Raw genomic sequence first — 55331 nt, 5'->3', positions numbered from 1 at the left:
AGACCTCTTGGAGGGTGGAGTGACCACTGGCATAAAGAGAACAGCTATTCACGGAAGTTATAAAGACTTGCGTCAATTATCTTAATTGAACCGCCGTATACGGAACCGTACGTACGGTGGTGTGAGAGGACGGGAGTTAATCGCTCCCTCCTACTCGATTTATACATAGATAGGTACTTGAAAAGAAATTGAAAAAAAAATAAGAGGCCCCTTATGGTATACTAACGAAATAATAGGAATTTTCCGTAAGGAGTGCAAATAATGGAAAAAGACTGGGACACAGTTGAGCTTCTGAGGCATTCGAGGCACGACTGGCTAAACAAAATTCAATTAATCAAAGGGAATTTAACTTTGGGGAAAATCGATCGAATCAAAGAAATTATTGATGAAATCGTTTATCATACGGAACAAGAATCGAAACTTTCCAATTTACCATTTCCTCATTTAGCATCATTTTTATTAACATATAATTGGTCTTCTCCTCCAATTGTGTTAAATTTCGAAGTGTTAAATCAAGGAGAAGTAAAAAATGTCTCAGATGTAGAAATTACAAATTGGATGAAACAATTTATCCACACACTAGAGTCGGTTGTCGATGAATGGTCGAGCAACTTTTTAACTGTATCGATCGATGCCAAAGAGGAATGGATTCGATTCATTTTTGATTTTAACGGTATACTAAAAGAAAAAGAACCTATTCAACAGTTCCTTGAGGAAAATAAAAAATACATAACTCATTTTGAACAGGATACACAATCTTTTATCCTTGAAGCAAGATTGCATTAACAGTTTCTAAAAGAAAGGAGGAGAATGAAATTGTTCGTTGATCAAGTCAAAATATATGTTAAAGGCGGCGATGGCGGAAATGGGATGGTTGCTTTTCGTCGTGAAAAATATGTCCCAAAAGGCGGACCTGCCGGTGGTGATGGCGGGAAAGGGGCAGATGTCATCTTTGAAGTCGATGAAGGTTTACGTACGCTCATGGATTTCCGCTATCAACGACATTTTAAAGCTCCAAAAGGCGAAAATGGAATGTCTAAAAACCAACATGGAAAAAATGCGAAAGATATGATTGTAAAAGTGCCACCGGGTACAGTCGTTATAGATGATGATACAAAAGAGATCATCGCTGATTTGACGGAACATGGCCAACGTGCAGTCATCGCTAAAGGCGGTAGAGGTGGACGTGGAAATACTCGCTTTGCCACTCCAGCCAACCCAGCCCCTGAACTTTCGGAAAAGGGAGAGCCTGGGCAAGAGCGTTATGTCATTTTAGAATTAAAATTATTAGCAGATGTAGGTTTAGTTGGTTTTCCTAGCGTAGGAAAATCAACGTTACTATCTGTTGTCACTTCAGCTAAACCGAAAATTGCCGATTATCATTTCACAACCATTGTTCCAAATCTTGGCGTTGTCGAAACGGATGATGGTAGAAGTTTTGTAATGGCAGACTTGCCAGGTTTAATTGAAGGGGCTCATCAAGGAGTCGGGTTAGGTCATCAGTTTCTTCGCCATATTGAGCGAACACGTGTCATTATCCATGTCATTGATATGTCAGCAATGGAAGGAAGAGATCCTTACGAAGACTATTTGACGATCAATCGAGAATTAAAAGAGTATAATTTACGGTTAACGGAACGTCCGCAAATAATAGCAGCAAATAAAATGGACATGCCAAATGCTGAAGAAAATTTAAAGGTGTTTAAAGAAAAATTAAAAGATGATGTACCGATTTTCCCAATTTCTGCTGCTACTCATACAGGTCTAAGAGAATTGTTGTATGCAACGGCTGATTTGTTAGAGAAAACTCCGGAATTTCCACTTCATGAAGTACAGGATCCAAGCATCCATCGAGTTGTATACAAGCATGAAGCAGAAGAAAAAGGTTTTCGAATTACAAGAGACCCTGATGGTGCCTTTGTTGTAAGTGGAGAAAAAGTGGAACGTCTTTTCAAAATGACAGACTTCTCAAGAGATGAATCCGTTCGCCGTTTTGCAAGACAACTTCGTTCCATGGGAGTGGACGATGAATTACGTGAGCGTGGGGCGAAAAATGGAGATACCGTACGCTTGTTAGATTATGAATTTGAATTCATTGACTAACGGCTAGGGAGAAGCGATAGGGGTAAAGTTTCATGGAAGAAAAATTTTATTTGGTCAGAGAAGATGTGTTACCAGAGGCCATAAAAAAGACGTTAGAAGCTAAAGAAATGTTAGACCGTGGAAAAGCAAAATCAATTTGGGATGCGGTTCGTGCGGTAGATTTGAGTCGAAGTGCTTTTTATAAGTATAAAGACGCCGTTTTTCCGTTTCATATGATTGTGAAAGAGAAAATAATGACATTATTTTTATCGTTAGAAGATCGCAGAGGAACATTATCGGAAGTTTTGCAGGTTGTTAGCCAATCTGGTTGCAATGTTTTAACTATACATCAAACGATTCCTTTGCAAGGAAAAGCTAACGTCACATTATCATTATCGACGACCGAAATGAATATCGAATTAAATGAGTTTTTATCCCAACTAAAAAAATTGGGTTTTGTTGAAAAGGTAGAAGTTCTAAGTTCGGGAGTATAAAGTAAACGCTCGTGGTATTATTCATCACGAGCGTTTTCTGTTAATAAAAATCCTGCTTCTTTTAATGCACGTTCTGCCATTTCTAAATGTTTAGGATCATAGGAAGCAATCGTATGTAAATGAACCCCATCTGTTAACTGCAATAAAAATCTTGCTTTCGTTTCTTTAATTCGTCTCATATAATCTTTTACTTCTTGTTCGTTTGAAACCATGATCGGGGCCGAAATATCACCGTAAACACCATGCTCCACTTTAACATCTTTTACGATTACTCCTTGTTTAACAAGAAGCATTAACTCTTTTTCCACATCTTCTTCTTGATGTAAAACAGCAATCACTTTTTCGTAAGGTGCTTGCAAATGTGACGGACGAAAATATAAATAGCCTTCACTTGTAGCAATAATTGGCTCATTTCTTGCCTTTAATAATGTGATATCATTAACAATTACTTGCCGACTAACGTTTGCAAGCGAGGCTAACTCACTTCCTTTAATTGGTTGTCCACTTTCTTTCAATTTTTGGATAATCCATTTTCTACGTTCTTCACCAAGCAATTTATGTTGTGTCATTGGTTCCTCCGAAAAAACTTTTTAATAAAATTTTAACACGAAAGAACAAATTTTTCATAAATTCTTCCTTTAAAAAATAAGAACATGCTGTTCCATCATATTTTTTTAAAATCTTTCATAAGTTTTTACGAGAATTATTAGCAATTTGCCTATTTTATCATAGAATATATGGACTGATTCCATAGGAGGGAAGAAGAGTGAAGATCCACATAGTCCAAAAAGGGGATACGCTGTGGAAAATTGCCCAAAAATATGGGGTGGATTTCGAGCAATTAAAGAAAATGAATTCACAGCTATCAAACCCAGATATGATCATGCCCGGAATGAAAATAAAAATTCCAACATCTTCAGGTAATGTAAAAAAAGAAACAGCCACAGCAAAGAAAGAAATGCCAATTGCACAGCATCCAATCATTCAAAAAGAACAGCCTGCAATGCCTGTTAAAAAAGAAGCTCCAAAAAAAGAAGCTCCAAAGAAAGAAGCTCCTGCACAAATGTATATACCAAAAATGCCGCAACCAATCATTCCAGAAATTGATGTTAACAATTATTATATGGTAAATATGGCAAATATGTCGATGCAACAAACAGTTCCACAAATTCCACAAGTGCCTCAAGTGCCAATTTTACCGCCAATGGAAGATAAACTTCCTGAGGTTGAGCCTGTTGAATCAGCTGAGGAAAAACCTGAAGAACCATTACCAATGACAGGAGGTTATGCAATGCCAATGTTCCAAAATTGTTATCCGATTTCTCCAGTATTACCAGGAACTGGGTTACCTTGCCCACCAAATTATCAAATTCCATTTGCCCCGTTCCCACAAACACTACCGGCGCAGCAAGCACCTGTCCAACAACCAATGGGAGACCAAATGGATGAATCGTACAATCAATCCATGGATCTTTCTATGATGCAACCAATGCCATATGGTCCAATGATGCCAATGCAAGCACCAATGATGCCTATGATGCAACAACCATCATATGTCCAAGGGGTTCAAGACGATTGTGGCTGTGGGGGATCACAACCTTCTCAAGGTTCCATGATGCCTAGCCAAATGCCACAAGGCGGTTATGGTACTCCATATATGCCAATGCCACAAGCACCGATGTATCCACAACAATCAATGGGAGGATGGGGACCACAACCAGGATATTTCATGCCAGGCTATCCAATGTATCAAATGAATCCATATGGTCCTGGAATGACAAATAATCAAATGATGAATAGATCCCCTGAATTTGACAATGATGAAGAAAATGAATAAAGAACTTAATGGAGACGGTCTATTTAAGAATCGTCTCCGTTCTTTATTTTATCAAAAGTATCAAATAAACATTCGATCTATTCATCGAATTAATTCCTATGTTTATCAAGTGAATGCCGATCATCAAATATTTTTAGTAAAAGGGTTTCCATCTGAACGTTCATTTCTAAAACAAAAAATATTAACGAATTATTTAAAGTCTCACGATTTTCATGAAACATTTTCTATTTTATTTGATCAGCAAATTTTATTTTCAAGTTTCGGACGTCATTTTAGTGTCATTGAATTTTTACCTCCTCATCGACAACCTTTTACGTACAATTCATTAAAAGAGATTCAAGAAGCTTTACATGTTTTATCAAAATTTCATGCTAAAGCACAAGATTTAAAAGACCACTCAATTTTTCCAAATTTTGATCTAATTGATAAATATAAAAAACGGCTCACAGAATTTTGCTTAAATAAATTCCATTTTCAGTCATTGATGTTACCTTCCATTTTTCAAGAGCTTATTGGTTGGGCAAATTTTTCATTAAATGGAATGGAACAAGCCCAAGATTCTTTTCATACAAATACCATCATTCATGGGGATGTTGCCCATCATAATTTTTTGCGCCATCAAAACGGAAAATTGTATTTAATTGATTTCGATTTATGTGCAAAAAGTAAAAAAGAAACGGATTATTTACAACTGGCAATTCGTGTCCTACCCTATATTAATTGGGATTTAGATCTATTATTTACTCTTTCTCCGCTTCAACAATATGAACGTGATCCGTGGTTTTTATATGGATTACTTTATCCAAGTGAAGTACTTCGTGAATGGAATCATTTTTTTCGAAAAAAGGGTTGGCGAATGGAGGAAACATGGAAATTTTATCTTTTCCAAAAAACTTATCATGATGTTTTAGAAAGGAAAAAATTGTTCTCCGAAATCAAACGTCGATTGTCATGATAAATCCCGTTTTGGCAGTATATAACAGCATGATTTAAGCAAGTATACACACTATAAAAATAAGAATATGACACAATAGATCAAAGCGGGGGATTTCATTGAGACGTTTGAAACCACACTTATTCGTACTTGTTTTCGTATTATTTTTAGTTGCATGTAACAATAACAATGCAAATGTAACTAATGAATCGAAAAACACTACACCAATTGGATATTATTCTAATGAAAAACGGGATGAGAATAACGAAATAACCGATATTTTAAATCCTGGGGATACAGATGGCCGTTTTAGTACGACGGATGTCAATTATCATGGACATTTAAATGTAGACAATCGCCAGCCAAATTCCAATAACTATAATTCGAATGAAAGTAAAATCATTAAAAAAGCTCGACTTGCTGCAGAAAAAGTGAATAATGTGGATCGTGTTCGTTCTGTTTCATTTGGGAGCAATCATGTATTAATCGGTATTACAGTAAAAGATAAATCGAAGAGGAAAGAAACTATTCAAGAAGTGAAAAAGGCTGTAAGTCGTGAACTTGATGGCCAATCCGTTCAAGTTGTCATCGATGAAGGTACAATTGCTAGATAATACAGGCTGCTAAAAATTATTTTCAAGGAAGTGAAAGAGGAGAACTTTGAGGTGTTCTCCTTTTCTTCTTTTTTATAAAAATGGCAAGGTTACGCGTGAACGGAAAAAACTTGCAACTAGATTGATTTTATTTGCAACTCGTTATATTGAGGTAAAAATTTGTTAAACAATAATCGAAAAAACTTGCAATTAATATTGATTTATTTGCAAGTGATCAATCGAGTTCGTTTTTATCGTAATGAGGAAGGATGGACGATTGATTATCCTAACCATTAAGATGTATTGTTGCAACTTTGGTAAATGAATTTGTAAGTTTTTGAAGTGTATTTGTAACTCTTTAATCATTATTTGCAACTAGAAAACATCGTATTTGCAAGTGTTAAAGAAGAATTTGTAACTATCAAAAAATTATTTGTAACTGATGGACATTTTCTTGTAAGTCGACAAAAAATCTTGCAACTTTTAAATACTTTTAACGCAATGGAGGAAAAGCTATATAATGATTAACTAACATCTTTAGTCTTTTATATTATGTTCAAAACAATAATGATTGACAAGTTCCTCAATAAGGTCATGTTTCGGATATTGCCCTTCAAATTGAAACACAATGTCTTCTATAAATTTTCCACGATAATAAACATGAATCGTTCCTTTTTGGTTGACAACACTAAATTCAGGTTCAAACGTGTATTCATTTATTCGAATTGCCCCCATAGCTACAACTCCTTTCATCTTCAACGATATTGTTTAACATGAACAATGAAATCATTCCATCCTCTTTTATTATCAAAAATTGGATAAAACTAAGATGATTGGTCAATATAATAATGATGTTCGAAAACGCTCTAAAAAGAGGTGTCGATCATGAATATGAAAATTCGTATTTTATTCATGCTTCTGCTCATAGGAATGGCCGCATTTAATGTTTTCGGAATGGATGATAAGATACGTACACCTCGCAATGTAAAAGCAGAGGAAGGGGCTAAATCGGAACCATTAAAAATTCAAGTAGTTTTAAAACGAATTTATTTAGATGGAGAAATAAGTGAAGAAATGAGAGAAGAAACGGTATGGGCGATGGAAGATTTATGGGCACAATATAAAGACTGGAAGCTAGTAGACATGGGGTTGGATGGCATTATTTTTGAAAAAAAAATAGACGATATTTCTCCGTTGCTAAAGACGAACGGCTATTTTGGAATTACGGAAAACGGGATATTGTCTATTTTTAATGGAAAACCAGGGAAAGAAAATATTATCCAATCTTTTTTTCAAATAGATATTGATAAATTAGAAAGTCATAGACAGATGGAATTAAAAGAAGGTATACCGATTAAAACGAAAGATCACTATATTCAAGTATTAGAATCTTTACAGTCGTTAAAAAAAGAATCATAATCGACTTATACGGGAATGAGTTATTCATTCCTTTTTTTATTTGTTTACTATTATGACGAGTGTAAATGTTTCTATTTATGGAATATAAATAGCTTTCTACAATCATGTGAACAGTTGTTCGTTTCTCATTTATAATTATGAAAGTAATATGGTACAATGGGGTACAGGAATAAAAGGGAGAGAGAGTTGTGTACGAATTTATTAAAGGGAAAATAGATTTTATCGGGCCTGAATATATCGTGATCGAAAATCAAGGGATTGGATATCAAATTTATACGCCAAACCCATACATATTTTCAAAGTTTGTAGGTGAAACTCAACAAATTTTTGTTTATTTACATGTAAGGGAAGATGCTCAACAACTGTATGGCTTTCAAACTAGACAAGAAAAATATTTATTTACGAAGTTATTAAGTGTTTCAGGAATCGGTCCAAAAGGGGCGTTAGCCATTTTAGCTAGCGGAGAGCCAGAACAAGTTGTCCAAGCCATTGAACAAGAAAATGAAGCATATTTAGTGAAATTTCCTGGTGTTGGGAAAAAAACTGCTAGACAAATCATATTAGATCTTAAAGGAAAGTTAATTGATTTCATTGAGGAAAACGATGATTTACATAAAGGAAATTCCGAAGATTTAAAATGTACGGTACCGATGATGAATCAGGAATTAGAAGAAGCTGTTCTGGCACTGGAAGCTTTAGGATATTCGAAAAAGGAAATTCAACGAGTATTACCGCATATTCAAAACGAATCGCTCACTACGGATCAATATATTAAACTCGCGTTGCAAAAGTTATTAAAATAAAGGGGGAGAGGATATGAGCGACCGTCTCGTTTCAGAAGAAGCAGACATTCAAGACTTGTCGATTGAAAATTCCATACGGCCCCTATCATTTGAACAATATATTGGTCAAGAAAAGGTAAAGTCTAATTTACAAGTTTTTATTGAAGCGGCTAAAATGAGGGAAGAAACACTCGACCATGTTTTATTATATGGCCCTCCTGGTTTAGGAAAAACGACATTAGCCACAATCATTGCCTATGAAATGAAAGGAAATTTACGGACAACTTCAGGGCCAGCTGTGGAAAGACCTGGTGATTTAGCTGCGATATTAACATCATTACAACCGGGAGATGTGTTATTCATCGACGAAATCCATCGTCTCCCTCGCACGGTTGAAGAAGTTTTATATTCTGCTTTAGAAGATTTTTGTATTGATATCGTCATAGGAAAAGGCCCAAGTGCTAGATCCGTAAGAATTGATTTACCGCCATTTACATTGGTCGGAGCTACTACCCGTGCCGGTTCCTTATCTGCTCCATTACGTGACCGTTTCGGAGTATTAAGCCGATTAGAATATTATCAGCCAGATGAATTAAAAAATATCGTTTTTCGAACGTCCTCGATTTTACAAATGGATATTGATGATGAGGCAGCGTTGGAAATTGCAACGAGATCAAGAGGAACTCCGAGGATAGCTAATCGCCTTTTACGAAGAGTCAGAGACTTTGCGCAAGTTCGTGGATTTGATCGAATTACTACAGAGATTGCACAAGAAGCTTTGCAACTATTGCAAGTAGACCGTTTAGGATTAGATCATATTGATCATAAATTATTAAAAGGAATGATAGAAAAGTTTCGTGGTGGTCCTGTTGGCTTAGATACAATTGCAGCAACAATTGGAGAAGAAGCAGGAACGATTGAAGATGTTTATGAACCTTATTTATTGCAAATTGGTTTTATTCAACGAACACCAAGAGGGAGAGTTGTGACAGACTTAGTTTATAAACATTTTCAAATGGAGGTCCCTAAACAATGACAGGTTTATCCAAAATGTTAATGATTACAGGCGGAATTATTTTTATCATTGGTTTTTTAATGCAATTTTTTCATTTTGGGAAACTTCCTGGGGATATTATCATTAAAAAAGGGAATACAACCTTTTATTTCCCAATTGTCACGTCTATACTATTAAGTGTTGTTTTATCGTTAATTTTTTTCATTATGAGTCGCTTGAAATGAGAAAGCAGGTGTCCAATTGAGAGTAGAAGATTTCGACTTTGATTTACCGGAAGAATTAATTGCTCAAACACCGTTAAAGAATCGGTCGGAAAGCCGATTAATGGTATTAGATCGAAAAGAGAAAAGTATTCGTCATGACGTTTTTAAAAATATCAAAGATTATTTATTACCTGGAGATTGTTTAGTATTAAACGATACAAAAGTTCTTCCTGCTCGACTATTTGGTGTAAAACCCGACACAGGGGCACATGTGGAGGTACTTTTATTAAAACAATTAGAAAATGATCGCTGGGAGACATTAGTAAAGCCCGCTAAGCGAGTGAAAAAAGGTACCGTCCTTCAATTTGGAGATGGAAAACTAACAGCGACGTGTGAAGAATTATTAGAGCATGGAGGAAGAATTTTATCTTTTTCTTATGAAGGTGTGTTTTATGAAGTTCTTGATGAGTTAGGAGAAATGCCTCTTCCCCCTTATATTAAAGAGCATTTGGATGATAGAGAACGCTATCAAACGGTATATGCAAAAGAACGTGGTTCCGCTGCGGCCCCAACGGCAGGATTGCATTTTACCGAAGAGTTGTTAGAAGAAATTAAACAAATGGGAGTACATATTGCTTTTATAACGTTACATGTTGGACTAGGAACATTCCGTCCGGTTTCGGTAGAAAATATTGAAGAACATCATATGCATGCAGAATTCTATCAAATGAGTGAAGAAACAGCACATCTACTCAATCAAGTGAAGGAAAAGGGTGGAAGAATTATTACAGTTGGAACGACCTCCACAAGAACACTCGAAACGATCGCATCTAAATTTGATGGTCAATTTGAAGCCGATAGTGGATGGACAAGCATTTTTATTTATCCAGGCTATACATTTAAAGCGATAGATGGCCTTATAACAAATTTCCATTTGCCAAAATCAACTTTAATTATGTTAGTAAGTGCGTTCGCAGGAAGAGAATTCACTTTACAAGCCTATAATGATGCGGTTGAAAAGCGATATCGATTTTTCAGTTTTGGCGATGCCATGTTTATTTATTGATGTTAGTAAATTTTGAGGAAGGAGCAGCAAAGTTGTCAGTCATAAAATATGAACTAATAAAAACATGTAAACAAACAGGAGCAAGACTTGGAAAAATTCATACTCCTCATGGAACATATGAAACACCAATGTTTATGCCGGTAGGAACGTTAGCGACAGTAAAAACAATGTCGCCCGAAGAATTAAAAGAGATGGGTGCTGGTATTATTTTAAGTAATACCTATCATTTATGGTTAAGACCAGGACATGAAATCGTTAAAGAAGCTGGCGGCCTACATTCTTTTATGAACTGGGATCAGGCGATATTGACGGATTCCGGTGGATTTCAGGTGTTTAGTTTAAGTGAGTTCCGCCGCATTGAAGAAGAAGGCGTGTATTTCCGCAATCATTTAAATGGTGAGAAACTCTTTTTATCTCCGGAAAAATCAATGGAAATTCAAAATGCCCTTGGACCAGATATCATGATGGCATTTGACGAATGTCCACCATACCCTGCTACCCATGAATATATGAAAAAATCAGTGGAAAGAACTTCACGTTGGGCCGAACGTTGTTTAAAAGCGCATCAACGCCCAAATGAACAAGGATTATTCGGGATTGTTCAAGGTGGAGAATACGAAGATTTACGTAAGCAAAGTGCGAGCGACCTTGTGTCATTGGATTTTCCGGGATATGCCGTCGGAGGTTTGTCTGTCGGTGAACCGAAAGAAGTGATGAACCGTGTATTAGAGTTTACCACTCCGCTACTTCCAGCCAATAAACCAAGATATTTAATGGGGGTAGGTTCACCTGATTCTTTAATCGATGGCTCTATTCGTGGAATTGATATGTTTGATTGCGTTCTTCCTACTAGAATTGCTAGGAATGGTACATTAATGACAAGTAAGGGTAGACTTGTTGTGAAAAATGCCAAATATGCCCGTGATTTCCGACCAATTGATGAAAACTGTGATTGTTACACATGCCGAAATTATACAAGAGCATATGTCCGACATTTAATTCATACAAATGAAACGTTCGGAATGAGACTTACATCTTACCATAATTTATATTTTCTGATAAAATTAATGGAGCAAGTCCGTCAAGCGATTCGAGAAGATCGACTAGGTGACTTCAGAGAAGAATTTTTTGAACAATATGGTTTTAATCGACCAGATGCGAAAAACTTCTAAAGTTTTATTCTGAAAGGGAGGTGAAAAAATGGGTGGTCAAGCTTATTCTAGTTTATTTATGATTATTTTAATGTTTGTTTTATTCTACTTCTTACTTATTCGTCCACAACAAAAGAGACAAAAGCAAATTCAACAAATGCAATCTGAGCTTCAAAAGGGCGATAAAATCGTAACTATTGGCGGTCTTCACGGGATTGTAGATGCAATTGATGAAGGTAAAATTGTTATCAAATGTGGAGATGGCAGCCGACTTACATACGATCGTGCAGCAGTACGTGAAGTAGTAGAGAAAGCTGGAACAGTTTCTGAATAACGAAGAAGACAAAATGCACTTGGAAATATCCAAGTGTATTTTATTATGGATAAAAATTTTTCCCTATACTGTTAGTTATCATCTTGTGACCGAACTTTAAAAAAAATAAAAGGATGTCCATTTTATGAAAGAAAAATAAATGCGATTGACTCTCTGCAATCGCATTTTTACATAATACTAAATAGACTTGTTTCCACTAGCGACATTTACACCAATGACCCCGCCAAGGATAGCAGTGCCAATGAAACAAGCATAATAAATCATTTGTGTATTGGTAAATAAGGCATCAAAGCCTAAATATTGATATAAAAAATTAATGAGTGTATATAGTATTCCTGTTAGCCCGCCTAATAGCCAGCCTTTTTCTTTTCCTTTCCCCCCTGAGACAAAACCACCGATAAATAAACAGACAAAAGAGATAACTGTAATGATCCATGATAACGATTGTTCACTTAAAGAAGTAAACTTTAGGAGTAATGAAAAGACTAAACTAAATAAAGCGGCGATTACATAAATGACAGCTAATCCATAAAAAACGGACTTAGTCATTTGTCCAACGTTCAACCGTCTTCCTCCTCTCCAGAATGCTTGTTTTCTCTAGTACAAGCGTATTCATCAGAAGGTAAAAATAGAATAAAAATCTTTCTTTCAAATTAAATCATTCATAAAAAGTTGTTCAACAGCCAACCTATAAATACTGTCTTATTTAGGAGGCGGGCAATGGAAATGTATGTAATCATTTGGCGTACTATTTTCATGTATTTTACGATATTAGTGATTTTTCGTTTGATGGGAAAAAGAGAAATTGGAGAACTAAGTATTCTTGATCTTGTCGTTTTTATTATGATTGCAGAAATGGGGATTATTGCGATTGAAAATACCGAGGAATCCATTTTTAAAACGATCATTCCTATGTTTGTCTTAATGGGAATTCAAATAGTCTTGGCTTTTATATCGTTAAAAAGTAAGAGAGTTCGGGATCTCATCGATGGGCGACCGTCTGTGATTATTCAAAATGGAAAAATCGATGAGAAAGAAATGAAAAGGCAAAGATATAATTTTGATGATTTACTTTTACAACTAAGAGAAAACGAAGTAAAAAATATTGCAGATGTAGAGTTTGCTATTTTAGAACCTTCAGGAAAACTTTCCGTATTTAAAAAAGAAAAAGATTCAAATGTAGGAGGATATGCCGTACCGTTAATTTTAGATGGAGAAATTCAAGAAGAAAACTTACGGAAAATGAATCAAACAATCGATTGGTTAACACAAAAGCTACATTCAAAAGGCTATAAGGATATAAAAAACATTTCTTTTTGCAGCTATTATAACGGAAAATTTTATATAGATGAAAAATAACTCCACGCGCAAGTGGAGTTATAACTATTTATTTCATAGATGGATGAATCATCAAGATTATTCGTTTTATTTCTGAAAAATTTATAACCCGTAGGACAAAAAGAATGATGAAATAGAAACAAACCATCCCAACAATGGAAACAGTAATGGATGCGATTAAAGGTATCATTGGCTTTATAGCAGTAAATAAATAAATTCCACAAACTCCAGTGATGATGATAGAACCGATGATTTTAAAAAATTGGCGGACAAAGAAAGTAATAGGAATCGTTTTTAATACAGTCGCATAATGAAGCAATGTTGTAACCATCATTCCGACAACGATGCCAAGAGCGGCCCCAATAATTCCAAATGATGGATGGGACGCCAACATAAAGATGCAGCCGATTTTTATGATGTTTCCAAAAATGCTATTAATCATGGCAGCTTTAGCTAAATCTAACGCTTGTAACACGGCTTGGAGCGGTCCTTGTATGTAATAAAGGATAAAAAATGGGGCCATTAGTTTTAAAAATATTGCTCCGTTTGTGGAATGGTAGAGGAATTCCATCAATGGTTCAGCTAAAACATATAAAACAACAGATGAAAGTCCTCCGCAAATAAGTACAAACTTGATGGCTTGTTGAAGCCGATTTTCTACTAACTTTAAATTTTTTAACGCATAAGCTTCACTAATAGATGGAACAAGAGCCGTACTTAAGGCAAAGGTGATAAAAGAAGGTAACAATAATAATGGCATCGCAAAGCCCGTTAACGCACCATATTGTTTTGTAGCAACCACTGTCGTGATACCCGCTAAAGCTAAACTGTGCGTGACGACAATTGGTTCTAAAAACCAAGAAATGGACCCAATCATCCTACTGCCCAAGGTTGGCAACGCAATGCTCATTAGTTCCTTAAAAATTCCTTTACTTTTGTTCAAAGCACGGAAAAAATTTTTTCTCATTGGAAAATGTTTTTTTAACTTAAACATGGTTGCTAAATATAGTAAGGAAACGAGTTCTCCAATAATGGATGCCGCCATCGCACCACTAGCAGCATACTCAATTCCATATGGATAAAGTAAATGCGTGAAATAAAAGATAAACCCGATCCTTACTGCTTGCTCAATTACTTGAGATATTGCGGAAGGTTTCATGTTTTGTTTTCCTTGAAAATATCCTCTCAACACTGATGACACGGCAATGATAGGAACAATCGGTGATATTGCCAATAACGGATATAACGTTCGTTGATCGGTAAAAATTTGATCAGCGATAATAGGAGCTCCGAACATTAATAATGGGGTAAAAATAATAGATAGGGATAATGTTGTTGTTAATGAGACGACAAGTATTTTTTTAACCTTTCGAGAATCTTTTTTTGCTTCTGCCTCGGCGACACGTTTTGAAATAGCTACCGGTAATCCAAGTTGTGTAATGGTGACAACTAATATAAACGTAGGGTAAGCCATCATATATAAACCGACACCTTCTTCTCCTAGAAGACGTGCAATAGCAATTCTATTAATAAAGCCTAAAATTCGGGTAATAAATCCGGCAGCAAGTAAAATGAGAGTTCCTTTTATAAACTTTGACATTATGTTCCCTGCCTTCTCAAAATTGGAATTTTTTTATACAATTGATATATATGCAACTGGTTGGACAAAGAATGACAAGTTGTTAAAACTAAAGGAGTGTTTGAATTGGAAAGCACAAAAATGTTGGAATCGTTAAGGGATCAATTGAAGCCGGCCATTTTGAGCAAATTGAATGAATTTGAAATACTTGGATATGAAAGTGTTCAAGAGGATGATATTTGGAAATTTTTATTAATGAAAAAATGGAGAAAATTAAAAGAAGATGACATACAGTTACATAAACTTGTAAACGATATATTGTCGGTAAGGATCCAAGAATATATGACATTTATTACAGTCGAAGCTTTCCAAACTCCTTCAAGCGTATTGAGTTCTGACGACTTAAAAGAATTGTTAAAGTAATGTTTGACATGAAAATTTTGCTAATTCATAATGAAACTATTAATATTGTTTTGCACGTTAAAGGGAGGACCGTACAGCATGGTAAAGAGAAGTCGCATCGTAGCGTTTTTTCTCATCATTGTGTTATTAGGAAGTTTGATGGGATTAACAACAAATGGGGTATTAAAGAATATTAAACTTGGATTAGACCTCCAAGGTGGGTTTGAAGTTTTATATAAAGTAGAACCGGTAGAAAAAGGGCAAAAAATTGATGAAAAGGCTTTGGCAAGCACCGCTGAAGCGCTTAATGAACGTATTAACGTCTTAGGAGTGAGTGAGCCGAATATACAAATTGAAAGCAACAATCGTATTCGCGTTCAGCTCGCTGGTGTTGAGGATCAAAATCAAGCGAGGGAAATTTTATCAACAACCGCTTATTTAACGTTTCGAGATGCCAATGATAAAAAACTATTAGATGGAACGGATATTGTCCAAGGCTCTGCAAAGCAATCATTTGATCAAGCAGGGAAACCAAACGTTACTTTAGAAATTAAAGATGCTGAAAAATTTGCTGAAGCGACGGAACATGTGTTGAAACAAAGCGAAAATGTTATGGTTATTTGGCTTGATTTTGAAGAAGGAAAAGATTCTTATCAAGCGGAAAAATTGAAAGATGATCCGAAATTTATCTCTGCACCTTCAGTCGATCAAGTGTTAAGAACGAATAACGTAGAAATTAGAGGCTCTTTTACTCCAGAAGAAGCACAAACGCTAGCAAATTTATTAAATGCTGGATCATTACCGGTGAAACTAGTAGAAGAATATTCCACATCCGTAGGTGCGCAATTTGGTGAAAAAGCGTTACAAAGTACAGTTTTTGCTGGAATTATTGGTGTTGCATTAATCTTTTTATTTATGATTCTATATTATCGCTTACCAGGTGTTATTGCTGTTATTACCCTATCAGTTTATATCTATCTAATATTAGTTGTATTTGATTGGATGAATGCTGTATTAACGTTACCGGGAATTGCCGCACTTCTTTTAGGAGTAGGAATGGCAGTCGATGCAAATATTCTTACATACGAACGATTAAAAGAAGAAATTAAAGTGGGAAGATCATTAAAAGCAGCGTTTACTGAAGGAAATAAAACTTCTTTAGCAACTATACTTGATGCAAACTTAACTACTATCCTTGCAGCAATAGTATTATTTATTTACGGGACAAGCTCTGTAAAAGGGTTTGCTACAATGCTCATTGTAAGTATATTAGTAAGTTTTATTACAGCTGTTTACGGTTCAAGAATTTTACTTGGTTTATTAATTCAAAGTAAAATGTTTAATAAACGATATGGATGGTTTGGCGTTAAAAAAGAAGATATAAAAGATATTGCGGAAGGATATGACACGCTAGAACTTCCAACGAGATTTGACAAGTGGGATCTAGTGAAACATCATAAAAAATTCTTTACCTTTTCTTCCGTCCTTATAATCGTCGGTGTTATTTTACTGTTCACGTTAAAATTAAACTTAGGAATTGACTTTTCAAGTGGTACTAGAATTGAAATAGTTGCGGACAAGTCTTTATCTACAGCTGAAATTAAAGAAGAATTAAATAGACTGGATATTCAAACAGATGATATCGTTTTAGCTGGTGAAAAGGATGAAATAGCAGCGGTTAGATATAAAGGGGTTTTAAACAAAGATGAAATTGCTGAATTAAAAAATCATTTCTCTGAAAAATATGGACACGAACCGAATGTAAGTGCCGTGACACCAACCGTTGGTAAAGAGTTAGCGAAAAATGCAATAATTGGTGTTATCATCGCTGCCATTGGTATTATCATTTATGTAACGCTTCGATTTGAAATAAAAATGGCTGTAGCATCCGTACTTGCATTATTGCATGATGCGTTTGTAATTCTTGCAGTGTTTTCCATCGTTCGATTTGAAGTTGATTTAACGTTTATCGCTGCGGTATTAACTGTTATCGGATATTCCATTAACGATACGATTGTTACATTTGACCGCATTCGTGCGCATATGAAAAGAAAAAGAAGAATTAAACAGTTTAAAGAACTTGTGGATATTGTCAATAGCAGTTTGAGACAAACATTAACCCGTTCCATCAACACCGTTTTAACGGTAGTATTCGTCGTCGTTGCTTTATTAATATTTGGAAGTGAGTCCATCAAAAATTTCTCTTTCGCATTATTAATCGGGTTAATTGCAGGTACATATTCTTCCTTATTCATTGCGGCACAAGTTTGGTTAGTTTGGAAAGGAAAAGAATTGAAGAAAAAAGGAACTATTATTACTTACAAAGAAAAGAAAAAATATTCCGACCAACCACAAGTATAAAATGCCGGTGATTCCGGCATTTTTTTTGGTACTTTATTAAGTTAATGGGAAAACTATCATGGTGTTATAATGGAGAACTTCTTAAACGGAAGGAAGACAAGAATTGGATAAGAAACAAAGATTTAAAGAAGCGGAATTAGGAGCAATCATCGGGGTTTGTGGAAATTTATTTTTAGCTTTAATAAAAGGGATCATTGGGATGCTTTCAGGAAGTAAAGCATTAATTGCAGATGCAGCTAATTCTGCTTCAGATGTTGCAGGTTCCATTGCAGTATTTATCGGATTGAGGGCAGCAAAGCGACCTCCGGATCGCGATCACCCATACGGGCACGGGAAGGCTGAATCTATTGCCGCTATTATTGTAGCTGTACTCTTATTTTTAGTAGGAATTGAAATAGCGCAATCATCATTTTCTGCATTTTTTCAACCGATGGAAGCACCTAAAATTTATGCCGTCTATGCTTTAATATTTTCAATGATTATTAAAGAAGCAATGTTTCGATACAATTATGCTTTAGGGAAAAAGCTTAATAGTGACGCATTATTGGTGAATGCCTATGATCATCGTTCCGATGTCATCGCTTCCTTTGCTGCTTTAGTAGGAGTAGGAAGTGCCATTTTAGGTGACTATTTCAATATCGACTGGCTTATTTATGCAGACCCTTTAGCAGGAATAATTGTCTCCATATTTATTATCCGATTAGCTTGGAAATTAGGAGCTGAATCCATTCATAATACTTTAGACCATGTTCTTCATGAAGAAGATACTGTGGAAATGCGGCAAATAGTAAAAAATATTCCCGGAGTAATGGAAATTAACGAACTTCATGCAAGGGAACATGGTCATTATGTCATCGTCGATATTAAAGTATCTGTGGATCCCTATATTACGGTAGAGGAAGGACATAAAATTGGAAAAAAAGTGAAGCAAGAACTATTAACATTGAATCAAGTTGAAAATGTCTTTGTTCACATTAATCCATATAATCCAAATGACAAGGATGAGTAGCAACATCTCCTTCAGCAAATTTTCTTCATTGAAACGATTTCACCTCTTTTGTATAATAAAAAAGGCTAAAAGAGGTGAAAGTCTATGTTAAGACCGAAATCACGTTGGATCGTTCATCCGACGGATCACGAAATATCGGGAATGTTAGAGAAAAGTTTACAGTTAACACCTCTCGTATCAACATTGTTAATCAACCGTGGCTTTAAAACCGTTGAATCGGCACGGTATTTTTTATTTGAAGAAAATCATTTTCATGATCCATTTCTATTACCGGATATGGATATAGCTGTCGAAAGAATAAAAACAGCCATCGCCAAACAGGAAAAGATATTAATTTTTGGTGACTATGATGCAGATGGTGTAACTAGTACGGCAATATTACTTGAAACATTAAAAAAAATGGGAGCTATCGTCGATTTCTACATACCGAATCGCTTTACAGAAGGCTATGGTCCGAACGAAAAAGCTTTTCAAAAAGCTCATGAACAAGGGGTATCATTAATCATTACTGTGGACACGGGAATATCTGCACTTCATGAGGCAATGGTAGCAAAAAATTTACAAATGGATTTAATAATTACTGATCATCATGAACCCGGTCCTGTTTTACCAGATGCGCTTGCTATCGTTCATCCTAAACGGGAAGATTCAAACTATCCGTTTCGAGATTTAGCTGGAGTTGGCGTTTCCTTTAAATTAGCGACCGCATTGCTTGGTGGAGTAGATGAGAATTTATTGGATTTAGCTGCTATCGGTACTATAGCGGATTTAGTTCCATTGTTGGACGAAAATCGAATTATTGTAAAAAAGGGAATTGAACAGTTAAAAATAACAAAACGCCCTGGCTTAATCCAATTAATGAAAATTGCGGGGATTTCCCAGTTGGAAGTAGATGAAGATGGAATCGGATTTGGGATAGCTCCTAGAGTAAATGCAGCTGGTAGATTAGAACATGCATCATTTGTCGTAGAACTGCTAACTACACAAGACGTTAGTCGAAGTCGTGAGCTTGCTGAAGAATTAAATGACCTGAATCAAACGAGACAAAAAATTGTACAAGAATTGTTTGAAAAAGCATCGAAACAAGCACAAGAAGTATGTTTGGCAAATGATCACCCCGTTATCATCGTTGGTGATTACAATTGGCATCAAGGAGTTATAGGGATTGTCGCTTCTAAATTGGTAGAAGCTTTTTACCGACCAGTTATTGTGTTTTCTTATGATGAAGAGAAACAAGAAGCTAAAGGGTCAGCCCGAAGTATACCAGGATTCGATTTATATAAAAACTTATCTAATTGTAAAGATCTATTATCACATTTCGGGGGACATCCGATGGCAGCTGGGATGACGCTCCCAATTGAACATGTTGAACCATTGAGAGAGCGGCTTATCGATTTGGCATTCGAACAACTATCGGAAGAGGATTTTATTCCATTAGTGGAACTGGATTATGAAGCAAAACTTGAGGATATAACTATTGAAGCGATTGAGCAAATCCAACTGTTATCTCCTTTTGGGGTAGGGAATCCTAAGCCAAAAGTATTAATACAGGATGTAGAATTACAATCTGTGAGAAAAATAGGTGCGGATTCTTCCCATTTAAAAGCGCTATTATGCAAAGAATCTATTCAGGTAGATGCCGTATCATTTGGAAATGGCGAAGTGGCAGATCATATTTCCCCGTTAGCAAAAGCTTCGGTGATTGGAGAATTAGGGATTAATGAATGGAATAATCGAAGAAAACCCCAGGTGTTTTTATCTGATATCAAAATTGACGAATGGCAATTATTTGATATACGTGGTAACCAAAAAGCTGAAGCCTGGATCCATAAAATACCACTAAGCGATAGTACAATTGTTGTTTTTCAACAGGAAACGATTAATGCCATCGGATTAAATCAGACTTCGTCCAATGTTATATGGATACAAGATGATGAAATGGCTAGAAACTTTTTATTCCATCATCGTAACATCGTCCTTGCTGATTTACCAACAAAAAAAGACATTCTTGTTTATTTGTTATATGGGAAAGATGTTGAAAGGATTTATGCAAGATTTTATCATAAAAATGAACACTTCCTTAGCATATTTCCAACAAGGGATTATTTCAAATGGTTTTACTCATTTCTTGCCAAACGCAGTTCATTTGATTTAAAACGTCATGCTGAAGAATTGGCAAAATATAGAGGTTGGACAAAAGAAACGGTTGAGTTTATGGCTAATGTATTCCAAGAACTTAACATCGCACAAATTGATGATCAAGGTACTATTCGTTTAACTTATATTAAGCAAAAAAGAGATTTAACAGAATCAAAAATATATCAAGATAAGTTAGAAAAATATCAATTAGAACAAGAACTACTTTATTCAAATTACGCTGAATTGAAAAATTGGTTTGACACACATGTGTTTTCTGTGTCGAAGAACGGGAGGAACTTACAATGGATTTAAAGCAATATGTTACAATTGTAGAAGATTGGCCAAAACCAGGCATTCGTTTTAAAGATATTACAACGTTAATGGATAACGGAACTGCATTCAAATATGCTACCGATGAAATTGTCAAATATGCAAAGGAAAAAGAAATCGATATCGTTGTTGGTCCAGAAGCTCGAGGTTTTATTATCGGTTGTCCAGTTGCATATGCCCTTGGTGTCGGCTTTGCACCTGTTCGAAAAGAAGGAAAACTTCCTCGAGAAACGATAAAAGTTGAATACGGATTAGAGTATGGGAAAGACGTTTTAACCATTCATAAAGATGCAATTAAACCTGGTCAGAGAGTACTCATCACCGATGACCTATTAGCTACTGGTGGTACAATTGAAGCTACAATCAAGTTGGTAGAACAATTAGGAGGAGTTGTAGCAGGAATTGCATTTTTAATTGAATTATCTTATTTAAATGGAAGAAGCAAATTAGAAGGCTATGATATTTTAGCATTAATGGAGTATTAATTTTAGGAAAAGCTTGGTATTTCCCGAGCTTTTCCATTTTTTATACATTCTCTGTGCAACAGGTATAAATACGAGGAAAATGTGAAAATATCAATAAAAAAAAGGGCTTGGATGATTTTTCACTTTACAAAGGAGCATTTTTTTTCGATAATAGTAACAATTAGTAAAGTTCATTTCCCGGACAATTAATTTTCACAAATTTATAAACTTTTTAATATAAGAGAAATAAAATAAACGGAAATAAAGAAAAATAATGCATTTAATAAGGTGATTTCATGGCTACTGAGACCGTGTTAACAGCGAATCAAGTGTTTGAGCGAACAAGTGAATATTTGAACGAACATCATGTTGCGTTAGTAAAGAAAGCCTATGAATTTGCGGAAAAAGCTCATCGAGGGCAGTATAGAAAATCTGGTGAACAATACATTTTACACCCTGTCCAAGTAGCAGGAATTTTAGCAGATTTAGAGATGGACCCATCCACAGTGGCTGCTGGTTTCCTTCATGATGTCGTTGAAGATACGAATGTTTCTATTGAAGAAATAAAACAAGAGTTTGGCAATGAAATAGCTATGCTTGTTGATGGTGTTACAAAATTAGGGAAAATCAAATATAAATCTCATGCGGAGCAGCAAGCGGAAAATCACCGGAAAATGTTTGTAGCAATGGCGAAAGATATTCGAGTCATTTTAATTAAATTGGCTGACCGTCTTCATAATATGAGAACATTAAAACACTTGCCGGAAGAAAAACAAAGACGAATTGCTAATGAAACATTAGAAATTTTTGCTCCTCTTGCCCATCGTTTAGGGATTTCAAAAATAAAATGGGAATTAGAAGATACAGCGTTAAGGTATTTAAATCCTCAACAATATTATCGAATTGTTAACTTAATGAAGAAAAAAAGAGCGGAAAGAGAACGGTATTTAGATGAAGTCATTGAAGAAATGCGGACGAGATTAAATGAAGTCTCGATTAAAGCAGAAATTACTGGTAGACCAAAACATATTTATAGTATATACCGAAAAATGGTCATGCAAAATAAACAATTTAATGAAATTTATGATCTGTTAGCGGTCCGTATTATCGTTGAAAGTATTAAAGATTGTTATGCCGTTTTAGGAATCATTCACACTTGTTGGAAACCAATGCCGGGTCGATTTAAAGATTATATTGCGATGCCAAAGCCTAACATGTATCAATCTCTTCATACAACTGTCATTGGGCCAAAAGGTGATCCACTTGAGGTGCAAATACGAACTTTTGAAATGCATCACATTGCTGAGTTCGGGATTGCAGCCCATTGGGCATATAAAGAAGGGAAAAGTCCGCAAGATCGAACGACATTGGATAAAAAGTTATCTTGGTTTAGGGAAATATTAGAATTCCAAAATGACTCGGCGAATGCTGAAGAATTTATGGAATCATTAAAAATCGATTTATTTTCCGATATGGTCTATATTTTTACGCCAAAAGGAGATGTCATTGAACTGCCGTCCGGATCAGTTCCAATTGATTTTGCCTATCGGATCCATTCCGAAATTGGAAATAAAACGATAGGAGCCAAAATTAATGGAAAAATTGTTCCTTTAGATTATAAGTTAAAAACGGGAGACATAGTAGAAATTTTAACGTCGAAACATTCTTATGGTCCAAGTAAAGACTGGTTGAAACTTGCTCAAACTTCACAAGCAAAAAATAAAATTCGCCAATTTTTCAAAAAACAACAAAGAGAAGAAAATGTTGAAAAAGGAAGAGAAATGATTGAAAAAGAAGTTCGAAATATGGAATTCGAACTTAAAGACGTCATGACTCAAGAAAATTTAAAACGAGTAGCAGAAAAGTTTAATTTTTCCAATATTGAAGATATGTATGCTGCTGTTGGATATAACGGGATTACAGCCATTCAAGTAGCAAACCGTTTAACGGAGAAATTAAGAAAACAAAGAGAGTTAGATCAAGTACCAGAGATTGTTTCTAAAGTTAATGAAATCAAACCGATTCCACATCGTAAAAGAGATGCAGGTGTACGTGTCAAAGGTATTGATAATTTACTTATCCGACTATCCAGATGTTGTAATCCGATTCCTGGTGATGATATTGTTGGATTTATTACGAAAGGAAGAGGAGTTTCTGTTCATAGGACGGATTGTCCCAATATACAGTCCGACGAGGATAAAGCACGGTTAATTGAAGTGGAATGGGAGTCTTATGCTGGAGATCGTAAAGAATATAATGTTGATATAGAAATTAGTGGCTACGATCGCCGCGGATTATTAAATGAAGTCCTTCAAGCGGTAAATGAAACGAAAACGAATATTACAGCTGTATCTGGGAAATCTGATCGAAGTAAAATGGCAACGATTACCATGTCCATTTCTATTCATAATATTAGTCATTTACAAAAAGTTGTGGATAGAATTAAGCAAATTCCAGACATTTATTCCGTTCGAAGAATTATGAATTAACTAGGGAGTTAAGGAAATGAAAGTCGTTCTACAAAGATCGAAACATGCATGTGTGAAAGTAAACAACGAAATTGTTGGAAAAATTGATTTTGGTTTTGTCCTTCTTGTCGGGGTTACACATGACGATACAGAAAAAGATGCTGAAGTTCTTGCAGATAAAATAAGTGGTTTAAGGGTTTTTGAGGACGATCAAGGAAAAATGAATGTTTCGATAAAAGATGTTAACGGTTCTATTTTATCCGTTTCTCAATTTACACTATACGGGGATTGTCGAAAAGGTAGACGTCCAAATTTCATGAATGCTGCAAAACCAGAAATTGCGAATGAACTATACGAATACTTTAATCGTTGTTTAAGAGAAAAAGGAATTCATGTTGAAACAGGCCGATTCGGTGAAATGATGAACGTTGAATTGATCAATGACGGTCCAGTTACCCTTATACTAGATAGCTCTGATTTTGTAAGAAAAACCTCCTAAAGAGAGGTTTTTATGGATCCATACTAGAGGTAAGAAAAATGAGGCACATTGAAAAATGTGTTTTTCAATGTGTGCAAAATAAGAAGATGTCCTCGATGAATGAAAGGACATCTTTTTTTCATTTATTTAAAATATGCATTCAGTCCATTTAATATTCCTAAGGCGACGGATTGATGATAAGACGATGTGGATACAGTCATTTCTTCAACTGGATTTGTAAGAAATCCTAGTTCTAATAATACAGATGGTTGCTGATTGGTTCTTAATACATGGTAGTTTCCAAATTTTACACCACGATCATAAAGACCTGTCGATTGTTTTAATGAATTTTGAATGCTTTGAGCTAAAGGTTTTTGAAATTCGTGATAATAGTAACTTGTAATACCGTGAACAGATTGATCTGAAAAACTATCATAATGGATACTAATAAAGGCATCGGCACCGTAATAATGAGAGAAACTAACGCGATCGCTTAAAGACACATACTTATCATTCGTTCTCGTTAATATAACATTCGCACCTGCTGCTTTTAATTGATTGCTTATAGCATTTGAAGTACGTAATGTTAAATCCTTTTCAATTGTACCTTTTGTGCCGATAGTTCCTCCATCTTCTCCACCATGCCCTGGATCAATAACGATTGTTTTACCTTTCAAGTTGGATGTTGTTCCTGGTTTTGTTGTACTTGGACTCGTTCCATTAACGGTTACGATCCAACCGGCTACAAATCCTTTTTGACCGTTTGGTAATGAGATTTCATACCAATCATTTTCATAGTTTAAGATTTTATATTGTTCTCCTTTGTTAGCAATGGTAATGACTGGATGATTGGTTCCAGGACCTTTCCGAATATTCGTTCCATCATAGAGTAGTGTGATGGTACCTTTATTGTTTCCTTTATTTTCTTGTTGAATAATTTCTATATACCATCCTGCAACCCATCCGTATTGATTTTTCGCGTATTCAATTTTGTACCAATTATTTTTTTCCTCCAATAGTTTATATGTACTATTCATAGTTACCGTTCCAACGACTGGTGCATTAAATGAATGACTATTTCGAACATTTAGGATAGACGCGGTAACTTTCCCATAACTTTCAACAGGCTTGTCCACATTTGTATGGCTATTAGTAGATACATAGTCTTTACTAACCCAAGCTTTCGCATTATTATAAGTAATTTGATACCAATTGTTTTGTTCAGTGTGAATGGTGACGGTTTGATTTTTCTTCAATGTTCCTATAATCATTCCTTGTAATGTAGGCTGATTACGAACATTTAACAAATCTGCTGTTACAGTCCCTGTCAATTGTGATGGAGATTTAGGATTTGAATTCTTTGATACGTTAACAAATTCACTAGATACCCAGCCGTTTTTTCCATTATATAAAACTTCAAACCATGTTCCTGATTTTTTCAAAATTTTAACACGTTCATTTTTATATAAATGTCCGACTATTCCATAATTGGTTCCAGGTCCTTTTCTGATTCGTAATCCGTCTGTTGTAACGATACCTTCATTTCCATTTGCTGATTGACTGGATAGTACATCCACGTACCAACTGGCAACCCATCCTTTTTTATTGGAGGAAAGTTTAATTTCGATCCAATCTCCTTTTTGTTGAGCGATTGTATATTTTTCACCTTTACTCACAGTTGCTACCACTGAATATGTTAAACCCGGGCCAGAGCGAACATTTAATACATCTGCATTCACCCTTATTTGATTCGTCGATGAAAAAGCAATATTTTGTGGTAAAAAGGATGCGAAAATCAATACGATGATAGTCCAAGTCAAAACCTTTGCTCTCATTTTTTGCGCTCCTTTTCATGAAAAATTTTCCATATTCTAATCGTACCATTTAAAAAGAAATTCTTCTATGATTTAATTTTTTTCAACGAATTCCTCATATTTGTTGTCATTCTCGAAGAAACCACTAATCCCAAGTAGCTTTTTCAATAACTTTTGTTTAATGAAAATTCGAATCAAGAAAATCATTTTTGTATGTTAAGCGATTTTTAAGGGAAAATAAAAATCTACATTTCCCATCAATAAGTTCTTCATGAAGAAGTTGACTTTCTTTTGGAGAAAGTACTACCCCTCCATCATGGAGAAAATTACGAATCATTTCCTCCGTCCTAGGATAAAAATATTTCATTTGGTCAAGTCCTTCGCAAAAGGACTCTAAATCGTCCGCATTATAGACACCTAAAACTATATAATTATCGTATGTTTTTTGAGCAATTCCGCTCGCTTCTGTTCTTTTATTTTACTTTCCCTAAATTTTTTTAAAAAAGTTTGAATAGCTTTCATTCGTTCCACCTCTCCTTTTGTTTGAGATTGGTATTTTAATAAAAACCAAAAATAGAGTTGAAACATTATTTATATCGATATTTTTTCTAAACATTTTATAGGTATTTCGATGTTTGGAAATATTTATATGTATTCTTGATGATTTATGAATCCCCTTTTAGAATCATGAAATTTTTTTCGATGAACAGGCAATGCTAAATAATAGAACACTGAAAGGATGGGGGTTCATGCGTTTAAACGAAAGAAAAGAAAAATCACATTTAGAGTCTACAAATATTTTTGGAATTAACTTTCATGACTTTATCGAAAAAGAGTCCTACTCCACAAATTTTGAGTTAGCATCAGAATTTGGGCTAACGATGCGAGACGTCAAAAAGTTAAAAAAACATTTAGGACGTTCCTGAAAAGACTTGACAATTGGTGTGAACGTTCGTATGATTATATAATCATACAAGAATAAATATGATCCGTTGATGGAGAAAAGTAGTTATGAAACAAGTGTACAGAGAGGAAATGCCGTGGCTGAAAGCATTTCTACATGATGACATAATGAAAGACACTCCGGAGGATTCACCCCGAAGGAAGTAGGGGATGGACGTTAGCAGGCGTTAACTGAAAAAGTGGAAGGCATGATTGTCTTCAATAAGGGTGGCACCGCGAGAGCACTCTCGTCCCTTGTCGTTTGGCAAGGGATGAGAGTTTTTTTATTGAGTTTTAATAAAGGAGGAAAGAAAATGCCTATACAAATTCCAAGAGGAACTCAAGATATATTACCAAGAGATTCTTATTTATGGCAGCACATAGAATCAACGTTAAGAAACATTTGTAAGCGATACAATTACCACGAAATTCGAACTCCGATGTTTGAACATACGGAATTATTTTTGAGAGGTGTCGGCGAAACAACCGATATTGTTCAAAAAGAAATGTATACCTTTGAGGATCGAGGTGGAAGAAGTTTAACCCTTAGACCTGAAGGAACAGCACCAGTCGTACGTTCTTTTATCGAACAAAAAATGTACGGCGATCCAAATCAACCGGTGAAATTGTATTATATGGGGCCGATGTTCCGTTATGAACGTCCTCAAGCAGGAAGATTCCGTCAATTTGTTCAGTTTGGAGTAGAAGCACTTGGCAGCGAAGATCCAGCTATTGATGCTGAAGTGATTTCTCTTGCCATGGATTTATATAAAGAATTTGGTTTAAAAGGCCTTGTATTAAAAATTAATAGCTTAGGGGATCGAGAGAGTAGAATATCTCATCGCCAAGCACTAATTAATCATTTTCAACCAAGCATTCATGAATTTTGCTTAGATTGCCAAGCGCGATTAGAAAAAAATCCTTTGCGAATTTTAGACTGTAAAAAAGATCGCGAACATCCGTTAATGAAAACAGCTCCTTCCATCTTAGACTACTTAAATGATTCATCAAAGGAATACTTTGAAAAAGTTCTTTCTTATTTGAAACGTTTAAATATCGATTATGAAGTTGACCCTACACTTGTCCGTGGGCTTGATTATTATAATCATACTGCTTTTGAAATCATGAGTAATGCAGAAGGTTTTGGTGCGATAACAACTCTCTGTGGTGGTGGAAGATACAATGGTCTTGTGGAAGAAATGGATGGGCCAAATACACCTGGTATCGGTTTTGCATTCAGTATTGAACGATTAATTGCTGCATTAAAAGCTGAAAATGTCGAATTTAACCATGATTATGTTCTAGATTTGTATTTTGTAACCATCGGCGAAGAGGCAAAAGAATATGCTGTGAATTTATTACATTCAATTAGAAAAGCCGGCTATTATGCAGATATGGACTATATGGACAGAAAAATGAAAGCTCAATTAAAAGCAGCCGATCGCTTAAAAGCGAAATATGTTGCTATATTAGGAGAAACAGAAGTGAAAGAAAATCGAGTGAACGTTAAAAACATGGAAACCGGACAACAAACGGAAATTGAACTCAATCAATTTGCTAAATATTTCCCAACCATCTATGAATAAGGAGGATAACCATGTTAGGAAGAACCTATTATTGTGGTGAGATTACAGAACAACAAATTGGGGAACGTGTCGTTTTAAAAGGATGGGTGCAAAAACGAAGAGACTTAGGAGGTCTCATCTTTATTGACTTAAGGGACCGTACTGGAATCGTTCAAATTGTCTTTAATCCTGATGTATCAAAAGAAGCTTTAGAAATTGCTGAAAATATTCGTTCAGAATATGTATTACATATCGAAGGAACGGTTGTACCTAGGGAAGAAGGAACAGTCAATCCTAAACTAAAAACAGGTACGATTGAAATAAAAACAGAAAAAGTTGTTATTTTAAACGAAGCGAAAACGCCTCCATTTGTTATCTCTAACGAAACCGACGTTTCTGAAGATGTACGTTTAAAATATCGCTACTTAGATTTAAGACGTCCAGTTATGTTTGAAACGATTAAATTACGTCATGAAACAACGAAAGCTGTTCGTCAATTTCTTGATGGAGAAGGATTTATTGATATTGAGACTCCGATTTTAACAAAAAGCACACCTGAAGGAGCTCGTGACTATTTAGTTCCAAGTCGTGTTCATCCTGGGGAATTTTATGCATTGCCGCAATCTCCACAGATATTTAAACAGTTGTTAATGGTGGCAGGATTTGATCGTTATTATCAAATTGCCCGCTGCTTCCGTGATGAAGATTTAAGAGCAGATCGTCAACCGGAATTTACACAAATTGATATTGAAACTAGCTTTTTGACGCAAGAAGATATTATTCAATTGACTGAACGAATGATGAGTTCGGTGGTAGAGAAAGTAAAGGGAATAAAAATTGAAACGCCGTTTCCACGTATGTCATACGATGAAGCAATGGCCAGATTTGGTTCAGATAAACCAGATACAAGATTTGGAATGGAATTAATTGATGTATCAGAAGTCGTTCGCCATTCTTCCTTTAAAGTATTTTCTTCTACTGTTGAAAACGGAGGTATGGTGAAAGCAATCAATGTAAAAGGTCATAGTTCTACTTATTCAAGAAAAGATATAGATGCTTTAACAGAATTTGTTGGAATTTATGGGGCAAAAGGACTTGCTTGGATGAAAGTGGAACAGGATGGACTCAAAGGTCCAATCTCAAAATTCTTCCAAGATGAAACAGGCAGTCAATTAATGAATATTTTAGAAGCAGAAACAGGAGATTTATTACTATTTGTTGCTGACAAAAAAGACGTCGTCCATGATGCGCTTGGTGCCCTTCGTTTAAAGCTTGGAAAAGAACTTGGATTGATTGATGAAAGTAAACTAAATTTCTTATGGGTAACTGATTGGCCATTGTTAGAATACGACGAAGAAACGAAACGATATTATGCTGCTCATCATCCGTTTACAATGCCAGTTAGAGAGGATATTCCATTATTAGAAACGGATCCTGATAAAGTTCGTGCACAAGCCTATGACTTAGTTTTAAATGGTTATGAATTAGGTGGAGGATCCATCCGTATATACGAAAAAGACATTCAAGAAAAAATGTTTAAAGTTTTAGGATTTACTATAGAGGAAGCTAAAGAACAATTCGGATTTTTACTTGAAGCGTTCGAATATGGAACTCCTCCACATGGCGGAATCGCATTAGGGTTGGATCGAATTGTTATGTTGTTGGCAGGTAGAAGCAATTTAAGAGATACGATTGCCTTCCCGAAAACAGCTAGTGCAAGTGATTTATTAACGGATGCACCAAGTACAGTTAGTAAATCTCAATTAGATGAGTTACATTTATTATTAAAAGCAGAAAAAGAACTGTAATCATTTTCCACTGATATCATATTGAAACTTTGATTTTTTATATGATAAAATACAAATAATCATTACGCAAAGTCCTGATGTGCTCGTGGTTGATCCAAGTTTTGACCGAACAATCACAACGAAGGGAGTCTCGCGTTTCGATATGGAGTAAATGCCCTCCTACGAAGAGAGGGACTTACGGAAGTATTGAACAGGACACCCACCTGCCGAGAGCGGGTTCAAAACGTTGGTTTGTAAAGCTACGGCACTATTGGGACTTTTCGAATTATTAGTACTTCCCCAAAATAATGGGGATTTTTTTATGGTTTTTTATTGATTTTCGTTCTCGATTTGGTATATTTTTTTCTTGTTAAACTACAAATTGGAGTGATATGATGCTTCATCAATTTTCTAGAAATGAATTAGCGATTGGAAAAGAAGGATTAGAACTTTTGAAAAATAGCTCTGTAGCAATTTTAGGTGTAGGTGGAGTCGGATCATTTGCAGTAGAGGCTCTTGCAAGATCTGGTGTCGGTCGATTAATTCTTGTAGATAAAGATGATGTTGATATAACGAATATTAATCGTCAAATTCACGCCTTGTTATCTACCATCGGTCAACCAAAAGTGGATTTAATGAAAGAAAGAATTAAAGACATAAATCCAGAATGTGAAGTCATTGCTTTAAAAATGTTTTACACAGAAGATACGTATGAAGAATTTTTTAGTTATCAGCCTGATTTTGTTATAGATGCTTCTGATACGATTTCTTATAAAATTCATTTAATGAAAGAATGTTTAAAACGTAATATTCCAATAATTTCAAGCATGGGTGCTGCGAATAAAATGGACCCTACTCGATTTAAAATTGCTGATATTTCTAAAACACATACAGATCCTATCGCAAAAGTAATTCGCACAAGATTAAAAAAAGAAGGAATAAAAAAAGGAATCCCTGTTGTTTTCTCCGACGAAAGTCCAATTGTCATCCGCGAAGATGTACGACAACGAGTCGGTAATGATCAATCCGAAATTAGAAAAGCTAAAATGCCGCCATCTTCGAATGCGTTTGTCCCTTCCGTAGCAGGTCTTATCATGGCGGGTTATGTTGTATCACAATTATTGAAAGATGTTAAAATTCATCGTGTAAAAGAATAAAAATCCGGCTTTGGCCGGATTTTTGTTTTTATATTGTATCATTGATATTTGTAAATAAAAAAATTTGCAACTCAAATTGATGATCGAGCATTAGTTTTTGAAATAATAAAAGGATTGAAAGCGGCTATCCAATTCGTTTACCGATGAATTTGCAACTTTTAAAGTATCATTTGCAACTGAAAGAATAAAATTTGCAACATTGTAACCTCTCAAAATCAAATTTGTAACTTTCATAAATTTACTTGTAAGTGAGGAAATTTTATTTGAAACGATCGAAAACAAATTTGTAAGAGCAATTAAAATTTGCAACAATAAGAACATTTTTTGCAACTTTGCAAAAGAAACAACCGGATTCGTCCGGTTGTTTATATCGTTATTTTCTGTCCGTCTGATGAAGGATTTTTTCATATACTTGTGCTAATAACGCTTCATATTTTCCTGTTTTTTTCGGTTTGTAATAGACGCGGTGTTTAATCGTATCCGGCAAATATTGTTGATAAACCCATCCGTGCTCATAATCATGTGGATATTTATAATCAATGCCTCGTCCTAATTCTTTTGCCCCTTTATAGTGTGCATCTTTTAAATGAGCTGGAACTTCCCCGCTTTTTCCTTCACGAATATCCTGTATTGCTGCATCAATGGCCATAATCGCAGAATTCGATTTTGGTGATAAACAAAGTTCAATCACAGCATTGGCTAACGGAATTCGCGCTTCAGGAAAACCAATCCTTTCCGCTGCTTCAATCGCAGCTAACGTTCTAGGTGCAGCTTGAGGATTGGCTAAACCAACATCTTCATATGCAATCACTAATAGACGTCTACTAATACTAGGCAAATCACCAGCTTCTATTAATCTTCCTAAATAATGAAGCGCTGCATTGACGTCGCTACCTCGAATCGATTTTTGAAAAGCTGAAAGGACATCATAATGACCGTCCCCATCTTTATCGTGATAAAAGCTTTTCTTCTGCATACATTCTTCAGCAATGGCTAGATCGACAATAATCTCTCCATTTTCGTTTTTCGGAGTTGATAATACTGCAAGTTCCATTGAATTTAGAGCACTTCTCACATCCCCATTGGAAGCAGCGGCAAAGTGGTGGAGTGCTTCTTTTGTCATTTGTACGTTGTATGTGCCTAATCCTCTTTCTTTATCAAGTAATGCTCTAACAAGAGCTTGTTCAATTTCTTCCCTTGTTAACGGTTTTAATTCGAAGATTTGACATCGACTTCGGATCGCTGGATTAATCACGTGATAAGGATTTCCCGTAGTAGCACCGATTAGAACAACTAACCCGTTTTCTAAGTGAGGAAGTAGAAAATCTTGTTTCGCTTTATCTAATCGATGAACTTCGTCTAGTAATAAAATAATTTTTCCTGACATTTTCGCTTCTTCAACGACGATTTCTATATCTTTTTTATTATTTGTTACAGCATTTAAATGTCTGAATTTATATTTCGTACTTCCGGCGATGGCACTGGCAATCGAAGTTTTGCCGATTCCAGGAGGACCGTATAAAATCATAGAGGACAACTGCTTAGCTTTTACCATTCTGTATATAATTTTTCCTTCTCCGACTAAATGTTGTTGACCGATAATTTCTTCGATTGATCTTGGTCTCATTCGAAATGCTAAAGGTGCTTGATTCATAGTGATTCTCCCTATTATCTTTCGTATTTATCATAAGCATACAATTTTTTATATAAAAAGAAAATGAAAGTGAAGAGAAGTATGGTATAATTTTATAGTTATTGAATCAATTTATTTTCCAAAAAAATTCTTTATTTGATATAGTATGTTACATAAAGATTATACAACAAAGAAAGAAGATGAATTCATGGGAGAGCGGGTTCAAGGACATACTTTGTTTCGCCTATCGGTATTTATGGTAGGATTAATTATTATGTCTTTCGGAATTGTGCTATTAATTGTTTCAGATATAGGTGCGGCTCCATGGGATGTCCTTCATGTAGGATTAAATATTCGATTTGGACTGACAGTTGGAATGTGGAGTATTATTGTAGGCATAATTATTTTAACAATTTCAGCACTCCTTTCAAAAAAGGTCCCGCAATACGGGGCTTTTCTCAATATGACACTTGTTGGTGTATTTATTGATTTATTTATGAAACTTCCGTTTATACAAACACCATCCCATATCATTAGCCAATATATTATGGGGATTATTGGAATAATTGTGATTGGTATCGGGATGGGGATATACATTTCTGCGCAATTAGGCGCTGGTCCAAGAGATAGTTTAATGATAGCATTGACTTCCATTACTGGGTGGAAAATTCAATACGTTCGTTTGACAATGGAAATAGTCGTTGTTATTGTCGGTGGACTCCTTGGAGGTCCAATACATCTAGGAACGATATTATTTGGAGTATTAATAGGACCCATTGGCGGTGTTACCATTCCGTATTTTCAAAACCTTGTCCATTCTTTTATTGCGAAATTGGATTCAAAAAATAATAAATATTTGAAAACAAGTAGTTTCCAATAGAGGTGAGAACAGTGAAAATTTCAACAAAAGGTCGGTATGGACTAACCATTATGATTGAACTGGCTAAAAATTACGGTGAGGGGCCATTATCTGTTAAATCCATTGCTCAAATGCATGATTTATCGGAACATTATTTAGAACAAATCGTTTCTCCTTTAAGAAATGCCGGGCTTGTAAAAAGTATTCGAGGAGCATATGGTGGATATATGCTAGCGAACGAACCTTCTAAAATTACGGCTGGAGATGTTATTCGAGTGTTGGAAGGACCAATTACACCTGTCGAAGGAATGGAAGAAGAAGAACCGGCTAAAAGAGAACTTTGGATTCGGATTCGTGATGCAATTAAAGAAGTGTTGGACACGACTACGTTAGAAGATTTGGCAAGTCATGCAAATGATGATCATGAAGGATATATGTTTTATATTTAATACTATTTGAAAGGATATAATGTAGAAGCATGTAGAAAGCTGGTGATTAGAATGGAAAATATTTATTGTGACCATGCCGCTACGTCACCTGTACATCCTGATGTAATAAAGGCTATGCAAACCGCCCTAAATGAGACGTTCGGAAATCCATCAAGCATCCATTCATACGGGAGACGTGCTAGACATTTAGTAGATGAAGCGAGACAAATGGCTGCACGTAGTATCGGTGCGGATTTTAATGAAATTATTTTTACTAGCGGTGGGACAGAAGCAGACAACTTGGCTATCATTGGGGTTGCTCTTGCTAATCGTGATAAAGGAAAACATATTATTACTACGCAAATTGAACATCATGCTGTGTTAAATACGTGTGAATTTCTCGAAAAAGAAGGCTTTGACATTACCTACTTGCCTGTTGATGAAATGGGAAGAATTTCATTATCTTCTTTAGAGTCAGCGTTAAGAGATGATACCATTCTTGTAAGTATTATGTTTGGAAATAATGAAGTTGGAACCATTCAACCAATAAAAGAAATTGGTGAATTGCTATCGAATCACCGTGCCTATTTCCATACGGATGCTGTACAGGCTTACGGTTTAGTCAATATTAATGTAAAAGAAATGAACATAGACTTATTGTCCGTTTCTGCTCATAAAATTAATGGCCCAAAAGGAATTGGATTTTTATATGTGAAAAATGGAACAAAACTAAGTCCATTAATGCATGGAGGAGAGCAAGAGCGAAAAAGAAGAGCTGGTACAGAAAATGCGTATGCAATCGCAGGATTCCATAAAGCGATTGAAATTTCGATGGCAAATATGAATGAAAAAGTAGCTTATTATCAACAACTGAAACAACGATTTGTATCAGAATTAAGCAATCAAGGAATTGAATTTTATATAAATGGTTCAAAGGAACATTCTCTACCCCACATTATTAATATAAGTTTTCCGGGTACGGACGTTGAAGCAATGCTCGTCAATTTAGATTTAGCAGGTATTGCAGCTTCTAGCGGCTCTGCTTGTACAGCTGGATCTGTAGAACCGAGTCATGTGTTAAAAGCGATGTTTGGTTCTAATTCTGATCGAATTTATAATTCAATTCGGTTTAGTTTCGGGTATGGAAATACAATAGAACAAATAGAAGAAGCAGCAAAACAAACGGCGAATATCGTCCAGCGACTGTTAAACAAATAGGAGGTGAAACAATTGAAAAAAGATCCAAAAGACATTCGTGTTGTAGTTGGTATGTCAGGAGGAGTGGATTCCTCAGTTGCAGCCCTTTTATTAAAAGAACAAGGGTACGATGTAATTGGAATATTCATGAAAAACTGGGATGATACGGATGAAAACGGAGTATGTACCGCAACAGAAGATTTTAATGACGTTATAAGAGTATGTAATCAAATAGGAATTCCTTATTATGCGGTAAATTTTGAAAAAGAATATTGGGATAAAGTGTTCACTTACTTTTTAGATGAGTATAAAGCAGGAAGAACACCAAATCCAGATGTTATGTGTAATAAAGAAATTAAATTTAAAGCGTTTTTAGAACATGCGTTGAAACTTGGAGCAGATTATTTAGCAACTGGTCATTATGCACAAGTGAAAGAAATAGATGGGGAAGTAAAACTTTTAAGAGGAAAAGATGAAAATAAAGACCAAACATATTTTCTAAATCAACTTTCTCAAGATCAAATAAAAAGAGTGATGTTTCCGATTGGCCATTTAGAAAAATCTAAGGTTCGAGAAATCGCGAAAGAAGCTGGACTAGCCACTGCAGGTAAAAAAGATAGTACGGGCATTTGTTTTATTGGAGAAAGAAATTTTAAAGAATTTTTAAGTCAATATTTACCTGCACAACCTGGAAATATGGAAACATTGGATGGAGAAGTCAAAGGTAGACATGACGGTTTAATGTATTATACGATTGGCCAAAGACACGGTCTTGGAATCGGTGGTTCTGGGGACCCTTGGTTTGTTATCGGAAAAGATCTTAAAAGAAATGTACTTTACGTTGGTCAAGGTTTTGACAATGAATATTTATATTCCGATGAAATTATTGCAACGAATATTAATTGGGTTTCTGATCGTGAGAAAGCCCAATCTTTTACTTGCACTGCTAAATTCCGTTATCGTCAACCAGACCATGGGGTTACGGTTCATTTAATGGAAGATAATCAAGTGCGTGTCGTGTTTGATCAGCCGATACGAGCGGTTACACCTGGCCAAGCCGTTGTATTTTATCAAGGTGAAGAATGTTTAGGCGGTGGCACAATCGATCAAATATTTAAAAATGGTGAAAGGCTAACCTATGTAGGATAAACTTTAGAGCTTCCGGAATTTTCGGAAGTTCTTTTTTCTTAATAAGGTTTATTATTCTTACCGGTTTATCCAAAAAAAGAACTCGTTTATAATATATTTGTTGAAAAGAAAAAGAAGGATGAAGAATATGGACAAAAATGAATTAAGTTTAAAATATATGAAAGAGAAAAATTATGAAATGGCAGCAAAAATATTAACAGAGGCTATTGATGAAAATAAACATGATCCAGTACCTTATGTGAATTTTGGGAATTTATTATTCCTATTATCTGAATATGACCGTGCGATTAATTTTTATGAAAGAGCCATTGAATTAGATGATCAAACAGCATCAGCTTTTTATGGAAAAGGAAATGTTCTATATCAAAAAGGACGTTTTCTCGAAGCAAAAGATGATTTCGAACGAGCTCTTCGCCTAGGATTAAAAGACAGCGATACACATTTCATGTTAGGAATGTGTCTCATTCAATTAGACCAACCTCGCCTGGCGCTACCATATTTACAAAGAGCTGTAGAGCTAAAAGAGGACGATGTAGAAGCTTTATTTCAATATGGACTATGTTTAGCACAACTTGAATATTACGAGGATGCAGCAAAATTTTTTCAAAAAGTGATTCAATTAAATTCAAAACACGCGGATGCCTATTACAATCTAGGAGTTGTTTATTACCAATTTTACAATGACGACGAAAAGGCTTTACATTATTTTGAACAAGCCTTATCTATCCAAGAAGATCATCTGTTAGCAGGATACGGTAAAAAAATGATCGAAAAAATGAAAAAGGATAATTAAATTTCGTAAAAGTAAGGGGGGAGAAAAATTGGAAACGGAAAAATATTTGAAAGGCCCTCTCATTACGACTATTTTTCATAATGAAAAAAATTTATATTCGGTCATTAAAATCAAGGTTGAGGAAACGAACGAGGAATTTAATGAAAAAGAGGCCGTTATAACAGGTTATTTCCCCCGAATGGTTGAAGAAGAAACGTATAAATTTTTTGGACAATTTAAAGAACATCCGCGTTTTGGATTACAATATCATGCCACCCATTATAAAAAAGAGATTCCTTCAACAGAACAAGGGGTCATTGCCTATTTATCAAGTGATTTATTTAAAGGAATCGGAAAGAAAACGGCGCAAGCGATTGTCAATACGTTAGGAACGAATGCTATTGCAAAAATATTAGAAAATCCATCTGTTTTAGACGATGTACCGAATTTGTCTAAAGAGAAAGCAAGGTTAATCTATGATCAACTATCTGTCCATCAAGGTTTGGAGAAAATATTAATAACACTGAATCAATTAGGGTTTGGTCCACAATTATCGATGAAAATTTATCAAACCTACCTTGAAGATACCCTTACGATTATTCAGGATAATCCTTACCAATTAATTGAGGATATAGAAGGGATCGGTTTTGCAAAAGCAGATGAATTAGGAAGAAAAATTGGTAAGTCCGGTAATCATCCAGACCGAATAAAAGCGGGATGTTTATATACGTTAGAAAATGAGTCATTGCAAAATGGCCATGTTTATTTAAAACATGATCAATTAGTGGAAAAAACGAAAGAGTTGTTAGAAAGTTCAGAGCCAACGGAAATTTTTATTGAAGATATTGAATATCAATTAACAGCGTTAGAGGAAGAAGGGAAACTCATCTTTGAAGATGATAGAATTTATTTACCTTCTCTCTTTTATTCAGAAATTGGCCTTGTTTCCAATATCAAAAAAATCATGTCGCAAACGGAATATGAACAACAATTTCCAGAGTCTGAATTTTTGCTAGCTTTAGGAAAATTAGAAGAACGACTATCTATCCAATATGCCCCTAGTCAAAAAGAAGCGATACAAAAAGCGCTGATGAATCCAATGTTAATTTTAACAGGAGGGCCTGGAACAGGGAAAACAACTGTTATCAAAGGGATTGTCGAATTATACGGAGAACTACATGGAACTTCTATTGATGTCAATGATTATAAAAAGGATGAGCCATTCCCTATATTGTTAGTTGCTCCAACAGGACGTGCGGCGAAACGAATGAATGAATCCACAGGTCTTCCTGCTGTTACGATTCATCGACTTTTAGGATGGAATGGTGCAGAAGGATTTCAATATGATGAAGAAAGCCCAATTGAAGGGAAATTATTAATCATTGATGAATCTTCGATGGTGGATATTTGGTTAGCTAATCAGCTATTTAAAGCATTACCTGCAAACATTCAAGTGATTATTGTCGGTGACGAAGATCAATTACCTTCGGTTGGACCTGGCCAAGTGTTAAAAGATTTAATTGATTCAAATGTCATTCCAACCGTCAAATTAACGGATATTTATCGACAAGAAAGCGGCTCATCGATTATCGATCTAGCTCACCACATAAAGAACGGGAAAGTGCCATCAACATTAACCGTTCAACAAAAAGACCGATCGTTTATTCCTTGTCAATCCAATCAAATTAAAGAAGTAATTAAGCAAATCGTTCAATTGGCCATCAAAAAAGGATATCGAGGAAAAGATATTCAAGTGCTGGCCCCAATGTATCGTGGTACGGCTGGCATCGATAAATTAAATGAAATGTTGCAAGAAGTTTTAAATCCAAATCCTGAAGGAAATAAACGCGAATTAAAGTTTGGAGATATAACATATCGAATTGGAGATAAAGTCTTACAACTGGTAAATTTACCGGAAAAAAATGTGTTTAACGGGGATATGGGTGAAGTCGTTTCGATTTTTTATGCAAAAGAAAACGAAGAAAAGCAAGATCAAGTCATCGTTTCATTTGACGGGAATGAAGTCACCTATACAAGACAAGATTTAAACCAAATGACATTAGCGTATTGCTGTTCGATTCATAAATCACAAGGTAGTGAATTCCCGATAGTAATCCTCCCTGTTTTTAAAAGCTACTACCGTATGTTAAGGAGAAATTTAATTTATACAGCCGTTACAAGAAGCAAACAATTTTTAATTATTTGTGGGGAAGCTGAGGCTTTTCATATGGCTGTCTCTCGCATAGATGATACGAAAAGACAGACGACTTTGAAAGAGCGTCTAAAGCTGGCACTCACCGACGAAATCATTATAAAGGAAAGAGGAAATTCTTATTATGATCAACTGATGCAAACAGACCCGATGATTGGTATGGAAAACGTTACCCCTTATGATTTCCTAAGTTAAGACTCAAACTAAAAATGTTCGGAAAGGTGGTTAATCTTTTGCGAACATTTTCCTTTATTCAACATATGGTGCTTCTTGATCTTAACTCAGGAAATGAGATCGGGAAAGTTTGTGATTTATGTATTTCCAAAGAAGGGAACGTTACGGGCTTATTATGTGAATGCAATGGATTATTTAAAAAACGTCGTTTCCTTCCGTTAGAAAGCATTTACTCGATCGGTAAAGAAGGGATTATGATTGATCGTGATTGCTTAATGACGATGGAAGATGATTTTTTTGATTATACTCTCCATAATCAAAAGAGCATTAACGGGCGTATGACCTATACCAAAACCGGAGATCGTTTAGGCTTATTAAGTGATGTTTATTTTCAAGAAAATTTGGGCACAATTGTAGGGGTTGAAATATCGGATGGTTTCTTTTCAGATTTAATGGAAGGAAAATTAATCGTTCAAACAGATAAACCGCCTACAATCGGAAAAGATGCCATCATCGTAGAGACAAATGATTAGCGAGGTGGCTTTCTTTGTTAAAGTGCCCAAATTGTCATAGCAAAGATATAGGGAAAATTGGTATTAATCAATATTACTGTTGGAACTGTTTTATTGAACTATCTATTTCAAAAGGAATCATCCATACTCATCAAGTGGAAGAGGATGGTTCACTTTCATCTTTAGACGACTTGTTCGATGAAAATGAAAGAAGATACAGTATTTAGATCTTCCACGTTACATCTTTACAGATAAAGGAGTGGAATCGAATGAACAAGTTGATGAGTTCATTAATTGGTATTGGAGCAGGCATTGTTGCTTTAAATATGATGGGAAATGAACGAACAAAAAAGTTACAAAAACAAATGAAACGTGTTTTGAAACGTAATCCATTATTTTAAAGATTAGAGGGTGGTTCATCCATCCTCTTCTTTTTTATTTCATTAGATAAAATTATACATAATGAAAGACAGCCTAAACGAATGGTTCGTATATTTTTCAATCGCTTTCCTCAACATAATTGGTAAAGGGGGGAGCGCATGATGGATATAAAAATTAAATGGTATTATCGACTTGGTTTTCTTCTTCTTTTGTTTGTCGTGATTTACATTTTTTTAAAATTAAAACCCCTTTGGCAACCACTTGTTCAAATGTTATTTTCGGCGATTACCCCTTTTATCGTAGCAGCGTTCATTGCGTATTTATTACATCCGATTGTCAATAAATTAATCCTCGCAGGATTTAAACGTGTATTTGCAGTTATTTTTATTTATGTTTTATTTTTTGGAGGGGTAGGATTTGCGTTATATAAAGGAATTCCTATTATTCTTCATCAGCTGAAAGACCTTTCCGACAATGCTCCCTACTTATCAAATCAATATGAGAAATGGATGGGAATGATCGAAAAGGAAACGTCTGGCTGGCCACATGTCTTACGAAACCAAATTAAACAGGTTATAATGGCGATTGAACATGGGTTTGAAAATTTATTTCGCTCCATCATGAAAGGGATCTTTTGGATTTTAGATTCATTTATTGTTATAACATTAATCCCCTTTATTGCTTTTTACATGTTAAAAGATTTCGATCGAATTAAATTATCCGTTTGGTATTTGACTCCGAAACGTTGGAGAAAGCAAGGAACAAAGTTTTTAAAGAGCCTTGATGAAACACTTGGGAATTATTTACGAGGACAATTAACTGTGTGTGCTGCAATTGGATCGATTTCAGCGATTTTATTTTGGATGATTGATTTAAAATATCCTTTATTATTAGGTTTAGTGATTGGGATTACGAATATCATTCCTTATTTCGGTCCAATTATCGGGGCGATTCCGGCGGTTGCAGTTGGATTTATGACATCCGAAAAAATGGTTCTTTGGGTGATTGTCATTATTTTTGTCTTACAATTTTTAGAAGGAAATATATTATCGCCATTTATTGTGGGGAAAAGCTTGCATATGCATCCTTTGCTCATCATCTTTGCTCTATTGCTAGGTGGAGAAATAGGAGGAATATTAGGCTTAATCGTCGCCGTTCCAATATTGGCTACGATTCGAACTGCTCTTATTCAATTATTAACAAATGTATATAAAAAGGAGAGTTCCACCACGAATTGACAAACGAATTGAACATGCATATAATTTCCTCTATAGAGAAGTGAATACGTTGATCGAAGAAGGATCGAGTATGTTATAGTCCATCTAAAGAGAGGAATTTCCTTAGGCTGAGAGAAATTCTAGATGAAGGATAACAGAATGCTAATCTGGAGAGCAGGGAAAAACTGCCGTTAACCACGTTACGGTTTTTAAGGTGATGATTAGAATCTTCTAATCATAATCAGGGTGGTACCGCGAAGAACTCTTCGTCCCTGTGATGGGATCAAGAGTTTTTTTTATGCCTTACAATACATCGATACATAAGGAGGAATTAATCATGAAGCAATTGACCGGTGCAGAGATTCGAAGAATGTTTTTACAATTCTTTGAAGAAAAAGGACATAAAATTGAACCTAGTGCATCACTGATCCCACATGACGATCCATCCCTTTTATGGATTAATAGTGGAGTAGCAACTTTAAAAAAATATTTTGACGGACGTGTCATCCCTGATAATCCACGGATTACAAATGCACAAAAATCCATCCGTACAAACGATATTGAAAATGTGGGGAAAACAGCAAGACACCATACTTTCTTTGAAATGTTAGGGAACTTTTCAATTGGTGATTATTTTAAAGATGAGGCGATTATTTGGGCTTGGGAATTTTTAACAAGTCCAAAATGGATTGGCTTTGACCCTGATCGTTTATCCGTGACGATTCATCCGGAAGATGATGAAGCTTACAACATTTGGAAAGAAAAAATCGGTCTTTCTGATGATCGAATTATACGATTAGAAGGAAACTTCTGGGATATTGGAGAGGGACCTAGTGGACCAAACTCAGAAATTTTCTATGATCGTGGTCCGGAATATGGTAACGATGAGAACGATCCAGAATTATATCCAGGCGGGGAAAATGACCGTTATTTAGAAGTATGGAACTTAGTATTTTCACAATTTAACCATAATGCAGACGGTACTTATACGCCACTACCGAAGAAAAATATTGATACAGGTATGGGGCTAGAGCGAATGGCTTCTGTTGTTCAAAATGTTCCAACGAATTTTGATACGGATCTATTTATTCCGATCATTCGAAAAACTGAAGAAATTACTAATAAAGAATATCGAAAAAATGCAGAAGATGATGTTGCATTCAAAGTTATTGCTGACCATATCCGTACGGTTACGTTTGCACTTAGTGATGGAGCGCTCCCATCCAATGAAGGTAGAGGATATGTTTTACGCAGATTGATCCGCCGTGCAATTCGTTATGCAAAAGGTTTAGGAATGAATGAGCCATTTATGTATAAATTGGTTCCGGTTGTAGCAGAAATCATGGAAGATTTTTATCCGGAAGTAAAAAGTAAAATAGAATTTATTCAAAAAGTAATTCGAAATGAAGAGCAAAGATTTTATGAAACATTAAATGAAGGTTTAGCAATCTTAAGTGAAATGATTGAAAATGAGAAAAGTAAAGGTAATAACGTATTGTCTGGTAGTGATGCTTTTAAATTATATGATACGTATGGATTCCCAGTGGAATTAACAGAAGAATATGCGTTCGAAGAAGGGATGAAGGTTGATCTTGAAGGATTCGAACGTGAAATGAATGAGCAACGTGAACGTGCAAGAAAAGCTAGACAAGAAGTCGATTCCATGCAGGTACAAGGTGGAGCATTAACAGATATTAAAGTAGAAAGTAAATTTGTTGGTTACGATACTCTTCATGCAGATGCGACGATTGAAGTAATGGTAAAAGACGGTCAAATCGTTGAGCAAGCTCAAGAAGGGGATGAAGTTCAAATTATTCTTGATGTGACGCCGTTTTATGCTGAAAGTGGCGGACAAATTGCTGATCATGGACACATCTACAGTGATATAACAAAATTAGAAGTCAAAGATGTACAAAAAGCACCGAACGGACAGCATTTACATCGATGCATTGTTGTTTATGGTTCTATCCAAAAAGGAGATAAAGTAAAAGCTGAAGTTGAAAGTCAAACAAGAACGAAAGTCATTAAAAACCATTCAGCTACTCACTTATTACATCAAGCATTAAAAGATGTACTTGGAAAACATGTCAATCAAGCAGGTTCATTAGTGGAAGTGGAACGTCTAAGATTTGATTTTTCACATTTTGGACCAGTAACAGAAGAAGAAATTGATAAAATTGAAAAAATCGTTAATGAAAAGATTTGGGCACGTATTTCCGTAGAAACGTTTTATAAGCCAATTGACGAGGCAAAACAAATGGGAGCAATGGCATTATTTGGAGAAAAATATGGGGATATCGTACGTGTCGTGAAAATGGGTGATTACTCATTAGAATTATGCGGTGGTTGTCATGTAAGCAATACGTCAGAAATCGGTTTATTTAAAATCGTTTCTGAAACTGGAATTGGTGCAGGAACTCGAAGAATTGAAGCAGTTACAGGGGAATCTGCTTATCGTTATATGACAGAACAAATGGAAATATTAAAAACAACAGCTGCTAAACTAAAAACAAAAATAAAAGAAGTTCCTGTGAGAATCGATGCCTTATTATCAGAATTGAAAGAACTTCAACGTGAAAATGAATCACTATCAGGAAAGCTAAGCAATATCGAAGCAAAAAATTTAGTCGATCAAGTGAAAGACATCGATGGAAAGAAAGTATTAGCAGCAAAAGTTTCTGCTTCTGATGTCAATCAAATGAGAAGCATGTTGGATGATTTGAAGCAAAAATTAGGCTCTGCAATCATTTTATTAGCAAATGTTCATGAAGGGAAAGTTACGTTTATTTCTGGTATTACTAAAGATCTCGTCGATCAAGGTTTCCATGCCGGAAAGCTTGTCAAAGAAGTTGCTTCTATCTGTGGAGGTGGCGGTGGTGGCCGTCCAGATATGGCACAAGCAGGTGGAAAAAATCCAGAAAAATTAGCAGATGCCCTCAAAGTTGTAGAAGAATGGGTAAAAAGCGTTTAATATTTTGTGGAACTGGTGTAAAATGAAGGTAACAATTGACATCATCCGACACGTCCATTGAATGAAAGAGAGGTGCGAAGATTTATGAGCTCCTTTGATAAGACGATGCAGTTTCATTTTCCAGATGAACCTTTTGAACATGACGTGAAGGAGATTTTATTAACCGTCTACGAATCCCTTCGTGAAAAAGGCTATAATCCAATTAATCAAATTGTTGGATATTTGTTATCTGGGGATCCTGCTTACATCCCAAGACATAACGATGCAAGAAACTTAATACGAAAGTTGGAACGTGACGAAATTATTGAAGTATTGGTAAAGTCTTATATTGAAAAGCATCGAGAGGAAAAGGAATGAGAATTTTAGGTTTAGATGTAGGTTCCAAGACAGTTGGAGTCGCCATAAGTGATGAATTTGGATGGACTGCCCAAGGAATAGAAACAATAAAAATAAATGAAGATGAAGATGAGTATGGATTGGACCGCATTGGTCAAATTATAAAAGAATATGGAGTTTCTAAAATTGTCGTTGGCCTGCCTAAAAATATGAATGGTACGATAGGTCCTCGAGGAGAAGCAAGCCAAAAATTTGGTCAATTATTAGAGAAAACGTTTCATATCCCAGTCGTTTTTTGGGACGAGCGTTTATCGACTATGGCCGCTGAACGAGTATTATTGGAAGCTGATATGAGTAGAAAAAAAAGAAAAAAAGTCATTGATAAAATGGCAGCTGTCATGATCCTGCAAGGGTACTTAGACAGTGTAAAATAAAATTCACGGAGGGATTTATTATGGAACATGGTGAAAATCATATTACAGTTATAGATGAAGAAGGCAACGAGCAACTTTGTGAAGTTCTATTTACTTTTGAATCAGACAAATTTGGAAAATCATATGTGCTATATTATCCAATTGGTGCGGATGAAAACGAAGATGAAGAAATTGAAATTCATGCATCAAGTTTTATCCCTGGAGATAATGAAGAGGGAGAATTAATGCCGATAGAAACGGAAGAAGAATGGGACTTAATTGAGGAAATGCTAAATACATTTTTAGAAGAAGAGGAAGAATAATTAACAAAACGTTTTAAACATATAACTGTTTAGGAATTGCACAGGGACTTAAAGCAATGTAAATAAAGATGTTTCAGAAAACTGTCCAAGGGTGGGCTGCCTTATTCCCTGGACAGTTTTTTCATGTTTACATGTTATGATCGAATATCGTTGTAGCTTTTATAGAAATTTGTAGTATAATGGTTGCTGAAGTATAGAATATGCCGTTTTTTTACATATTGTGGTCTCTCAAGGGGAGGAGGAAATGAATTTTGTCAAATCGTGACAATGATCCTAAAAAAATTGAATCTTTATTAAAAAAGCAAAAAGAAGCAAAAATTGTTCGACGAATCGTTTTATGGATATCGCTAGCGATATTTTTAATATTGGCAGGAAGTATTACGGGAGGATTTTTATATGTAAAATCTGCATTAAACCCTCTTGATCCGGATGACAATCAAAAGCGTAAGGTCGAAATACCAATCGGTTCGAGTTCTTCAGACATAGGAAAGATTCTCGAGAATAAAGGAATAATTAAAGACGCTACAATATTTAAGTATTATATAAAATTTAAAAATGAATCAGGTTTTCAAGCAGGTATGTATGAGCTTTCCCCGTCAATGGAGTTGGATGAAATCATTGAAATTATGAAAACTGGGAAAGTCGTAAATGAAGTTGCTATAAAAATTACTATACCTGAAGGACAAAAAATTGAAGAAATTGTGAAAACGATCGCTAAAGAAACGGGATATTCAGAAGATGAAGTAATGGCGACAATAAATGATGAATCGTTTCTTCAAGAATTAATGAATCAATATCCTGCTTTATTAACGGAAGACATTTTAGGAGAGAATGTAAAGATTCCGTTGGAAGGATATTTATTTCCAGCGACGTATTCTTTTGAATCTGAAAAACCTCCATTAAAGGAAATTATTACTACGATGGTAAATCAAACGCAAATAGTATTAAATAAATATTTACCGATCATGAAAGAACGTAAACTTTCTGTACATGAATTATTAACATTTGCGTCATTAGTTGAAGAAGAAGCGACAGAAAAGGCGGATCGAAATAAAATTGCTAGTGTCTTTTACAATCGTTTAGCTACCGGGATGCCGCTACAAACGGATCCAACAGTATTGTATGCTCTAGGTGTACATAAAGAGCTAGTCACTTATAAAGATACAGAAGTTGTAGATCCTTATAATACGTATATCCATACTGGATTGCCACCGGGACCAATTGCCAATAGCGGTGTGATTTCCATTGAGGCCGTTTTATATCCAGAAGAAACCGATTATTTTTATTTCTTAGCGACTAAAGATGGGGAAGTACTGTTCTCAAAAACATTGGAAGAGCACAATGAAAAGAAAAGAAAATATTTATTAAATTAATATAATTTTTTCAAGAAGGGAAAATGTTTTTGTTTCCCTTCTTTTATGATAAAATAAATATCGTTTTATTAATTCCATTGAGGAGGAACTTACTCTTGCTATTTCATCCTTCGCTTCACCAATACTTATCTTCAACCATTCCAAAAAGGGATTCTTTTTTTCAGTCGTTAGAAGAATATGCGAAAGACAATCAAGTTCCGATTATGGATCCGATAAGTATGGAGGTATTCATCCAACTGCTCCGAATAAAAAAAGTAAAAAAAATTTTAGAGATTGGAACAGCTATTGGGTATTCAGCCTTGCGTATGGCTGATGCGATCCCAAACTGCCAAATTGTTACTTTAGAGCGGGATATAGAGCGTTATCATCAAGCAGAAGAAAACATTTCAAAGAAAGACTGTGGCGGACGAATTAAGATATTGTACGGGGATGCCTTTGATTTAATAAACGAAACTGTCCAATACGGTCCATATGATTGCATTTTTATCGATGCAGCTAAAAGTCAATACCAAAAATTTTTTGAAAGCTTTTCTGATCAATTGACGAATGACGGAATGATCGTATCTGACAATGTTCTTTTTCGCGGATTCGTTTATGAAGAATCACATGACAAAAGATTAAAGAAAATGGCTGCGAAAATTCAAGGATATAATCAATGGTTATTAAATCATGAACATTTTCATACGGTTATTCTACCTGTTGGTGATGGAATAGCCATTAGTGTCCCTAAATAACAGAGAAATAAGACACCAACGAATGTGAAAGGAGACGAGCAATGAGGCGTAAACCAGTAGTCATAGGGGTTGCCGGAGGATCAGGCTCGGGGAAAACTAGTGTTACAAAAGCTATTTGTGACCGCTTTGGTGACCAATCTATTTTAATGATTGAGCAAGATTATTATTATAAAGACCAATCTCACTTGCCATTTGAAGAAAGGTTAAAAACGAATTACGATCATCCGTTTGCCTTTGATACAGACTTGTTAATTGAACATATTCAAAAACTTTTAAGATACGAACCAATTGAAAAGCCAGTGTATGACTATGCTAGACATACACGTTCAGATCAAGTTATTCAAGTGGAACCGAAAGATGTTATTATTTTAGAAGGAATTTTAGTATTAGAAGATGAAAGATTGCGCAATTTAATGGATATTAAAGTATTTGTTGATACAGATGCAGACTTAAGAATTATTCGCCGATTATTAAGAGATATAAAAGAACGAGGACGATCTCTTGAATCTGTGATAGACCAATATGTTTCAGTTGTTCGTCCGATGCATAATCAATTTATAGAACCAACAAAAAGGTATGCGGATATTATCATCCCTGAAGGTGGTCATAATTACGTAGCCATCGATTTAATGGTAACAAAGATACAAACAATTCTTGAAGAAAAGTCATTTTTATGAAACAATATCATAGATAATGATAATAACATGTCCCCGTTCTAATACGGCCTTTTTCCTAGAAAGGCCGTTTCATTCTATCGTATTTTATATTTATCATCTAATATTAAGCGGGATAGAGAAAGATAAAGGAGTGTGTCTTATGTCAAACGAGAAAAAGTATCCAATGACTAAAGAAGGGAAGGAGAAACTAGAACAAGAACTCGAACATTTAAAAACCGTAAAAAGAAAAGAAGTTGTTGAAAGAATAAAAGTTGCTCGCAGTTTCGGAGATTTGTCAGAAAACTCCGAATATGATTCCGCAAAAGAGGAACAAGCATTTATCGAAGGTCGAATCAACTTATTAGAAAATATGATCCGCAATGCTGTAATTATTGAAGAGAGTGAGTCAGACATTGTCACTCTTGGAAAATCAGTAACATTTATTGAGTTACCTGACGGTGAAGAAGAGACATACACAATTGTTGGTAGCGCAGAAGCGGATCCTTTCGAAGGGAAAATCTCCAATGACTCTCCAATTGCAAAAAGCTTATTAGGGAAAAAAGTTGGAGATGAAGTAACGGTAAACACTCCAGGTGGAGAAATGGTTGTAAAAATCGTAAATATAAAATAAAGAATTGGAAGGGTGGCTATAATGGTCAACCCTTCTCTTTTGTATAGATGGAATGTTTTTTATCAACATCGCCTCGTCCCACGCCGTGTTTCCTTTATCTTAGTTTAGGAGTGTCTCCCGTTCCTTTGCTACTAGGCGCTCGCCTTCACTTTTATAAAAGTCCGTCTTTTTTTTGTATAAAATGAATGGTTTCCCGTCAAAAATGGTACGGGGTGTAAAAAACATGGTACATAAACGAATAAAATCCATTTCGATTGTCATCATGATTGGCATTTTTTTGTTAATTGGAAGGCTTGTTCATATTCAACTATGGAAAACGGAGTCTTTTACAAAGAATCATTATAATTTAATTGAAGAAAGTGTGAAACAACGGACCCAAGAAGTAATTATTGATAACGGGAGAGGAAAATTTTACGACAGAAATTTAAAACCATTAACTCACGAATCAGTGCCAACACTAGTACTATTTCCTTTTTTAAAGCATATGAATTGGGATGTAGAAAAGGTTGCTTCAATTATTAATGTTCAACCAGAAGAACTGGTTCAAGCAATTGAAAATGCAAAGGAACCAGTTGTTTTTGGTAATAATGATTCTATTTCATTAACGAAAAAACAAATGGAGGAAATTAACGATCTAAAAATTCCGGGAGTATTTGCCGTCGATAAGCAATGGACACAAACGATCCCGTTAGCAAGCCAATTAATTGGAATAACCGGTCAAAATGTGGAAGTGTTAAAACAACGTTATCCTGAGCGAAACTTATCTAAGGATACTGAAATTGGAATATCTGGATTACAAAAAAGCTTTGATGAATTTTTAGTACAGGATGAAAGCACAAAATTAGTTTATCATGTCGATGGTTTAGGGGGGCCATTATTTGGAATAGATGTGAAACTAGTGGGAGAAGCAAATCCCTTCTACCCTGTCAAAATATTAACTACGATTGATCGCGATATTCAAAAAGAGGCAGAAAACCTTGTAGACAAACATAATATAAAAAAAGGCGGACTTGTATTAATCGATATTGAAACGAATTCTATATTAGCAAATGTTTCAAGGCCAAAAATTGATGAAAAAGACCCCTATAAAGACAATGGTGTTAAGAATTATATGATAAGTACACAAATCCCAGGATCCATCTTTAAAACGGTCATAGCTGCTGCCGCCATCGATTATGGATTAGTTTCGGAGTCAAGATTGTTTAATTGCAGTCAAACAATTACTGGAGAACCCGACCCTGTTTTTCAACATGGGGAGTTAGATTTTAAAGATAGTTTTTCGCGAAGCTGTAATTTTACATTTGGACAATTGGCTAGAGAGTTAAATGAAATTGATTCGATGATTATTGAAAATTATGCGGAAAAACTAGGTTTAACAAGCGAAGTCGGATGGAATGGAGATGTATTTCATTTATCGGGATTTAAACAATTGAATGAAGAAGAAATCGGGCAAGTATATGGAAATGACGAAGAACGTTATGATAAAAATTACGCTGCTCTAAGCGGAATTGGCCAAAATAATGTTCGAATTTCTCCATTAGCTGCCGCAAATATGATGGCAACCATTGCTAGAGGTGGAGAGAAGCAAATGGTTCGTGCAGTACAATCGATTCAATATAAAAATGGAACTACTATGTATCTATTTCCACAAAAGAAATTAAAAGGAGACACGCTTAAACCTTATACAGTTATGAAGCTGCAAGAGCTTTTAAAAGAGGTAGTTGATTCGCCAAATGGTACAGCACACGCTTTACATTCTCTTCCCTATCAAGTAGCCGGAAAATCAGGTACAGCTGAATTGAATCAATATAAAGACGGTAAACAGTTACATAATAAATGGTTTATCGGTTATTTTCCGTTTGAAAAACCGAAATATGCACTAGCTGTTGTCAACTTGGACGTATTTTCCAATGAAGGCTCAGTTTTACCTCTATTTGCGGATATGGTAAATTATTTATATCAATATGATCAAACCGTACAATCGAAAATAAGCCCTCTTCGTTGAACGTCATTTTATCTAGTAAAGGAGGAGAGACTTGTGGAGGAATTTCCAAACGGTTTTAGACGATCTCGATTAGAGCAAACAAAAAAAAAGCGTGAGAACTTTTTATTAAATATGGCGATTGCGATCGTTACTATATTAATTATCATTATTGGTGGAAAAATTATTTTTGACAAAGAAGAACCAAAAGATCAAGTAGCAGAGGAACAAAAACAAGAAGATAAGGAACAAAAGAAGACTGAAACATCCGAGAAAAATGCTGAAAATAATGAACAAACGAATGAACAAACGAATGAAGATGAATCGGAAAATGATTTAGAAATAGAAACAGAAGAACAAGCTGAAGAAGCGGGAACGATTGTTCAAAATAGCAATGATCCGAATGTTCAGCAAGTCATCATCGATCCCAATTGGAAGCCGATTGGAACTGTGCAAACGGGTGAGCATGTTACGACATATGATCAAAACAGTGTAGACTGGCAGGAGATGGAAAAGGCGCTTGCCTATGGTGCTAACATTCCGCATGAAAATATGGTTGTTTGGTGGCTTGAAAATGGTGGATCTCCAGAACTTGCGGTTGGGACTATATCTACTAATGACAATCATGAGCAAGCATATCGTGTTTACATTGAATGGGTTGACGGTCAAGGTTGGAAACCAATCAAAGTGGAACAATTGATAAAAAATGATAAAAAACAGTAACATAAAGCCTCTTTTTCCATGGGGCTTTTCTTTTTTTGAACATAACAAGGTGGTGTGAGATGAGGAAAAAGACATCCGATTTAAGTGGATGTCTCATACTTGATTTACATTCTTTTATAATGAACAACAGCAGAGTATAGTTTTTGACCGTTTTCACTTACATACATTTGATGGGAGACAGAATGAACAGATAAAAATATGGCGCGATTATGTTCGATTTGTTCATTAATTTTTTTCTCGAGTGCTTCTAGTGAAGTTGCTTCATAAAACTCAACTTTATCATCTATAAATTGGAGCTGAATATTCATATGATCTCTCCTTTAAAAAATTTTAATATAAGTGACAAAGTAGAAATATAGGGTAATGGAATGATAAAATAATTTCTGGTAGTTGTAAAGAATATATTTGGTCAAGAAATGAGGGATTCACAGTGAGAATTGGAATTATTGGAGCAATGGAAGAGGAAGTTAAAATTTTGCGTGATGCGATGACAAATAAAAAAGTAGAGACAATTGCTAATAGTGAATTTATCTCTGGAACTTTAAATGGAAAAGAAGTCATTCTTCTTCGCTCTGGGATTGGTAAAGTGAATGCAGCCATGACGACTTCTATTTTAATTCAAACCTATCAGCCTGATTATATTATTAATACGGGATCTGCTGGTGGTTTAAACCCAGAATTACAAGTAGGAGATGTAGTTATTTCAACAGAAGTTCGTCATCATGATGTCGATGTAACAGCATTCGGATATGAATATGGACAAGTACCGCAACTTCCTCCTGCGTTTAAAGCTAATCAAAAATTAGCGGAAATAGCATGGAAAAGTTCTCAAGAATTAAATGTTCAAACGGTTAAAGGCTTAATCGCTACCGGGGATTCTTTTATGAATGATCCTGTAAGAGTTGAAGCGATAAAAGATAAGTTCAATGATCTTCAAGCGGTTGAAATGGAAGCGGCAGCTATTGCTCAAGTAGCTTACCAATTTGGGGTACCATTTGTTATTATTCGTTCCTTATCCGATATTGCTGGAAAAGAATCTGATATTTCTTTTGAGCAATATTTAGATCAAGCGGCAAAAAATTCCGCTGATTTAGTAATGAAAATTGTTACGAATCTTTCTTAATATAAAAATTTACAATAAATCTTTTATCATCTTGGAGTGATCCTAGGAGGAAAAACATCTTACTTGAAAGATGTTTTTCCTATATTTACATTCATCCATATTGATTTTTGTATGTTAATCTATGTATATACCAAAAATCGAATGGGTGATTATTTTGAAAAAAGATACGGATGCTTGGAAAGGAAAAATGGAAGATTACAAACGTTTTGGTTTTATTTTACTTGCAGTAAGTGCCTTTTTCTATTTCGGTTTATTAATTAGAGGATCAGAGTTATTAAACATTCAGCTCTTCACATTGATCATATCCTCAATCATTTTTATCTTACTATCCGGAATCTTTTTATATAAATCCTCTCAATATAAGAAAAAATTAGATGAACTAGAAGAAGATATGTAATGAACCCCCTTAAAAAAGGGGTTTTTTGTTCATAAAAAATTTTCTAAAAACTATTTACAAATGTAAAAATTTTGGATATACTTACCAAGTGAGCAAAATATTAATGATAATTAAAGGAGGTCGAATACTATGATTAAAGGAATTCAACATATCAACAATTTCATATCGATGTTACAAATACGTGTTCGACCGGTAAATGTGCTTTCAATATAACGATAAAGGACATTTATGCCGTGAGATACATGTATCTTGCGGCTTTTTTATGCCCTTTATACTTTGAAAATGCCGCAACACGTGTGTTTGCGGTTTTTTTGTGCCTAAATGAAGGAGGTGATTTTATGACAATAACGATATTTTCGTATAAAATTACGATTTCAAAGCAAAATCGTTCGATTGAAGAATTGATTCGAAAAGAAACAACTCAAAAATTATATGAAAATACAAAAACACTTTATTTTGAAAGAAATTTACGTTTATTTTAATCAATGCATAAAGAAAGGATGAGAATAGATGTTGAAGAATAATAGAAAGTGGCAAAAATGGATAAGGATTTCGGAAAATAGCGATTAGCCTGTTTTGTAGGTGATACTATGAATGCAAAAGCAATCATTATTCCATTGAGTTGGTTGAGTTGGTGGAAAAAGATGAAAAAATATTTTGCTCACAAAATTGACAAGATTCAGTAACAAATCGTTCACACGTATCATCTAAACTTTACTTTCTAGCATGATACACTAATAGTAGAAAAAGATGTTACGAGGTGAACAAAAATGTTTATGATCGTTATGGGACTTATTGTAACAGCCGCCATTTCTCTTGTTATTTCAGCCGAAATAAGTGTTGAAGCATAAAAGATAATAAAATTAATGGAGAGATAAAAACGGTAAAACACCCCCTCTACGTAGTAGAAAAAGCCGGTGAAATTTCTATAATGAAATTTCACTGGCTTTCCTTTTACAAATAAAAAAAGGACTCCTTTGTTATGATTGTCTATCGTTTGCTGAGAAATCGTTCATTTTTCCTTAATTCCCAGATCCAAAATATAAAAAGAAAGAAGGAGGAATTGACCCCTTTGAACTGAACCCCGAATAGTAGACACTTTAAAAAAAGTGGACCTATTCGGGGTTTTTCCATTTTAGCGTGCCCAGCTAAGCTGTTATCTGCTAGTTGGTGCAAGTCCAACCCGAGTAAGTGCCAAGACGCTCGGTAGCTGACAGGCAACTGGTGGAGAAATCCTAAGGTTGAAGCCCTGTGACAAAGTAACTCTCTTGGAGAGTGCGAGCAAATCAACAGACCGTAACATAAAGTGAATCCTGCCGCCTCGTCAAAAGAGACCTCCTATGGAGGACAAAGGGAAGTCGAGCCTGGTTAGATTGGGCGAAGACCACGGAAG

General features: G+C 35.2%; 55 protein-coding genes, 1 other RNA gene, 1 pseudogene and 2 other annotated features. Of the genes and pseudogenes, 49 read left to right on the top strand and 8 right to left on the bottom strand.

Annotated elements, in window-relative coordinates; translation table 11 throughout:
- Nucleotides 1-261: 261 nt before the first annotated feature.
- Genes AC3ASS_RS03575 through AC3ASS_RS03565 form a run of 3 tightly spaced genes read left to right on the top strand, consistent with a single transcriptional unit; the run spans nt 262 to nt 2576 of the window.
- On the top strand, nt 262-786 hold the full coding sequence (locus AC3ASS_RS03575; RefSeq protein WP_488282141.1) for a Spo0B C-terminal domain-containing protein: 525 nt from the start codon (nt 262-264) through the stop codon (nt 784-786).
- 30 nt (nt 787-816) lie between these two features.
- Nucleotides 817-2103: a GTPase ObgE gene (gene obgE, locus AC3ASS_RS03570; protein WP_488282140.1), complete on the top strand. Its 1287-nt coding sequence runs from the start codon at nt 817-819 to the stop codon at nt 2101-2103.
- A gap of 32 nt (nt 2104-2135) precedes the next feature.
- Nucleotides 2136-2576 (top strand): ACT domain-containing protein, encoded by a 441-nt coding sequence (locus tag AC3ASS_RS03565; RefSeq protein WP_488282139.1) that lies wholly within the window; start codon nt 2136-2138, stop codon nt 2574-2576.
- Between the two features lie 17 nt (nt 2577-2593).
- Here the strand turns inward: AC3ASS_RS03565 and AC3ASS_RS03560 are convergent, their stop codons facing one another.
- Nucleotides 2594-3145, bottom strand: a complete 552-nt coding sequence (locus AC3ASS_RS03560) for a 3H domain-containing protein (protein WP_488282138.1) — start codon at nt 3143-3145, stop codon at nt 2594-2596.
- Between the two features lie 197 nt (nt 3146-3342).
- Between AC3ASS_RS03560 and safA the strand changes: the two are divergent.
- The 3 genes and pseudogenes from safA to AC3ASS_RS03545 all read left to right on the top strand — a co-directional run.
- A pseudogene (gene safA / locus AC3ASS_RS03555) lies at nt 3343-3487 on the top strand (SafA/ExsA family spore coat assembly protein); the annotation flags it as partial.
- A gap of 918 nt (nt 3488-4405) precedes the next feature.
- Complete coding sequence (locus AC3ASS_RS03550; RefSeq protein ID WP_488282137.1) at nt 4406-5368, top strand: hypothetical protein; 963 nt, start codon at nt 4406-4408, stop codon at nt 5366-5368.
- Nucleotides 5369-5466: 98 nt separating this feature from the next.
- Nucleotides 5467-5961, top strand: a complete 495-nt coding sequence (locus AC3ASS_RS03545) for a YhcN/YlaJ family sporulation lipoprotein (protein ID WP_488282136.1) — start codon at nt 5467-5469, stop codon at nt 5959-5961.
- 516 nt (nt 5962-6477) lie between these two features.
- On the opposite strand, the gene AC3ASS_RS03540 is transcribed toward AC3ASS_RS03545, so the two are convergent.
- A complete protein-coding gene (locus AC3ASS_RS03540; RefSeq protein WP_488282135.1) occupies nt 6478-6675 on the bottom strand; it encodes a YbxH family protein in 198 nt (65 codons plus the stop codon).
- 150 nt (nt 6676-6825) lie between these two features.
- Between AC3ASS_RS03540 and AC3ASS_RS03535 the strand changes: the two genes are divergently transcribed.
- The 7 genes from AC3ASS_RS03535 to yajC all read left to right on the top strand — a co-directional run bounded on the left by AC3ASS_RS03535 (nt 6826) and on the right by yajC (nt 11910).
- Nucleotides 6826-7359, top strand: a complete 534-nt coding sequence (locus AC3ASS_RS03535; protein WP_488282134.1) for a BofC C-terminal domain-containing protein — start codon at nt 6826-6828, stop codon at nt 7357-7359.
- 188 nt (nt 7360-7547) lie between these two features.
- Nucleotides 7548-8162, top strand: a complete 615-nt coding sequence (gene ruvA, locus AC3ASS_RS03530; RefSeq protein WP_488282133.1) for a Holliday junction branch migration protein RuvA — start codon at nt 7548-7550, stop codon at nt 8160-8162.
- A gap of 13 nt (nt 8163-8175) precedes the next feature.
- Nucleotides 8176-9177 carry a Holliday junction branch migration DNA helicase RuvB gene (gene ruvB, locus AC3ASS_RS03525; RefSeq protein ID WP_488282132.1) on the top strand — a complete coding sequence of 334 codons (1002 nt, stop codon included), beginning with the start codon at nt 8176-8178 and terminating at the stop codon, nt 9175-9177.
- On the top strand, nt 9174-9380 hold the full coding sequence (locus AC3ASS_RS03520) for a DUF2905 domain-containing protein (protein WP_488282131.1): 207 nt from the start codon (nt 9174-9176) through the stop codon (nt 9378-9380). The genes ruvB and AC3ASS_RS03520 overlap by 4 nt, the downstream gene beginning before the upstream one ends.
- A 16-nt stretch (nt 9381-9396) precedes the next feature.
- The gene (gene queA, locus AC3ASS_RS03515; RefSeq protein WP_488282130.1) at nt 9397-10425 is read left to right on the top strand and encodes a tRNA preQ1(34) S-adenosylmethionine ribosyltransferase-isomerase QueA; all 1029 of its coding nucleotides are present in this window, start codon (nt 9397-9399) and stop codon (nt 10423-10425) included.
- A 32-nt stretch (nt 10426-10457) separates the two neighbouring features.
- The gene (gene tgt / locus AC3ASS_RS03510; protein ID WP_488282129.1) at nt 10458-11597 is read left to right on the top strand and encodes a tRNA guanosine(34) transglycosylase Tgt; all 1140 of its coding nucleotides are present in this window, start codon (nt 10458-10460) and stop codon (nt 11595-11597) included.
- A 28-nt stretch (nt 11598-11625) separates the two neighbouring features.
- Complete coding sequence (gene yajC, locus AC3ASS_RS03505) at nt 11626-11910, top strand: preprotein translocase subunit YajC (RefSeq protein ID WP_488282128.1); 285 nt, start codon at nt 11626-11628, stop codon at nt 11908-11910.
- Between the two features lie 177 nt (nt 11911-12087).
- Here yajC and AC3ASS_RS03500 read toward each other — a convergent pair whose 3' ends face one another.
- On the bottom strand, nt 12088-12474 hold the full coding sequence (locus AC3ASS_RS03500; RefSeq protein WP_488282127.1) for a TIGR04086 family membrane protein: 387 nt from the start codon (nt 12472-12474) through the stop codon (nt 12088-12090).
- Nucleotides 12475-12630: 156 nt separating this feature from the next.
- On the opposite strand from AC3ASS_RS03500, the gene AC3ASS_RS03495 reads away from it, so the two are divergent.
- The gene (locus AC3ASS_RS03495) at nt 12631-13269 is read left to right on the top strand and encodes a YetF domain-containing protein (RefSeq protein WP_488282126.1); all 639 of its coding nucleotides are present in this window, start codon (nt 12631-12633) and stop codon (nt 13267-13269) included.
- Nucleotides 13270-13297: 28 nt separating this feature from the next.
- On the opposite strand, the gene spoVB is transcribed toward AC3ASS_RS03495, so the two are convergent.
- Nucleotides 13298-14848, bottom strand: a complete 1551-nt coding sequence (gene spoVB / locus AC3ASS_RS03490; RefSeq protein WP_488282125.1) for a stage V sporulation protein B — start codon at nt 14846-14848, stop codon at nt 13298-13300.
- A 105-nt stretch (nt 14849-14953) separates the two neighbouring features.
- Between spoVB and AC3ASS_RS03485 the strand changes: the two genes are divergently transcribed.
- The 7 genes from AC3ASS_RS03485 (at nt 14954) to dtd (ending at nt 24499) form a co-directional block, all read left to right on the top strand.
- The gene (locus AC3ASS_RS03485) at nt 14954-15250 is read left to right on the top strand and encodes a post-transcriptional regulator (protein ID WP_488282124.1); all 297 of its coding nucleotides are present in this window, start codon (nt 14954-14956) and stop codon (nt 15248-15250) included.
- A 78-nt stretch (nt 15251-15328) separates the two neighbouring features.
- Complete coding sequence (gene secDF, locus AC3ASS_RS03480) at nt 15329-17590, top strand: protein translocase subunit SecDF (RefSeq protein ID WP_488282123.1); 2262 nt, start codon at nt 15329-15331, stop codon at nt 17588-17590.
- A gap of 103 nt (nt 17591-17693) precedes the next feature.
- Nucleotides 17694-18599 carry a cation diffusion facilitator family transporter gene (locus AC3ASS_RS03475; RefSeq protein ID WP_488282122.1) on the top strand — a complete coding sequence of 302 codons (906 nt, stop codon included), beginning with the start codon at nt 17694-17696 and terminating at the stop codon, nt 18597-18599.
- An 84-nt stretch (nt 18600-18683) separates the two neighbouring features.
- Complete coding sequence (gene recJ / locus AC3ASS_RS03470; RefSeq protein WP_488282121.1) at nt 18684-21050, top strand: single-stranded-DNA-specific exonuclease RecJ; 2367 nt, start codon at nt 18684-18686, stop codon at nt 21048-21050.
- Complete coding sequence (locus AC3ASS_RS03465) at nt 21041-21553, top strand: adenine phosphoribosyltransferase (RefSeq protein ID WP_488282120.1); 513 nt, start codon at nt 21041-21043, stop codon at nt 21551-21553. The genes recJ and AC3ASS_RS03465 overlap by 10 nt, the downstream gene beginning before the upstream one ends.
- 275 nt (nt 21554-21828) lie before the next feature.
- Nucleotides 21829-24021, top strand: coding sequence for a RelA/SpoT family protein (locus tag AC3ASS_RS03460; protein WP_488282119.1), 2193 nt, complete (start codon nt 21829-21831; stop codon nt 24019-24021).
- Between the two features lie 16 nt (nt 24022-24037).
- The gene (gene dtd / locus AC3ASS_RS03455; RefSeq protein ID WP_488282118.1) at nt 24038-24499 is read left to right on the top strand and encodes a D-aminoacyl-tRNA deacylase; all 462 of its coding nucleotides are present in this window, start codon (nt 24038-24040) and stop codon (nt 24497-24499) included.
- A 122-nt stretch (nt 24500-24621) separates the two neighbouring features.
- Here the strand turns inward: dtd and AC3ASS_RS03450 are convergent, their stop codons facing one another.
- Both AC3ASS_RS03450 and AC3ASS_RS03445 read right to left on the bottom strand, forming a co-directional pair.
- A complete protein-coding gene (locus AC3ASS_RS03450; protein ID WP_488282117.1) occupies nt 24622-26313 on the bottom strand; it encodes an N-acetylmuramoyl-L-alanine amidase family protein in 1692 nt (563 codons plus the stop codon).
- A 157-nt stretch (nt 26314-26470) separates the two neighbouring features.
- Nucleotides 26471-26629: a hypothetical protein gene (locus tag AC3ASS_RS03445; protein ID WP_488282116.1), complete on the bottom strand. Its 159-nt coding sequence runs from the start codon at nt 26627-26629 to the stop codon at nt 26471-26473.
- A gap of 412 nt (nt 26630-27041) precedes the next feature.
- Here AC3ASS_RS03445 and AC3ASS_RS03440 point away from each other — a divergent pair, with 412 nt between their 5' ends.
- The 5 genes from AC3ASS_RS03440 (at nt 27042) to AC3ASS_RS03420 (ending at nt 31743) form a co-directional block, all read left to right on the top strand.
- Entirely contained in the window at nt 27042-27218 is a 177-nt protein-coding gene (locus tag AC3ASS_RS03440; protein WP_488282115.1) for a hypothetical protein, read from the top strand.
- A 57-nt stretch (nt 27219-27275) separates the two neighbouring features.
- Nucleotides 27276-27493, top strand: a binding site (T-box leader).
- Nucleotides 27494-27548: 55 nt separating this feature from the next.
- A complete protein-coding gene (gene hisS / locus AC3ASS_RS03435) occupies nt 27549-28820 on the top strand; it encodes a histidine--tRNA ligase (protein ID WP_488282114.1) in 1272 nt (423 codons plus the stop codon).
- A gap of 11 nt (nt 28821-28831) precedes the next feature.
- Nucleotides 28832-30607, top strand: coding sequence for an aspartate--tRNA ligase (gene aspS, locus AC3ASS_RS03430; RefSeq protein WP_488282113.1), 1776 nt, complete (start codon nt 28832-28834; stop codon nt 30605-30607).
- A gap of 68 nt (nt 30608-30675) precedes the next feature.
- Nucleotides 30676-30868, top strand: a non-coding RNA gene (ssrS, locus tag AC3ASS_RS03425) — 6S RNA.
- A 113-nt stretch (nt 30869-30981) separates the two neighbouring features.
- Nucleotides 30982-31743 carry a tRNA threonylcarbamoyladenosine dehydratase gene (locus tag AC3ASS_RS03420; protein ID WP_488282112.1) on the top strand — a complete coding sequence of 254 codons (762 nt, stop codon included), beginning with the start codon at nt 30982-30984 and terminating at the stop codon, nt 31741-31743.
- A 373-nt stretch (nt 31744-32116) separates the two neighbouring features.
- Here the strand turns inward: AC3ASS_RS03420 and AC3ASS_RS03415 are convergent, their stop codons facing one another.
- On the bottom strand, nt 32117-33397 hold the full coding sequence (locus tag AC3ASS_RS03415) for a replication-associated recombination protein A (protein ID WP_488282111.1): 1281 nt from the start codon (nt 33395-33397) through the stop codon (nt 32117-32119).
- Nucleotides 33398-33584: 187 nt separating this feature from the next.
- Here AC3ASS_RS03415 and AC3ASS_RS03410 point away from each other — a divergent pair, with 187 nt between their 5' ends.
- The 20 genes from AC3ASS_RS03410 (at nt 33585) to AC3ASS_RS03315 (ending at nt 52418) form a co-directional block, all read left to right on the top strand.
- Nucleotides 33585-34256, top strand: a complete 672-nt coding sequence (locus AC3ASS_RS03410; RefSeq protein ID WP_488282110.1) for a YczE/YyaS/YitT family protein — start codon at nt 33585-33587, stop codon at nt 34254-34256.
- Between the two features lie 11 nt (nt 34257-34267).
- Nucleotides 34268-34684, top strand: coding sequence for a cysteine metabolism transcriptional regulator CymR (gene cymR, locus AC3ASS_RS03405; RefSeq protein ID WP_488282109.1), 417 nt, complete (start codon nt 34268-34270; stop codon nt 34682-34684).
- Between the two features lie 51 nt (nt 34685-34735).
- Entirely contained in the window at nt 34736-35881 is a 1146-nt protein-coding gene (locus tag AC3ASS_RS03400) for a cysteine desulfurase family protein (protein WP_488282108.1), read from the top strand.
- 12 nt (nt 35882-35893) lie between these two features.
- Nucleotides 35894-37009 carry a tRNA 2-thiouridine(34) synthase MnmA gene (gene mnmA, locus AC3ASS_RS03395; protein WP_488282107.1) on the top strand — a complete coding sequence of 372 codons (1116 nt, stop codon included), beginning with the start codon at nt 35894-35896 and terminating at the stop codon, nt 37007-37009.
- A gap of 127 nt (nt 37010-37136) precedes the next feature.
- Nucleotides 37137-37802 carry a tetratricopeptide repeat protein gene (locus tag AC3ASS_RS03390; protein ID WP_488282106.1) on the top strand — a complete coding sequence of 222 codons (666 nt, stop codon included), beginning with the start codon at nt 37137-37139 and terminating at the stop codon, nt 37800-37802.
- Between the two features lie 28 nt (nt 37803-37830).
- The gene (gene recD2 / locus AC3ASS_RS03385; RefSeq protein ID WP_488282105.1) at nt 37831-40188 is read left to right on the top strand and encodes an SF1B family DNA helicase RecD2; all 2358 of its coding nucleotides are present in this window, start codon (nt 37831-37833) and stop codon (nt 40186-40188) included.
- 38 nt (nt 40189-40226) lie between these two features.
- Entirely contained in the window at nt 40227-40700 is a 474-nt protein-coding gene (locus AC3ASS_RS03380; RefSeq protein ID WP_488282104.1) for a PRC-barrel domain-containing protein, read from the top strand.
- A gap of 14 nt (nt 40701-40714) precedes the next feature.
- Nucleotides 40715-40906 (top strand): hypothetical protein, encoded by a 192-nt coding sequence (locus AC3ASS_RS03375; protein WP_488282103.1) that lies wholly within the window; start codon nt 40715-40717, stop codon nt 40904-40906.
- A 42-nt stretch (nt 40907-40948) separates the two neighbouring features.
- Nucleotides 40949-41080, top strand: a complete 132-nt coding sequence (locus AC3ASS_RS03370; protein WP_488282102.1) for a DUF3918 family protein — start codon at nt 40949-40951, stop codon at nt 41078-41080.
- 141 nt (nt 41081-41221) lie between these two features.
- Nucleotides 41222-42298 (top strand): AI-2E family transporter, encoded by a 1077-nt coding sequence (locus tag AC3ASS_RS03365; protein WP_488282101.1) that lies wholly within the window; start codon nt 41222-41224, stop codon nt 42296-42298.
- A gap of 47 nt (nt 42299-42345) precedes the next feature.
- Nucleotides 42346-42554: a binding site (T-box leader), on the top strand.
- A 60-nt stretch (nt 42555-42614) separates the two neighbouring features.
- Nucleotides 42615-45248 (top strand): alanine--tRNA ligase, encoded by a 2634-nt coding sequence (alaS, locus tag AC3ASS_RS03360; protein WP_488282100.1) that lies wholly within the window; start codon nt 42615-42617, stop codon nt 45246-45248.
- An 84-nt stretch (nt 45249-45332) separates the two neighbouring features.
- On the top strand, nt 45333-45605 hold the full coding sequence (locus AC3ASS_RS03355) for an IreB family regulatory phosphoprotein (protein WP_488282099.1): 273 nt from the start codon (nt 45333-45335) through the stop codon (nt 45603-45605).
- Nucleotides 45602-46018 (top strand): Holliday junction resolvase RuvX, encoded by a 417-nt coding sequence (gene ruvX / locus AC3ASS_RS03350; RefSeq protein WP_488282098.1) that lies wholly within the window; start codon nt 45602-45604, stop codon nt 46016-46018. The genes AC3ASS_RS03355 and ruvX overlap by 4 nt, the downstream gene beginning before the upstream one ends.
- Nucleotides 46019-46038: 20 nt before the next feature.
- Complete coding sequence (locus tag AC3ASS_RS03345; protein ID WP_488282097.1) at nt 46039-46320, top strand: DUF1292 domain-containing protein; 282 nt, start codon at nt 46039-46041, stop codon at nt 46318-46320.
- Nucleotides 46321-46571: 251 nt separating this feature from the next.
- The gene (mltG, locus tag AC3ASS_RS03340; protein ID WP_488282096.1) at nt 46572-47693 is read left to right on the top strand and encodes an endolytic transglycosylase MltG; all 1122 of its coding nucleotides are present in this window, start codon (nt 46572-46574) and stop codon (nt 47691-47693) included.
- A 95-nt stretch (nt 47694-47788) separates the two neighbouring features.
- Nucleotides 47789-48427: an O-methyltransferase gene (locus tag AC3ASS_RS03335; protein ID WP_488282095.1), complete on the top strand. Its 639-nt coding sequence runs from the start codon at nt 47789-47791 to the stop codon at nt 48425-48427.
- Nucleotides 48428-48468: 41 nt separating this feature from the next.
- Complete coding sequence (gene udk / locus AC3ASS_RS03330) at nt 48469-49104, top strand: uridine kinase (RefSeq protein WP_488282094.1); 636 nt, start codon at nt 48469-48471, stop codon at nt 49102-49104.
- Nucleotides 49105-49243: 139 nt separating this feature from the next.
- Nucleotides 49244-49714: a transcription elongation factor GreA gene (gene greA / locus AC3ASS_RS03325; protein WP_488282093.1), complete on the top strand. Its 471-nt coding sequence runs from the start codon at nt 49244-49246 to the stop codon at nt 49712-49714.
- Nucleotides 49715-49937: 223 nt separating this feature from the next.
- A complete protein-coding gene (locus tag AC3ASS_RS03320) occupies nt 49938-51719 on the top strand; it encodes a peptidoglycan D,D-transpeptidase FtsI family protein (protein ID WP_488282092.1) in 1782 nt (593 codons plus the stop codon).
- A gap of 33 nt (nt 51720-51752) precedes the next feature.
- Nucleotides 51753-52418, top strand: a complete 666-nt coding sequence (locus AC3ASS_RS03315; RefSeq protein WP_488282091.1) for a YrrS family protein — start codon at nt 51753-51755, stop codon at nt 52416-52418.
- Nucleotides 52419-52522: 104 nt separating this feature from the next.
- Here the strand turns inward: AC3ASS_RS03315 and AC3ASS_RS03310 are convergent, their stop codons facing one another.
- Nucleotides 52523-52726 carry a DUF2536 family protein gene (locus tag AC3ASS_RS03310; protein ID WP_488282090.1) on the bottom strand — a complete coding sequence of 68 codons (204 nt, stop codon included), beginning with the start codon at nt 52724-52726 and terminating at the stop codon, nt 52523-52525.
- 122 nt (nt 52727-52848) lie between these two features.
- Between AC3ASS_RS03310 and mtnN the strand changes: the two genes are divergently transcribed.
- From mtnN to AC3ASS_RS03295, 3 genes are all read left to right on the top strand, one after another.
- On the top strand, nt 52849-53541 hold the full coding sequence (mtnN, locus tag AC3ASS_RS03305) for a 5'-methylthioadenosine/S-adenosylhomocysteine nucleosidase (RefSeq protein WP_488282089.1): 693 nt from the start codon (nt 52849-52851) through the stop codon (nt 53539-53541).
- Nucleotides 53542-53695: 154 nt separating this feature from the next.
- Nucleotides 53696-53938, top strand: coding sequence for a YrhC family protein (locus AC3ASS_RS03300; RefSeq protein ID WP_488282088.1), 243 nt, complete (start codon nt 53696-53698; stop codon nt 53936-53938).
- A gap of 338 nt (nt 53939-54276) precedes the next feature.
- The gene (locus tag AC3ASS_RS03295; RefSeq protein ID WP_488282087.1) at nt 54277-54420 is read left to right on the top strand and encodes a YrzI family small protein; all 144 of its coding nucleotides are present in this window, start codon (nt 54277-54279) and stop codon (nt 54418-54420) included.
- Nucleotides 54421-55331: the final 911 nt, after the last annotated feature.

It is taken from the genome of Bacillus sp. JST-5, assembly GCF_057747715.1.
The sequence above is the reverse complement of the archived record's forward strand: the minus strand, read 5'-3'. Positions and strand labels throughout refer to the sequence as shown.

What these genes read in the sequence shown, in the direction of transcription:
- AC3ASS_RS03540 (WP_488282135.1), bottom strand. Translation starts at nt 6,675, where the DNA reads ATGGGGGCAATTCGAATAAATGAATACACGTTTGAACCTGAATTTAGT.
- udk (WP_488282094.1), top strand. Translation starts at nt 48,469, where the DNA reads ATGAGGCGTAAACCAGTAGTCATAGGGGTTGCCGGAGGATCAGGCTCG.
- AC3ASS_RS03495 (WP_488282126.1), top strand. Translation starts at nt 12,631, where the DNA reads ATGGAAATGTATGTAATCATTTGGCGTACTATTTTCATGTATTTTACG.
- AC3ASS_RS03345 (WP_488282097.1), top strand. Translation starts at nt 46,039, where the DNA reads ATGGAACATGGTGAAAATCATATTACAGTTATAGATGAAGAAGGCAAC.
- AC3ASS_RS03420 (WP_488282112.1), top strand. Translation starts at nt 30,982, where the DNA reads ATGCTTCATCAATTTTCTAGAAATGAATTAGCGATTGGAAAAGAAGGA.
- AC3ASS_RS03565 (WP_488282139.1), top strand. Translation starts at nt 2,136, where the DNA reads ATGGAAGAAAAATTTTATTTGGTCAGAGAAGATGTGTTACCAGAGGCC.
- AC3ASS_RS03450 (WP_488282117.1), bottom strand. Translation starts at nt 26,313, where the DNA reads ATGAGAGCAAAGGTTTTGACTTGGACTATCATCGTATTGATTTTCGCA.
- greA (WP_488282093.1), top strand. Translation starts at nt 49,244, where the DNA reads ATGTCAAACGAGAAAAAGTATCCAATGACTAAAGAAGGGAAGGAGAAA.
- AC3ASS_RS03355 (WP_488282099.1), top strand. Translation starts at nt 45,333, where the DNA reads ATGAGCTCCTTTGATAAGACGATGCAGTTTCATTTTCCAGATGAACCT.
- alaS (WP_488282100.1), top strand. Translation starts at nt 42,615, where the DNA reads ATGAAGCAATTGACCGGTGCAGAGATTCGAAGAATGTTTTTACAATTC.
- AC3ASS_RS03440 (WP_488282115.1), top strand. Translation starts at nt 27,042, where the DNA reads ATGCGTTTAAACGAAAGAAAAGAAAAATCACATTTAGAGTCTACAAAT.
- aspS (WP_488282113.1), top strand. Translation starts at nt 28,832, where the DNA reads ATGTTAGGAAGAACCTATTATTGTGGTGAGATTACAGAACAACAAATT.
- AC3ASS_RS03445 (WP_488282116.1), bottom strand. Translation starts at nt 26,629, where the DNA reads ATGATTCGTAATTTTCTCCATGATGGAGGGGTAGTACTTTCTCCAAAA.
- AC3ASS_RS03575 (WP_488282141.1), top strand. Translation starts at nt 262, where the DNA reads ATGGAAAAAGACTGGGACACAGTTGAGCTTCTGAGGCATTCGAGGCAC.
- AC3ASS_RS03535 (WP_488282134.1), top strand. Translation starts at nt 6,826, where the DNA reads ATGAATATGAAAATTCGTATTTTATTCATGCTTCTGCTCATAGGAATG.
- AC3ASS_RS03560 (WP_488282138.1), bottom strand. Translation starts at nt 3,145, where the DNA reads ATGACACAACATAAATTGCTTGGTGAAGAACGTAGAAAATGGATTATC.
- yajC (WP_488282128.1), top strand. Translation starts at nt 11,626, where the DNA reads ATGGGTGGTCAAGCTTATTCTAGTTTATTTATGATTATTTTAATGTTT.
- AC3ASS_RS03400 (WP_488282108.1), top strand. Translation starts at nt 34,736, where the DNA reads ATGGAAAATATTTATTGTGACCATGCCGCTACGTCACCTGTACATCCT.
- AC3ASS_RS03550 (WP_488282137.1), top strand. Translation starts at nt 4,406, where the DNA reads ATGAATAAAGAACTTAATGGAGACGGTCTATTTAAGAATCGTCTCCGT.
- hisS (WP_488282114.1), top strand. Translation starts at nt 27,549, where the DNA reads ATGCCTATACAAATTCCAAGAGGAACTCAAGATATATTACCAAGAGAT.
- ruvX (WP_488282098.1), top strand. Translation starts at nt 45,602, where the DNA reads ATGAGAATTTTAGGTTTAGATGTAGGTTCCAAGACAGTTGGAGTCGCC.
- AC3ASS_RS03370 (WP_488282102.1), top strand. Translation starts at nt 40,949, where the DNA reads ATGAACAAGTTGATGAGTTCATTAATTGGTATTGGAGCAGGCATTGTT.
- ruvB (WP_488282132.1), top strand. Translation starts at nt 8,176, where the DNA reads ATGAGCGACCGTCTCGTTTCAGAAGAAGCAGACATTCAAGACTTGTCG.
- spoVB (WP_488282125.1), bottom strand. Translation starts at nt 14,848, where the DNA reads ATGTCAAAGTTTATAAAAGGAACTCTCATTTTACTTGCTGCCGGATTT.
- AC3ASS_RS03460 (WP_488282119.1), top strand. Translation starts at nt 21,829, where the DNA reads ATGGCTACTGAGACCGTGTTAACAGCGAATCAAGTGTTTGAGCGAACA.
- AC3ASS_RS03520 (WP_488282131.1), top strand. Translation starts at nt 9,174, where the DNA reads ATGACAGGTTTATCCAAAATGTTAATGATTACAGGCGGAATTATTTTT.
- AC3ASS_RS03410 (WP_488282110.1), top strand. Translation starts at nt 33,585, where the DNA reads ATGGGAGAGCGGGTTCAAGGACATACTTTGTTTCGCCTATCGGTATTT.
- AC3ASS_RS03415 (WP_488282111.1), bottom strand. Translation starts at nt 33,397, where the DNA reads ATGAATCAAGCACCTTTAGCATTTCGAATGAGACCAAGATCAATCGAA.
- AC3ASS_RS03465 (WP_488282120.1), top strand. Translation starts at nt 21,041, where the DNA reads ATGGATTTAAAGCAATATGTTACAATTGTAGAAGATTGGCCAAAACCA.
- dtd (WP_488282118.1), top strand. Translation starts at nt 24,038, where the DNA reads ATGAAAGTCGTTCTACAAAGATCGAAACATGCATGTGTGAAAGTAAAC.
- AC3ASS_RS03390 (WP_488282106.1), top strand. Translation starts at nt 37,137, where the DNA reads ATGGACAAAAATGAATTAAGTTTAAAATATATGAAAGAGAAAAATTAT.
- AC3ASS_RS03365 (WP_488282101.1), top strand. Translation starts at nt 41,222, where the DNA reads ATGGATATAAAAATTAAATGGTATTATCGACTTGGTTTTCTTCTTCTT.
- AC3ASS_RS03295 (WP_488282087.1), top strand. Translation starts at nt 54,277, where the DNA reads ATGACAATAACGATATTTTCGTATAAAATTACGATTTCAAAGCAAAAT.
- AC3ASS_RS03310 (WP_488282090.1), bottom strand. Translation starts at nt 52,726, where the DNA reads ATGAATATTCAGCTCCAATTTATAGATGATAAAGTTGAGTTTTATGAA.
- recJ (WP_488282121.1), top strand. Translation starts at nt 18,684, where the DNA reads ATGTTAAGACCGAAATCACGTTGGATCGTTCATCCGACGGATCACGAA.
- secDF (WP_488282123.1), top strand. Translation starts at nt 15,329, where the DNA reads ATGGTAAAGAGAAGTCGCATCGTAGCGTTTTTTCTCATCATTGTGTTA.
- AC3ASS_RS03320 (WP_488282092.1), top strand. Translation starts at nt 49,938, where the DNA reads ATGGTACATAAACGAATAAAATCCATTTCGATTGTCATCATGATTGGC.